Source organism: Streptomyces sp. NPDC004838, assembly GCF_053600955.1.
In genome coordinates this window covers 284,566-342,236 of sequence record NZ_JBSGAW010000003.1, presented here as the reverse complement: position 1 = coordinate 342,236, position 57,671 = coordinate 284,566, and the positions used below count along the sequence as shown (strand labels likewise).

At 71.1% G+C, this 57,671-nt stretch carries 49 protein-coding genes (2 of these 49 only partly in view); 28 read left to right on the top strand and 21 right to left on the bottom strand.

All coding sequences use genetic code 11. From position 1 onward, the window contains the following. A protein-coding gene (locus ACWEFL_RS06025; protein WP_451708027.1) for a zinc-binding dehydrogenase crosses the window boundary here: on the bottom strand, positions 1-128 show its 5' portion. The gene continues 925 nt to the left of window position 1, outside the view; 128 of the gene's 1,053 nt are visible here — the first part of the coding sequence; it begins with the start codon at positions 126-128; its stop codon lies off the left edge, out of view. Between the two features lie 779 nt (positions 129-907). Between ACWEFL_RS06025 and ACWEFL_RS06020 the strand changes: the two genes are divergently transcribed. Genes ACWEFL_RS06020 through ACWEFL_RS06005 form a run of 4 tightly spaced genes read left to right on the top strand, consistent with a single transcriptional unit; the run spans position 908 to position 4,123 of the window. Next, the gene (locus ACWEFL_RS06020) at positions 908-1,777 is read left to right on the top strand and encodes a fumarylacetoacetate hydrolase family protein (RefSeq protein ID WP_451708026.1); all 870 of its coding nucleotides are present in this window, start codon (positions 908-910) and stop codon (positions 1,775-1,777) included. Between the two features lie 26 nt (positions 1,778-1,803). Beyond that, positions 1,804-2,958: an amidohydrolase family protein gene (locus ACWEFL_RS06015; protein ID WP_451708023.1), complete on the top strand. Its 1,155-nt coding sequence runs from the start codon at positions 1,804-1,806 to the stop codon at positions 2,956-2,958. A 38-nt stretch (positions 2,959-2,996) separates the two neighbouring features. Beyond that, entirely contained in the window at positions 2,997-3,770 is a 774-nt protein-coding gene (locus ACWEFL_RS06010) for an aldolase/citrate lyase family protein (protein ID WP_451708020.1), read from the top strand. Then, a complete protein-coding gene (locus tag ACWEFL_RS06005; RefSeq protein WP_451708017.1) occupies positions 3,767-4,123 on the top strand; it encodes a cupin domain-containing protein in 357 nt (118 codons plus the stop codon). The genes ACWEFL_RS06010 and ACWEFL_RS06005 overlap by 4 nt, the downstream gene beginning before the upstream one ends. Before the next feature lie 143 nt (positions 4,124-4,266). Here ACWEFL_RS06005 and ACWEFL_RS06000 read toward each other — a convergent pair whose 3' ends face one another. The 3 genes from ACWEFL_RS06000 to fdxA form a co-directional block, all read right to left on the bottom strand. Continuing rightward, complete coding sequence (locus tag ACWEFL_RS06000) at positions 4,267-5,052, bottom strand: IclR family transcriptional regulator (protein ID WP_451708014.1); 786 nt, start codon at positions 5,050-5,052, stop codon at positions 4,267-4,269. Between the two features lie 224 nt (positions 5,053-5,276). Further along, a complete protein-coding gene (locus ACWEFL_RS05995) occupies positions 5,277-6,275 on the bottom strand; it encodes an NAD(P)/FAD-dependent oxidoreductase (protein ID WP_451708011.1) in 999 nt (332 codons plus the stop codon). Further along, entirely contained in the window at positions 6,272-6,604 is a 333-nt protein-coding gene (fdxA, locus tag ACWEFL_RS05990; protein ID WP_451708009.1) for a ferredoxin, read from the bottom strand. The genes ACWEFL_RS05995 and fdxA overlap by 4 nt, the downstream gene beginning before the upstream one ends. A 190-nt stretch (positions 6,605-6,794) precedes the next feature. On the opposite strand from fdxA, the gene ACWEFL_RS05985 reads away from it, so the two are divergent. From ACWEFL_RS05985 to ACWEFL_RS05970, 4 genes are read left to right on the top strand one after another with little or no spacing between them, the layout of a single operon-like run. Next, a complete protein-coding gene (locus ACWEFL_RS05985) occupies positions 6,795-8,147 on the top strand; it encodes an aromatic ring-hydroxylating oxygenase subunit alpha (protein ID WP_451708007.1) in 1,353 nt (450 codons plus the stop codon). Continuing rightward, positions 8,144-8,713 carry an aromatic-ring-hydroxylating dioxygenase subunit beta gene (locus tag ACWEFL_RS05980; RefSeq protein ID WP_451708004.1) on the top strand — a complete coding sequence of 190 codons (570 nt, stop codon included), beginning with the start codon at positions 8,144-8,146 and terminating at the stop codon, positions 8,711-8,713. The genes ACWEFL_RS05985 and ACWEFL_RS05980 overlap by 4 nt, the downstream gene beginning before the upstream one ends. Before the next feature lie 22 nt (positions 8,714-8,735). Continuing rightward, positions 8,736-9,947 carry a Dabb family protein gene (locus ACWEFL_RS05975; protein WP_451708002.1) on the top strand — a complete coding sequence of 404 codons (1,212 nt, stop codon included), beginning with the start codon at positions 8,736-8,738 and terminating at the stop codon, positions 9,945-9,947. Continuing rightward, positions 9,944-11,107, top strand: a complete 1,164-nt coding sequence (locus ACWEFL_RS05970; protein WP_451707999.1) for a hypothetical protein — start codon at positions 9,944-9,946, stop codon at positions 11,105-11,107. The genes ACWEFL_RS05975 and ACWEFL_RS05970 overlap by 4 nt, the downstream gene beginning before the upstream one ends. A gap of 298 nt (positions 11,108-11,405) precedes the next feature. Here ACWEFL_RS05970 and ACWEFL_RS05965 read toward each other — a convergent pair whose 3' ends face one another. Together ACWEFL_RS05965 and ACWEFL_RS05960 are read right to left on the bottom strand one after the other, a co-directional pair. Continuing rightward, positions 11,406-12,392, bottom strand: a complete 987-nt coding sequence (locus tag ACWEFL_RS05965) for an alpha/beta fold hydrolase (protein WP_451707997.1) — start codon at positions 12,390-12,392, stop codon at positions 11,406-11,408. Between the two features lie 424 nt (positions 12,393-12,816). Further along, positions 12,817-14,244: a pyridoxal phosphate-dependent decarboxylase family protein gene (locus ACWEFL_RS05960; protein ID WP_451707994.1), complete on the bottom strand. Its 1,428-nt coding sequence runs from the start codon at positions 14,242-14,244 to the stop codon at positions 12,817-12,819. A gap of 104 nt (positions 14,245-14,348) precedes the next feature. Between ACWEFL_RS05960 and ACWEFL_RS05955 the strand changes: the two genes are divergently transcribed. Both ACWEFL_RS05955 and ACWEFL_RS05950 read left to right on the top strand, forming a co-directional pair. After that, on the top strand, positions 14,349-14,801 hold the full coding sequence (locus ACWEFL_RS05955; protein ID WP_451707992.1) for an Lrp/AsnC family transcriptional regulator: 453 nt from the start codon (positions 14,349-14,351) through the stop codon (positions 14,799-14,801). Positions 14,802-15,115: 314 nt separating this feature from the next. After that, positions 15,116-15,637 (top strand): cupin domain-containing protein, encoded by a 522-nt coding sequence (locus tag ACWEFL_RS05950; RefSeq protein WP_451707989.1) that lies wholly within the window; start codon positions 15,116-15,118, stop codon positions 15,635-15,637. Between the two features lie 10 nt (positions 15,638-15,647). Here the strand turns inward: ACWEFL_RS05950 and ACWEFL_RS05945 are convergent, their stop codons facing one another. Further along, a complete protein-coding gene (locus ACWEFL_RS05945; RefSeq protein WP_451707987.1) occupies positions 15,648-16,691 on the bottom strand; it encodes a cupin domain-containing protein in 1,044 nt (347 codons plus the stop codon). A gap of 166 nt (positions 16,692-16,857) precedes the next feature. Between ACWEFL_RS05945 and ACWEFL_RS05940 the strand changes: the two genes are divergently transcribed. Then, entirely contained in the window at positions 16,858-17,706 is an 849-nt protein-coding gene (locus tag ACWEFL_RS05940; RefSeq protein ID WP_451707985.1) for an enoyl-CoA hydratase/isomerase family protein, read from the top strand. 243 nt (positions 17,707-17,949) lie between these two features. Here the strand turns inward: ACWEFL_RS05940 and ACWEFL_RS05935 are convergent, their stop codons facing one another. The 6 genes from ACWEFL_RS05935 to ACWEFL_RS05910 form a co-directional block, all read right to left on the bottom strand. Further along, a complete protein-coding gene (locus ACWEFL_RS05935; protein ID WP_451707983.1) occupies positions 17,950-18,708 on the bottom strand; it encodes a hypothetical protein in 759 nt (252 codons plus the stop codon). 160 nt (positions 18,709-18,868) lie between these two features. Then, complete coding sequence (locus tag ACWEFL_RS05930; protein WP_451707980.1) at positions 18,869-19,624, bottom strand: hypothetical protein; 756 nt, start codon at positions 19,622-19,624, stop codon at positions 18,869-18,871. Between the two features lie 7 nt (positions 19,625-19,631). Next, entirely contained in the window at positions 19,632-24,395 is a 4,764-nt protein-coding gene (locus ACWEFL_RS05925; protein WP_451707978.1) for a putative T7SS-secreted protein, read from the bottom strand. A 3-nt stretch (positions 24,396-24,398) separates the two neighbouring features. After that, a complete protein-coding gene (locus ACWEFL_RS05920; RefSeq protein ID WP_451707976.1) occupies positions 24,399-25,052 on the bottom strand; it encodes a hypothetical protein in 654 nt (217 codons plus the stop codon). After that, on the bottom strand, positions 25,042-25,476 hold the full coding sequence (locus tag ACWEFL_RS05915; RefSeq protein WP_451707974.1) for a hypothetical protein: 435 nt from the start codon (positions 25,474-25,476) through the stop codon (positions 25,042-25,044). The genes ACWEFL_RS05920 and ACWEFL_RS05915 overlap by 11 nt, the downstream gene beginning before the upstream one ends. Before the next feature lie 125 nt (positions 25,477-25,601). Continuing rightward, a complete protein-coding gene (locus tag ACWEFL_RS05910) occupies positions 25,602-26,165 on the bottom strand; it encodes a GNAT family N-acetyltransferase (protein ID WP_451707971.1) in 564 nt (187 codons plus the stop codon). A 180-nt stretch (positions 26,166-26,345) separates the two neighbouring features. On the opposite strand from ACWEFL_RS05910, the gene ACWEFL_RS05905 reads away from it, so the two are divergent. Then, a complete protein-coding gene (locus tag ACWEFL_RS05905; RefSeq protein WP_451707968.1) occupies positions 26,346-28,310 on the top strand; it encodes a TerD family protein in 1,965 nt (654 codons plus the stop codon). Between the two features lie 133 nt (positions 28,311-28,443). Here ACWEFL_RS05905 and ACWEFL_RS05900 read toward each other — a convergent pair whose 3' ends face one another. From ACWEFL_RS05900 to ACWEFL_RS05875, 6 genes are all read right to left on the bottom strand, one after another. After that, on the bottom strand, positions 28,444-29,049 hold the full coding sequence (locus ACWEFL_RS05900; protein WP_451707966.1) for a GPP34 family phosphoprotein: 606 nt from the start codon (positions 29,047-29,049) through the stop codon (positions 28,444-28,446). Between the two features lie 283 nt (positions 29,050-29,332). Next, on the bottom strand, positions 29,333-30,211 hold the full coding sequence (locus ACWEFL_RS05895) for an SMP-30/gluconolactonase/LRE family protein (protein ID WP_451707964.1): 879 nt from the start codon (positions 30,209-30,211) through the stop codon (positions 29,333-29,335). 192 nt (positions 30,212-30,403) lie between these two features. Beyond that, complete coding sequence (locus ACWEFL_RS05890; RefSeq protein ID WP_451707962.1) at positions 30,404-31,246, bottom strand: carbohydrate ABC transporter permease; 843 nt, start codon at positions 31,244-31,246, stop codon at positions 30,404-30,406. Beyond that, positions 31,243-32,205, bottom strand: coding sequence for a carbohydrate ABC transporter permease (locus ACWEFL_RS05885; protein WP_451707960.1), 963 nt, complete (start codon positions 32,203-32,205; stop codon positions 31,243-31,245). Before ACWEFL_RS05885 ends, ACWEFL_RS05890 begins: the two co-directional genes overlap by 4 nt. Next, positions 32,202-33,596 carry an extracellular solute-binding protein gene (locus ACWEFL_RS05880; RefSeq protein WP_451707958.1) on the bottom strand — a complete coding sequence of 465 codons (1,395 nt, stop codon included), beginning with the start codon at positions 33,594-33,596 and terminating at the stop codon, positions 32,202-32,204. The genes ACWEFL_RS05885 and ACWEFL_RS05880 overlap by 4 nt, the downstream gene beginning before the upstream one ends. 124 nt (positions 33,597-33,720) lie before the next feature. Next, the gene (locus tag ACWEFL_RS05875; protein WP_451707956.1) at positions 33,721-34,503 is read right to left on the bottom strand and encodes a glucose 1-dehydrogenase; all 783 of its coding nucleotides are present in this window, start codon (positions 34,501-34,503) and stop codon (positions 33,721-33,723) included. Between the two features lie 206 nt (positions 34,504-34,709). On the opposite strand from ACWEFL_RS05875, the gene ACWEFL_RS05870 reads away from it, so the two are divergent. The 8 genes from ACWEFL_RS05870 to ACWEFL_RS05835 all read left to right on the top strand — a co-directional run bounded on the left by ACWEFL_RS05870 (position 34,710) and on the right by ACWEFL_RS05835 (position 41,713). After that, a complete protein-coding gene (locus ACWEFL_RS05870) occupies positions 34,710-35,828 on the top strand; it encodes a zinc-dependent alcohol dehydrogenase (RefSeq protein WP_451707954.1) in 1,119 nt (372 codons plus the stop codon). A gap of 81 nt (positions 35,829-35,909) precedes the next feature. Next, on the top strand, positions 35,910-36,653 hold the full coding sequence (locus ACWEFL_RS05865; protein ID WP_451707952.1) for a FadR/GntR family transcriptional regulator: 744 nt from the start codon (positions 35,910-35,912) through the stop codon (positions 36,651-36,653). 49 nt (positions 36,654-36,702) lie between these two features. Next, entirely contained in the window at positions 36,703-38,433 is a 1,731-nt protein-coding gene (locus ACWEFL_RS05860) for an IlvD/Edd family dehydratase (protein ID WP_451707951.1), read from the top strand. Positions 38,434-38,556: 123 nt separating this feature from the next. After that, on the top strand, positions 38,557-39,489 hold the full coding sequence (locus tag ACWEFL_RS05855) for a dihydrodipicolinate synthase family protein (RefSeq protein ID WP_451707948.1): 933 nt from the start codon (positions 38,557-38,559) through the stop codon (positions 39,487-39,489). After that, the gene (locus ACWEFL_RS05850) at positions 39,486-40,442 is read left to right on the top strand and encodes a sugar kinase (RefSeq protein WP_451707945.1); all 957 of its coding nucleotides are present in this window, start codon (positions 39,486-39,488) and stop codon (positions 40,440-40,442) included. The genes ACWEFL_RS05855 and ACWEFL_RS05850 overlap by 4 nt, the downstream gene beginning before the upstream one ends. Positions 40,443-40,446: 4 nt before the next feature. Continuing rightward, positions 40,447-41,073 (top strand): bifunctional 4-hydroxy-2-oxoglutarate aldolase/2-dehydro-3-deoxy-phosphogluconate aldolase, encoded by a 627-nt coding sequence (locus tag ACWEFL_RS05845; RefSeq protein WP_451707942.1) that lies wholly within the window; start codon positions 40,447-40,449, stop codon positions 41,071-41,073. Positions 41,074-41,145: 72 nt separating this feature from the next. Further along, on the top strand, positions 41,146-41,274 hold the full coding sequence (locus tag ACWEFL_RS05840; RefSeq protein ID WP_451707940.1) for a hypothetical protein: 129 nt from the start codon (positions 41,146-41,148) through the stop codon (positions 41,272-41,274). 55 nt (positions 41,275-41,329) lie between these two features. Further along, the gene (locus tag ACWEFL_RS05835) at positions 41,330-41,713 is read left to right on the top strand and encodes a hypothetical protein (protein ID WP_451707936.1); all 384 of its coding nucleotides are present in this window, start codon (positions 41,330-41,332) and stop codon (positions 41,711-41,713) included. A 29-nt stretch (positions 41,714-41,742) separates the two neighbouring features. Here ACWEFL_RS05835 and ACWEFL_RS05830 read toward each other — a convergent pair whose 3' ends face one another. Next, positions 41,743-42,309: a GbsR/MarR family transcriptional regulator gene (locus tag ACWEFL_RS05830; protein WP_451707934.1), complete on the bottom strand. Its 567-nt coding sequence runs from the start codon at positions 42,307-42,309 to the stop codon at positions 41,743-41,745. Between the two features lie 117 nt (positions 42,310-42,426). Here ACWEFL_RS05830 and ACWEFL_RS05825 point away from each other — a divergent pair, with 117 nt between their 5' ends. From ACWEFL_RS05825 to ACWEFL_RS05805, 5 genes are all read left to right on the top strand, one after another. Then, positions 42,427-44,097 carry a DUF885 domain-containing protein gene (locus ACWEFL_RS05825; protein ID WP_451707931.1) on the top strand — a complete coding sequence of 557 codons (1,671 nt, stop codon included), beginning with the start codon at positions 42,427-42,429 and terminating at the stop codon, positions 44,095-44,097. A gap of 81 nt (positions 44,098-44,178) precedes the next feature. Beyond that, positions 44,179-45,681 carry an MFS transporter gene (locus ACWEFL_RS05820; protein WP_451707928.1) on the top strand — a complete coding sequence of 501 codons (1,503 nt, stop codon included), beginning with the start codon at positions 44,179-44,181 and terminating at the stop codon, positions 45,679-45,681. 179 nt (positions 45,682-45,860) lie between these two features. Beyond that, entirely contained in the window at positions 45,861-47,207 is a 1,347-nt protein-coding gene (locus tag ACWEFL_RS05815) for an alpha/beta hydrolase-fold protein (RefSeq protein ID WP_451707926.1), read from the top strand. A 393-nt stretch (positions 47,208-47,600) separates the two neighbouring features. Then, positions 47,601-48,638, top strand: a complete 1,038-nt coding sequence (locus ACWEFL_RS05810) for a dipeptidase (RefSeq protein WP_451707923.1) — start codon at positions 47,601-47,603, stop codon at positions 48,636-48,638. Positions 48,639-48,990: 352 nt separating this feature from the next. After that, complete coding sequence (locus tag ACWEFL_RS05805; RefSeq protein ID WP_451707920.1) at positions 48,991-49,392, top strand: hypothetical protein; 402 nt, start codon at positions 48,991-48,993, stop codon at positions 49,390-49,392. A gap of 163 nt (positions 49,393-49,555) precedes the next feature. Here the strand turns inward: ACWEFL_RS05805 and ACWEFL_RS05800 are convergent, their stop codons facing one another. Then, positions 49,556-50,503 (bottom strand): methionyl-tRNA formyltransferase, encoded by a 948-nt coding sequence (locus ACWEFL_RS05800; protein ID WP_451707917.1) that lies wholly within the window; start codon positions 50,501-50,503, stop codon positions 49,556-49,558. A gap of 252 nt (positions 50,504-50,755) precedes the next feature. Here ACWEFL_RS05800 and ACWEFL_RS05795 point away from each other — a divergent pair, with 252 nt between their 5' ends. The 3 genes from ACWEFL_RS05795 to ACWEFL_RS05785 all read left to right on the top strand — a co-directional run. After that, entirely contained in the window at positions 50,756-52,102 is a 1,347-nt protein-coding gene (locus ACWEFL_RS05795) for a lysine N(6)-hydroxylase/L-ornithine N(5)-oxygenase family protein (RefSeq protein ID WP_451707915.1), read from the top strand. Positions 52,103-52,241: 139 nt separating this feature from the next. Further along, complete coding sequence (locus tag ACWEFL_RS05790) at positions 52,242-53,279, top strand: iron-siderophore ABC transporter substrate-binding protein (RefSeq protein WP_451707913.1); 1,038 nt, start codon at positions 52,242-52,244, stop codon at positions 53,277-53,279. A 199-nt stretch (positions 53,280-53,478) separates the two neighbouring features. Next, positions 53,479-57,671: the beginning of an amino acid adenylation domain-containing protein gene (locus tag ACWEFL_RS05785; protein ID WP_451707910.1), read on the top strand. The gene runs 11,899 nt beyond the window's last position; only the first 4,193 of its 16,092 coding nucleotides appear in the window; it begins with the start codon at positions 53,479-53,481; the stop codon falls past the right edge of the window.

Genomic DNA, 57,671 nt, shown 5'->3' with positions numbered 1-57,671 from the left:
TCGAGGTGGTTGAGGCCGCAGGCGGCGACGCGGACGAGTACCTCGTCCGGTCCGGGTTCGGGCACTGGGACATCGGCTACTTCGAGTACATCCGAGTCGCCGTGTGTTCGATGGAGTACAACCTTCATGGGAGAGACCTCCACTGGCTGTGGGACTTCGGTCACCGGCCAGTTCGTCGCACGCCTGGTCGGCATGCAACGGTCTCCGTGGAGCGCCGCCGGCGCTCCCGCCGATCGGTTTGTTGCCCACCGATCGGATGGGCCCGAACGCTATTGCCGCCCGTCGACGGTTGTCAATGGCCGGGAACAATCGGCTTGAACTCGGCTAGCACGGTGTGGAGTTGGGGCGATCCTGGCGGTTCTCGGGAGTTCGCCGGGCCGCTGACTCTCCAGGGCCTGGCGCGGCCGCAGGGTGGCGGAACGCCCGAAAACGCCTGATGAGCCGCTGTCCACGGCGATCACCACGTGCTGGTGGCGGGTGCGCACGGTGAGCCTTGCCGTCGTGCTCCGGCCTATCGAGGTCAACGGCCCGACGCCGGTTTCCGATCCGGCCCGAGGCCGGTCTCCGACCTGGTCCCGGGTCGGTTCCTGAGCCGGTCTCCGGCCCGGTCTCCGGCCGGCCTGTGGGGCCGACCGCGCGAAGAGGTCCCGCATCGACTCGATGACATCTCTGGCCTCGCCGCGGCCTTGTGGTGCCGTAGACGGCTCCCGTGCCTCACCGCCAACGCACGTGCGGCGTCGTCCTGTTCACCGTGGTCGGCGGTCTCCTCACGCGCCGCACGGACTCCGGGACAGCGGCGGCGTACGGGCCCTCCGGCACCCCGTCCGCCTCCGGTGCGGGCGGGGTGTCCGTGCGTCCGCAGCCCGCATTTCGTATCGCTTGACATGATGCCGTCTCGCATTGAAAGATGCTCGCCATGCAAGTAGTGACGACGCAGTCCGGCCTGGGCCGGATCGAGAACGGGGCTGTCGCCCTGCTGGACACTGCTTTTCCGCACGTCGGCGCGGTCCTCGAACAGGAGGGCTCGCTGCGGTGCCTGGCGTCCTGTGCGGTGCGCCGGCGCATCCCGCTCGACGAGGTCACGTTCACAGCGCCACTGGGCCGTCCCCGCGCGGTGTGGGGCGTCGGGCTCAACTACCTGTCGAAGGCGGCCCGGACCGGCCGGGGACTGCCCGAGCAGCCGATCCTGTACCTGGCCGCGCCGTCCGGTGTGTCGGCCCCCGGCGCGCAGGTGGTGATCCCACAGGCCGCGACCGAACCGGACTACGAGGGAGAGATCGCGGTCGTCGTCGGGCGACGGCTGTACCGGGCGACCGAGTCGGAGGTCTGGCCCGCGATCGCCGGCATCACCGCCGCCAACGACATGACGGCACGTGATGTCATGCGCACCACAGGAATCCCCGCCCTCGCCAAGAGCTATCCGGGGTTCACGCCGCTCGGCCCGTCGCTCCGCACCTCCGACGACCTCGCCGACCGCGACGCGATCCGCGTACGGACCCGGGTCAACGGCGAACTCCTCCAGGACGACACCAGCGCCGGGATGATCTTCCCGATCCCCGATCTGCTCAGCAGGCTGTCATGGTTCGCCGCGCTCGAACCCGGCGACGTCGTCCTCACCGGAACCCCGGCCGGCACCGGCCAGGACCGCGCGTGCTTCCTCGCCGACGGCGACGAGGTACGAGTCGAGGTGGACGGCGTGCTGCCCCTCGTCACCCGTATCGCGCGTCCTTCGGACGCCTCACCGCGCGACCACCGGCTGACCGAACCGGTCAGCTGACCGCCCCTCACCCAGGAGCCACACCGATGTCCAACTCCTCCGCGCCGTCCTACGATCTCGTCCTGGCCGGCGGCACCGTCATCGACCCGGCATCGGCCACCAACGCCCGGCTCGACGTGGCGGTCACCGGTGACCGCATCGCCGCGATCGGCGAGGGCCTGGCGGCGAACGCGGCCCGCACGATCGACGTCACCGGCTCCACCGTGCTGCCGGGCCTCGTCGAGGGCCACACCCACATCTTCCAGTACGTCTCCGCCGTCGGCGCCCCTGCCGAGGAAGCCCATCTGCGCCGGGGCGTGGTCGCCGCGGCGGACGCCGGCACGGCCGGCGCCTCGACGTTCGCCGCCTTCCGCAAGCTGGTGGTCGAGGCGAACCCGCTGCGCATAGTCAACTTCCTCAACGTCTCGGTGCTCGGCCTGATCGACTTCAGGTTCGGCGAGCTGCTGAACCCCGACACCCTGGTCCCCGAGGACGCGCTCGCGACCGCCGAGGCCCACCCCGACATCGTGCGCGGCTTCAAGATCCGGCTCTCCGAGGACGTCGTCGGCGAACACTGGGAGTCGTTGCTGAAGAAGTCCGTGGCGCTGGCCGAACAGGCCGGACTGCCGCTGATGCTGCACATCGGCGAGACCTCGGAGCCGTTGCCCGTCGTCCTGGACTACCTGCGCCCCGGCGACATCGTGGCGCACTGCTACACCGGCAAGCCCCACGGGATCCTCGACGGCGACCGCGTGCAGCCCGCCGTGGCCGCCGCCCGTGAGCGCGGCGTGCTGTTCGACTCCGCCCACGGCAAGAGCAACCTCAGCTTCGAGGTGGCGCGCCGGGCGATCGCCGACGGATTCCTGCCCGACGTGCTCAGCTCCGACACCAGTGCGCGCAACTGGCGCGGCCCGGTGTTCGACCTGCTCACCAGCGTCTCCAAGCTGGTCGCGCTCGGCGCGCCTCTGGAGGAGTGCGTCCGGCGGGCCACCGTCGTACCGGCGCGGGTGCTCGGGCTCGACGCCGAGGGTTACGGGCGTCTGGAGGTCGGCGGGAGGGCCGACGTCACGGTCGTCACCGAGACCGACGAGGTCACCCTGCCCGACGCCGCGGGCAACACGATCGTCGCGCCGCGCCTGGAGCCGACCGTGGTGCTGCACGGTGGCGCCGAGGTCGACATCGTGCCGTGGCGGGGTCTGTAGGCCGGTCCCGTGTACCCGCACTCCCAGGGGAGGATCCGTTGACCGTCGGTGACGTCCATCTGCTGCGGCGTCGGCTGCGAGCGGCCCTGACGGCGGGGAAACCCGCCGTCGGCACGTTCGTCAAGCTGGCCTCGCCCGACGTGGTGGAACTGGCCGCGGCGGCCGGGTTCGCGTTCGTGGTCGTCGACCTCGAACACTCCACGCTCACCGAGCGGGACGCCGTCGATCTGGTACGCCACGCGGACGCCTGCGGCCTGCCGGCCCTGGTCCGGCTGCCCGAGGTGGACGCCGCCGCCGTCAACCGGCTCCTGGAGGCCGGGGCGGCCGGAATCCAGCTCTCCATGCTCACCCGGATCGCCCAGGCCGAGGCACTCGTGGCGGCCGGCCGGTTCGCTCCGGCCGGCCGTCGGTCGGTGAGCCTGGCCAACAGGGCCGCCCGGTTCGGCGCGGCCCCGCTGGCCGGGTTCCTGCGCGCCGAGCAGGACGACCCGCCGGTGCTCGTGGGCCAGATCGAGACGGCGCGGACCGACCCTCTGCCGGATCTGGTCGCCGCCCTCGACGTGTGTTTCCTCGGCAGCACCGACCTCGCGGTCGACCTGGGCCTGCCGGCGGACCCGGCGGTGCTGCGGGCCGCGGTGGACCGGGTGAGAGACGCCGCCCGTTCCGCGGCGGTGGCGTTCGGCGGCTGGGCCCCGACCCGGAGCGCCGCGGCGGACCTGGGCCTCGGTGACGCCGACTACCTCGTAGTCGGTTCGGACCTGCAGATGTTGGCGGCCGGCCTGCGGGCGGCCGCCGGAGAGGGGAACCAGTGAGCACACGCAACGCAGCGCTGTTCAACACCGTCGTCAACTGGGAGGAACTGCCGGTGACGCAGGTACGGCCGGGGGTCCGTCGCCGTGTCTACGCGACGGACGAGGTGATGATCTGCCACCACGAACTCGAGGTCGGCATGACGCTCAACCCGCACCGGCACGAGGACTTCGACCAGCTGGTCCACATCGCCGAGGGGCGTGCGAACTACTACGTGGACGGCGTCGCGCACGATATGCGTGCCGGATCGTTCCTGCTCGTTCCCCGCGGCAGCGAGCACTACGTGGAGCCGACCGAGGCCCCCTGCGTGAACATCGACTTCTTCGTCCCGCCGAGGGCCGACCTGCTTCCCTGAACGGCGTACGGCTCGACGTCTCACCGCGGCGCGGGGGCGCGACGCCTCGGGTTTCGGGCGTACGCGTCCGCCACCCGCGGGGACACCGCGGGTGGCGGACCGGACCCGGCGCGGTGGCGGAGACCCGCACAGGGCCGGCCGGGTCAGCCGCCGTCCGAGGTGCCCAGCCGCTGCGACAACGCGCGGGCGGTCTCCAGCAGTGCCTGTGCCATCGGCGACTTGACGTCGTCGGGCACGGTCGCCGTCGTGCCGACGATCGCGAGCGTCCCGCTGATCTCGTCCCCCTCGAAGATCGGCGCCGCGATGGTGCGGACTCCGTTGACCGTGGGGGAGTTGACCGACAGCCCGTGCTCGCGGATGGCTTCGAGCTCTTCGGTGAGTTCGGCCGACCTGCGGACCGAACGCGGCAGTGCCGGTACCTGCTCCGGGGGCAGGAGCGCGAGGAAGACGCGTCCCTGCGCCGAGGACGTCAGGTTCAGACGCGAGCCGACCCGCACGCTGATGCGCACCATGTGGTCGGTGTTGTCCACCGAGCGCACCACGGTCGCCGACTCGCCGTCCCAGACCGACAGCACGATCGTCTCGTCGATGCGCCGGACCAGATCCTCCATGTACGGCTCGGCGGCGGCGACGATCGGCAGGCCGGCCCGCGCCGCCGAAGCGAGCGTGAGCACCTGGGGGCCGAGGGAGTACAGCGAGGTGCGCTCGTCGTACCGCAACAGATTCGCCGCCCGCAGCGCCTTCGTGTAGCGGTGCGCGGTCGCCTTGCTCGCCCCGAGGCGCGCGGTGATCTCGTTGAGGCTCATATGCGGCTTGCCGACGGTGAAAGAGCCGAGGATCAGCGCCGCACGCTGCACCGTCTGGATCGTCGGGGCGGTCCTTTCGGGACCGTCCTGCTCGCCGGTGCCGTGCTGCACCTTCGTGGCCATGGATTCCACGCTCCTGTCCATGCTCAGTCAAATTGGTAGGGGCATTTAATGAAACGCTGTCTTGTATGACGTCATGGTAAAGGTGTGTGAAGAGTGCCGAGGCGCTCAGTCGCGCCGATCCCCGCCGGTGCGGAGGAGCCGGGCGGGAAGCGTACCCGGCCCGCCGGGGGCGGCCGTCCGCGGGTGCTCTCCGCGCCCGCGGTACGGCCGCCGATGCGGTTCGCTCACGCGTCGGTGGAGTGGCCCGGTGTGATGGAGCGTGCCGGGTCGAGCACGGTGGCGATGTGGTTGACCGCGAGGGCGGCTTCACCGAAGCCGATCGAGATGAGACCGACCCTGCCGTCGTAGTCGGCGATGTCGCCCGCCGCGAAGACGCGCTCCCGGCTGGTGCGCATCGTGGGGTCCACGAGGATGCGCCGGCGGCGCAGCCGGAGTCCCCACTGTTCGATCGGGCCGAGGTCGGCGATGAAGCCGAGTGCGGCCACGACGCTCTGGGCGGGCAGGGTGATCCGGTCGCCGTCGGAGCCGGCGACCACGACCTCCGACAGCGGCCCGTCGCCGGAGATCTTCTCGACCTCGTAGGGCGTCAGGACCCGCACCGAGGATGTGTGCATCTGCTCGACGGTGCGTTCGTGGGCCCGGAACCGCGTACGCCGGTGCACCAGCGTCACCGAGGAGGCGATCGGCTCCAGCGACAGCGCCCAGTCCAGCGCGGAGTCTCCGCCGCCGACCACCACGACGTCCTGTCCCGCGAGCTCGTTGAGGCGCGGTACGAAGTACCGCAGCCCCCGGCCCAGATACTCGGAGCCCGCCGGGAGTTCGCGGGGGATGAAGTTGCCGATCCCGCCGCAGACGAGCACCGCGCCCGCGGTGATCCGGGCGCCGGCGTCGGTGGTGGCGACGATGCCGTCGCCGGTGTCGTCGAGCCGGGTGACCCCGTGCCCGAGCAGGTAGACGGGGTTCCACCGGCCGGCCTGCTCGGCGAGCCGTTCCACCAGCTCCTGGCCGCGGACGGCCGGGAAGCCGGCCACGTCGAAGATGAGCTTCTCGGGGTACAGCGCCGTGATCTGGCCGCCCACCTCGGGCAGGGCGTCGGCGACCGCGACGCTCATGCCGCGGAAGCCGGCGTAGTACGCGCCGTACAGTCCGGTGGGGCCGGCGCCGATGATGAGCAGGTCGACGGAGACCTCGGGGGCGGCGCCCGTGGGCGCCGGGCCCGTCACCCTTCCACCTCGGGGTGGTCACGGCCGACCCGGCCGACCTTGCGGGCCCCGCCGGGCGATCCGAGCGGTGGGGTCCCGAGGGTGAAGAACTCGGCGTTGACACGTTCGAACCGTTGGCTCTCCTCTGGCAGATCCTCGTGGTGGAAGATGGAGATCTGCGGGCAGACGGGTTCGCAGCGCCCGCACTCGACGCATTCGTCGGGCTGGATGTAGAGCATCCGGTCGCCCTCGTAAATGCAGTCGGCGGGGCACTCCTCCATGCACGACTTGTCCTTGACGTCGACGCAGGCTTGAGTGATGACGTACGGCACGAGTTTGTTGCCCTTCACACGGTCGCACAGAATGCGAGACGGTGTATCTCAATGCGGAATAGGATGATGGTCGCGCCGGCCTCGGATGTCAACCGTGCGCCGAGTGCTTGACACCGTCGTGCGTGCTGGGTGACGCTAGCGCGACATACGAGATGGCGTCTCGCAGAGCACGTCACTCGGGTCGGGACTTGTGAGAGGCAAACTCCCCATGGGCAGCAATCCCCGGACCGCCCCAGCTCCGATGATCGCCGAGGACTGGGACCAGCTCACCTTCCGGGTCAACCGCGAGGCGTACCGCAGCGCGGAGATCTTCACCCGGGAACGCGGATGGGTGTGGATGCACACCTGGCTCTACCTCGGGCACGAGAGTGAGATCCCCAACCCCAACGACTTCAAGGTGCGCACCCTCGGCGGTCGGCCGCTGATCTTCTGCCGGGACACCGCCGGCGAGCTGCACGCGTTCCTGAACTCCTGTCCACACCGCGGCACCGTGCTCTGCCGCGAGACCGAGGGCTCCACCAAGCTCTTCCAGTGCTTCTACCATGCCTGGACTTTCCGCAACAACGGCGAGGTCGCCGCGATCCCCGACGCCGGTGCGTACGAGTCGACCGACGAGTTCCGCGCCTCGATGGGGCTGCGCAGCGTGCCGCGCCTGGAGACCCACGAGGGATTCGTCTTCGTCTCCTTCGACCCCGACGTCCCGCCGCTGCTGGAGCACCTCGGCGACGCCGCCGACTACATGACGATGATCGAGCAGCAGCACGTCGGCGGCATGACCACACTGCCCGGCACACAGCTCTACAGCGTCCGGGGCAACTGGAAACTCGCCGTCGAGAACGCGATGGACGGGTACCACTTCGCGCCGACGCACAACACGTTCGTGGGCTATCTGCGGGAGAGCGGCTACGCCGTCACCGACGACAACCAGTACGCGTACAACCTCGGCAACGGCCATGGCCTGCTGGTCCTGACCGGGCACGGCGGACGGATCAGCATGATCTGGGAACCGCGCTTCGGCGAGGACGAGCGTGTCCGCACCGACGCCCACCGGGCCGAGATGACCGAGCGGCTGGGGGAGAAGCGGGCGCACCACGTGGCGGACGAGAGCCACATCCTGTTCGTCTTCCCGAACCTGCTGCTCTTCGACATCGAGGGCCTGTCGATCCGGCAACTGGAGCCGATGGCGCCCGACCAGACCGACGTACGCGCCTGGCAGCTGGTCCCGCGCGCCGAGGACCCGGACACGCGCGCCCTGCGCATGAAGACGGTCGTCAGCTTCGTCGGACCGGGCGGGCTCGCCACGCCGGACGACATCGAGGCGTACGAGGCGGTCCAGCGCGGCATCCAGGCCACGGCGGGCGCCGGCGCGCCCGAGCTGGACTTCAGCGACATGTCGCGCGGTATGGCCGACGAGGTCAAGGGTGTACAGGGCCGGTCGATCGACGAAGGCGCGATGCGGGGCTTCTGGCGGCAGTGGGTCGAAGCCATAGGACTCGATGACGGCATCGAGATCAAGGGCGAGCGTCCGGCGTCCTTCCTGACGGGGAGGGACGTGCGATGACCGCGATCGTCAACCGGGGCTCCGTGCGGTGTGCGGGACGCACCGTCACCCGGCAGGAGGTGGAGGACTTCCTCTACACCGAGGCCGACATCCTCGACCACTGGGACTACGACGGCTGGCTGGCCCTCTTCGAGCCCGGCTCCCGCTACGAGATCCCGACCACCGACTACCGGCCCGGCTGGTCGCCGCACGCGACCGGATCGTTCGTCGACGACGACTGGGACCTGCTCCGCGCCCGGGTCAAGCGACTGAAGTCCCGCAAGGCGCACGCCGAGAACCCGCACTCGCGTACACACCGTCTGGTGTCCAATGTGCGGCTCTTCGAGGCTGCGGAGAACACGGCGGAGACCGAGAACACCGAGAACACGGAGGGCACGGAGGACTCCTTCCGGGTGGCGGCCTCCTTCGTGGTGCACCGCGCCCGCGACGGGCACTTCGACTCCTACGTCGGGTGGTACGACCATCTGCTGGTGCCGACCGACGACGGACTCCGTTTCCGGTTGCGGCGCTCCATCCTCGGCCACGAGTCGCTGGCGGCAGGCGCCCGGCTCAGCTTCATCCTCTAGTCGGCGAACGGACGGTGACCCGATGATCAGACACACCCTGTCCTTCCGTTTCGCCGACGGAGCCGACCAGTCGACGCGCGACTCGGTGCTGGGCGAGCTGCGCACCTTCCCGGACCGGTACCCGGCCATGCGAGGCTTCGTCCTCGGCGAGAACATCAGCACCCGCGACCAGACCTTCACCCACACGATGGCCGTCGACTTCGACAGCCAGGACGACCTGCTCGCCTATCTCGGCAGCGAGTCCCACGAGGACTTCGTTCGCACGCGCTGGCGACCGGTCATCGCCCAGCAGGCCATCACCTCGTTCGAGTTCGCCGAGCGTGCTTCGCTCACTGCAGGAAGGACAACGCCGGTGAGCACCCGCCCGCGCGGCCCGTACGGCATGGAGTACGCCCGGATCGAGGTTCCGGACATGCAGGCCACGATCGACTTCCTCGAATACCACGTCGGTCTGCAGCTGGAACAGCGCACGGACGAGTACGCCTACCTGCGCGCCGACATCGAACACCACGCGATCGAACTGATCCACGCGCCCGAGCGCACCGACGGATGGACGACCGCGGTCGGCTACAGCGTGGAGAGCGAGCAGGTGCTCGAACAGCTCCACAAGAGCGTGCTCGACGCCGGCCTCGAAGTCCTCGAACTCCAGGAACGCCAGAAGGCGCTCTGCGACAACGGCTTCGGGGTCAAGGACCCCAACGGCCTGATCATCGAGCTGTTCACCGAGTTCCAGGAGTACGCCGAGCCGCCGCACAACGAGATCCGGCCGCTCGACCTGGTGCACCCCTTCATCGCCACCGCGAAGTTCGAGGAGACACGGGACTTCTACCAGAACGTCCTCAACTTCCTGCCCTCGGACCACATCGTCGGCTCGACCACGTTCTACCGCTGCGAGGACCGCTACCACCACAGCCTCGCGATCCAGAAGAACACGGAACACTACGTCGCGCACCTGTGCTTCGCGATGAAGAGCCTCGACCATGTCATGCGGATGCGCGCCCGCGCGCTGTACAAGGGCGCCCCGATCGCCTCCGACATCGTCAACCACTCGGCGTCGACGTCGATCGCGTTCTACATGCACGACACGCGCTTCGGCCCGCGGTTCGAACTGTGCGACCGGCACCGGGTGTTCACCCCGGAGGAGCACGAGACGCACCGCGCCCGCAAGATGCCGGCCGACCCGCGCAACATCGACGTATGGCGTCCGGCTTCCGACGACTGGGGACGTTTTTGAGACAGCAGCTGCTGGACGTCCTGCGGCTGCTCGACGCGACCCCCGCCCCACGAGGGCAGGAGCGGACGGCGGCCCACCGGTTGCGCGCCTGGTGCGCGCACCGGTGGCCGCACGTCGACTGGCAGGTGCTGGAGCACGGCCCCTCGGGTGCCAGCCTGGCCGCCGCGCACGGGACCGGACCCCTGCTCTACTCCCATCTCGACACCTCGCTGGACGACGGGAGCAAGGGCACCTGGCTCGTCACCGGCGACGCCTCGCCGGCCGGTCCGCTCAGTGTGGACGGTGATGTGGTGGCCGGCTTCGGTCTCGGGGTCGCCCGCGGGCCGGCCGCCGCCGCGCTGGTCGCCTTCGCCGAGGCGGGCGCCGGGCGGCTGCTGCTCGCCGGCTCCGGGACCCACCGCCGCGGCGGTGGGATCACCGGTGTGGAAGCCTACGCCGACGCGTACCCGCTGCCGCGGTCGGCGATCGTGGCCAAGTGCGGCCCGCCCATCCTGCTGTGGGAGGAGCCGGGCGCGTTCTTTCTGACGGTCCGGGTGACCGGCCGCCCCGGGCTCGCGATGCTGGCCGATGCGGCCACGCCGCCCGGGGGAGTGATCGCCTCGGCCGGTGTGGTCCTGGACGAGCTGGGCCGCTGGCGTACGGACTACCTGGCCGCCGACCCGCGGACCGGACAGGCCGGCCGGGCCTGTGGCATCGGCGCGATCGACGGCGGCTGGCCGGACAAACCGGATCTGCTGCCGTCCGAGCTGCGGATCGGTCTGTACGCCGTCGCCGGCGACCGGGTGGAGCCGAAGGAGCTGGCGGCCGGACTGGCCGACCGGCTGCGGGCGCGGTGCGCGGAGTCGGCGCTCCGGGAGTGCGCGGTCGAGGTGGAGGCCGAACAGGTGGCGCCCGCCGCGGCCACCCCGGCCAACGCCCCGGTGGTGACGGCCGCCCGGTGGGCCTGGCTCGACGAGTTCGGCGGGTCGCCGCCGCCGGTCACGGGCTGGACGGGATCGACCGACGGCATTGTGCTGCGCGGCCTGGGCGTCGACACCGTACGCCTCGGCCCGCAGGCGAAGCAGGCCGCCGACGATCCTCGTCGCGATGAACTGTCGCTGGCGCAGCTGACCGCCTACGCGCGCGTCTACCGCCGACTGCTGACAGAACTGTCGGCGTAGCCCGACCGGCCGGGGAGGTAGGCGAGTTCGACGGCGTCGTGTTCATCCGGGTACGCGGCTCGCCACCGAACTCGCCCCGGCGCGCGCGGCGAAGGGCGACCGGCACGGCAACCTGTTGCCCGACAGGCCCGCCCGGACCGTCGACCGACTGGCGGCCAAGGGCGGGCCTCGTCACGATCGCCGCAGGGGCGGGCCCTGGCCGACCGGCCCCGCCGCCCCGCCGACCTGGGCCACCGGCCGGCCCGCGCCCGGTCGCGGCAGAGTCCGACGGCCGCGACCGGGGCTCCCCGGCCAGGGATCAGGCGGGCAGAGAGGCGAGCCAGTCGGTGAGGAGACGATTGACCTCCTCGTGGCGTTCCTGCTGAATCCAGTGCCCGCAGCCGTCGAGGATATGAGAGGAGACGAGGCCGGGCAGGGTGGTGGGGTACGCCTGGATCGCCTCGGACATCCAAGTGGTGGAGGCGTCCAGTGCCCCGCCGAGGAACAGCGAGGGCTGGGTGATCGGCTTGCCCTGGAACCCGGCGAGGTCCTCCCAGTCCCGGTCCATGTTCCGGTAGCGGTTGAGCGACCCGGTCATGCCGGTCCGCTCGAACTCCCCGGCGTAGACGTCGAGGTCGTCCTCGCCGAGCCAGGCGGGCAGCGGTCCCGCGGGGAACCGCTCGCGCAGTTTCCCGCCGCGGCTGACGAAGTGCGGGTCCGGGGCATCGGCCGCGGGCATGGTGTCGGCGGAGAGAGCCGAGTAGAAGCCCGCGAGCCAGCCGCGGACATCGGGTTCGATCTCGGACTCGGCCCGGCCCGGCTCCTGGAAGTAGGAGACGTAGAACTCCTGATCCCCGCCCATGTTGGCGAAGATCTCGCTGGGCCGCGGACCGCCGGGCGGCGCGTAGGGAACGCTCAGCAGCCCGACCGCGCGGAAGACTTCGGGCCGCAGGAGGGCGGAGGTCGCGGCGATGTTCGAGCCCCAGTCGTGCCCGACGATCACCGCGCTCTCCTCACCGAGCGCGCGCACCACGGCGACGTTGTCCTCGACCAGGTCGAGCATCCGGTACGCGGCCTCGTCGCCGGGCCGGGAAGTGCGCCCGTAGCCGCGAACGTCGATGGCGACCGCGCGGTAGCCGGCCGCGGCCAGCGCCGGCAGTTGGTGGCGCCAGGAGTACCAGGATTCCGGGAACCCGTGCACCAGCAGTACGAGCGGCCCGGAACCCTGTTCCACCAGGTGGGTCCTGCCGGCGGGAGAGGTCACCAGCCGATGCGTGACATGGGTGACCTGGGCGGACTGAGACATGAATCCTCCGGGACTGTCGTGCGGACTACGTGTGCCGAGGTGTCGCCCGCCGGCACCGGGTGGGCCGACGGGCAGCGGCTGACCCCACGATCATCCGACGGGCAGAGAGGTCACCGCGAGTGATATTGCCGCTTCGGCAAATCGCTCCCCAGTTCGTTCGGGAGCGACGGGGAGGGAAGGCCGCGTCGAAGAAATGAGGCAAGCGCCCTATTGGGCTGTAGGAGGTCGCCGCCGCTGACCCGGCGGGCCTCATGCCGAACCTGTCGGCTCAGTACGTGGGGTCGGCGATGCGGGAACGGCCGGTCTCGCGGACCGAGTGCTGTGACCGAGGTGGCTCCGGCCGTTGTCGGCCGGCTCCCCGCTCGCAGGCGGGGGCAGGCTGACTGACCGATCGTTCCCGGTGTCGGCTCCCGGCCGGGCAGAGTCACCGCTTGGCGAGTTCGACGAGCCGGTCGACGACGAGGTCGATGTCCTCGAAGGTGGTGCGGTGGTTCGTCACGCAGGCCCGTATGCCGGCCCGGCCGCCGAGGAGAGCGGGACCCAGGAGGGCGGTCCCTTCTGCCCGCAGCCGGGCGAGGACCTCGGTGTGCTCGGCGTCGGTCCGGCCGCGCAGCCGCAGGCAGACCGCGGTCAGCGTCACCGGATTCATGGCCTCCAGGTCCGGTTCCGCCTCGATCCGCCGGCCCATGTGGGCGGCCAGGTCGAGACAGCGCTGGGCGGTGGCGCGGAAGGCGTCGACACCGAACGTCCGCAGGGCGGCCCAGACCTTGAACGCCTTGAACCCGCGGGAGAGTTGCGGGCCGTAGTCCATGAAGTCGACCATCAGCGGGTCCTCCGCCACGGTCAGATAGGAGGACGAGAACGCGAACGCGGCGCGCAGTTTCGCCGCGTCCCGGACGACGAGGCACCCCGCCTCCAGCGGGGCGAAGAGCATCTTGTGCGGGTCCAGGGCGATGGAGTCCGCACGCGAGCACGCCGCGAACTCCTCGCGGGCGCCCTCGGCCAGGACGAACAGCGCGCCGTAGGCACCGTCGATGTGCAGCCAGAGATCCTCCGCCTCGCACAGGTCGGCTATCGGCCCGATCGGGTCGATCGACCCGCTGGTCACCGTGCCCGAGGTCGCCACCACGCAGAACGGTTCACGCCCCGCCGCACGGTCCGCCCGGACCGCCTCCGCGAGCAGGTCGACGCGCATGCGGAACTGCTCGTCGGTCGGGATGTGCCGGACGTTGTCCAGCCCGATCCCCAGGACCGCGGCCGCCTTGTCGACGCACCGGTGGGCCTCCTCGGAGGTGTAGAGCACCAGGGGTGCTCCACCGGCCTGCAGCCCGTGCTCACGGAAGTCCGGGCGACGGTCGGCCAGGGCGGCGGTGAGCGCGTCCTGGGTGGCGATCGACCCGCCGGCGGTCAGGATCCCGGCGGCGTTCTCCCCCAGCCCGAAGAGTCCGGCCATCCACTCGACCACGGAGCGCTCGATCACGCTGGCGGCCGGCGAGAGCTGCCAGAAGTTGCAGTTCTGGTTCAGCGTGGCGGCCATCGCCTCCGCATAGGGGCCTATGCCGTTGGGCGGCCCCTGGACGTAGGCGAGGAACCGCGGGTGGGCGACGGTCGTCGAGTTGGGCAGGACGCGCTCGTTGAAGTCCGCGAACAACTCCTCCACCCCGACGCCCCGGTCCGGGAACGGCTCGGACAGGAGCCGCGCGAGTACCGTCCGGTCGACGTCGGGAACGATGGGGCGCTCCCGGAGGGAGTCCTCGTAGTCGCCGAGGAAGCGGGCCAGCAGCGCGTTGGCCCTGGCTCGTGACGCGGGGTCGAGAACGAGTGTGTCGGAGCGGGCGGCGGCTGAGTCCATCGTGGTCCTCCTGGCGTTCGGTCCTGGTGGAACGCTAGCCTGCGCGGCGGCGCAGCCGATGGCAGATATCCCTCCGTGGGCTTCCCTCTGTAGCATCCAGTGCCATGGATCGCATTGATCGCGCAATTATCGACCATCTGCTCGTCGATGGTCGGCTACCGAACAACGAGCTGGCCGACCGGATCGGGCTCTCCCCGTCACCGTGTCTGCGTCGCGTCCGCGCCCTGGAGTCGAGCGGGGTGATCACCGGCTACCACGCGTCCGTCGATCCGGTGGCCCTCGACCGCGGCTTCGCCGTCCTGGTCCATGTGGAGATGGCGGAGCAGCGCCGGGAGACGATCGAGGCGTTCGAGGCGGCGGTGCTCGGGCTGGACGAGGTCGTGGCCTGTCGCCGGATGTTCGGTGCCCCGGACTATCTGCTGCAGATCGCCGTCGCCGACATCGCGGCCTACGAGCAGCTCTACATGTCCCAGCTGACCTGTCTGCCCGGGGTCGCGCGAACCACGTCGCAATTCGCGATGAAGACCGTCAAGTCGACCCCCGGATTCCCGTGGTGACGCCGGAGTGCCGCGCGGTCCGCCCGGACCGTACGTCAGGGGAACCCCGGACACGCGGGGTCGGGTTTCCGTCGGAGACGCTGATGGGAGAGCGAGAGGTCCGGCCGCCCGGCCGGGCGCGATGCCCGGTCGCGTAGGGGCGGCAGGTCCGCATAACGTGGATGCGCGAGAACAGCCCCGATGCCGGGCCGACACAGCGAAGAGTAGGTCTCCGGTCTTGGTTCCCGGGGCACGCAAGACCATCCGGAAGTCCGTAGCCGCCGCCTGGAGGCAGGGGCCACCATCCAGGTAGGAACTGCCGGAAGGAGCGCACGATGACGTACCTTCAAGACCCCGAATATCCGGAGCCTCGCTACCACGGCGACAGAGGCGACGTGAGCGCGATGTTCCGCTCGGCCGACGCCCCGCCGGAGGTGTCCTCGCCCGGCGGGGCCACCCATTACCTCGCTACCCAAGAGTCGACCGGTGGCGAATTCGGCCTGTACAAGGCGGTGCTGGGACCGCGGTCCGCCGGAGCCAAGACCCACTTCCACAAGACGATCTCGGAGTCCTTCTACATCCTCTCCGGCGAGCTGGAGTTCTACGACGGTGAGAAGTGGGCCACGCGCCGCGAGGGTGACTTCCTCTACGTGCCGGTCGGGGGCCTGCACGCCTTCCGGAACGGGACCGACGAGCCCATGTCCATGCTCATGCTCTTCTCTCCGGGAGCCCCGCGAGAGGAGTACTTCGAGCGGGTCGCGGAGATCTCACAGCGCGGCGGCGAGGAGCTCAAGCGGTTCCGTATCCGGCACGACAGCTACTTCGTGGAGGACTTCGACCCCGGTCGGCCCCAGTGACCGGGAGCGTTCACCGGCCCGCCACGCCCTGCAGACTCCCCCTGGGCCCTGCGGCCCGGGAGGTACCCCCATGCCGTGTTGTGGTGGAGGTGACCATCGGGTTCGGGGGAAGGCCGGCATCCGGCTGCCGGGCGTCGCGGCGGAAGCGGGCAGGCGGCAGGGACCTGGCGCGGTGGAAAGCGCGGTTGAAGGCGTAGACGGAGGTGTAGCCGACGGCCCTGGAGATGGCCTCGATACTGTCGTCGGTGTCACGCAGCCGACGGGCGGCGAGGTCCATGCGCCACTGCGTGAGATAACCGCCGGGGCTCTGTCCGGTGGCGTCCTGGAAGCGGCGGCTGAGGGTGGAGCGGGAGACCGCCAGCGCGCGGGCGAGCGTGTCGGTCGTCCACGGGTGGCCGGGCCGCTGGTGCATCTGGGTCATCGCGTCGGCTACCAGCGGATCGGTGAGCGCCCCGAGCCAGGAGCCTCGGGCGAGTTCGGGGTGGTGGCTCAGCCAGCAGCGCAGCAGGTGGACGAGGATGACATCGGTCAGCCGGTCGAGTACGACCGCGGTGGCGAGCTGGGGAGCGGCGCTCTCCCGGGCGAGCAGGCGCACGGTGTCGTCCAGCGAGGCGTTGGCCGGGTCGGCGGGGATGTGCACGACCGGCGGGAGCAGGGTGAGGACGTGCAGTGAGACGGCGTGGTCGTGCTGGTACGACGTGCCGAGCAGGTGGGTGCGGGCCTCGCCGGAGCCGAGGCGCAGTGGCGCGCCGGTCAGGCGGAGCATATCGGTGAGCTTGGTGTCGCAGGGCAGCGGTGTGCGATCGGGGTCACTGGCGATGCTGTGCGCGGCCCCTGTGGGCAGCAGGAGGAGGTCGCCGGGCAGCAGTTCGATCGCCGCGCCGCCGCCCTCGGGGAACTCCGGGGTGAGCCAGGCGCGCCCGGCCGTGACGGCGTAGAGCACGGCGTCGGCGTTCTGCGCCCAGGACACGCTCCAGTCGTTTCCGCCGTCGATGCGGACCGCCACGGTGCCGCGTACGCCTGCCACGGTGAGGGCATCTGCGAGTACGTCCATGCGATCGATGCTACCGCCGTCGTGTCCGAACCCGCCGCCCTGGTGACACACACGGATAAAGAACTGGGCTATTCGGGCATCGATCAGGGCACAGCACTCCTCGTACTGTCATTCCCAGGGCACAACGACGCGGCCCCCGACACCACTCGATTCCCAAGGAGTCACCATGCTTACCGAATCCGGCTACACCGCACTGCGCGTCACCCGCGAGGGCGCGGTCGCCACCGTCACCCTGGACAACCCGCCGGTCAACACGATCGACAAGGCGCTGGTGACCGACCTGATCCGGGTCGTACGCGCCGCGGAGGCCGACGCCGGGCTACGCGTGATCGTCCTGGAGTCGGCGAACCCCGAGTTCTTCTCGGCCCACGCGGACCTGAAGTGGATGTTCGAGCCCGAGGAGCTGATGGCGCTGGCCGACGAGCAGGGCGACCCGAGCCTCAATCCGCTGCAGCAACTGCACGAGAGGTTCCGTAACCTGCCGCAGATCACCATCGCCAAGCTGCGCGGCCGGCTGCGGGCCGGTGGCGCCGAACTGGCCATGGCCGCCGACATGCGCTTCGCCGCCCGCGGCGAGACCTGGCTGGCCCAGCCGGAGACCCGGATGGGCATCTTCCCCGGCGGCGGAGGCACCCAGTACCTCACCCGGCTCCTCGGCCGCGCCCGCGCCCTCGAAGTCGTCCTCGGCGCCGAGCTGTTCGACACCGACCTGGCCGAGCGGTACGGCTGGATCAACCGCGCCGTGGCCCCGGACGAGCTCGACGACTTCGTGGGCTTCCTCGCCCGCAGGATCGCGGACCTGCCGCCCGGCGTCGCCGAGGCGGCGATGGAGGCCGTCAACGCCGCGGAGGCCAGTGGTCCGGTACCGGACCTGACGGAGGAGGCCCGAGCCCACTCCAAGGTCTACCCCGCGCCGGAGGCGGTCGTCGACCGGATGCGGCGGGCGGTGGCCGCGGGTGCGCAGACGCGAGACGGTGAACTCGACCTGGAGCGCCTGCTCGACCGGGCCGTCTGAACCACGGTCAGGCCGTCTGAACCGCGGGCCGCGAGCCCACGGGTGTTCGCGCTCTCGGGTCGGGAGCCTGCACGGTCGGCACGGCCGGGTTCCGGTGGAGGTGCCGAGCCGAGTGCGGGAGACGATCGAGCCGCGGACGGCCGTGTAGGACGGATCTTCCGGAGCCGGATGGCCCGGCCGTCCCTCAAGGCCGCCGCGGGTCGCGGGGCTTGGCTGGAGAGGGCCGGGTGCCGGGCTGGTCCGTCACCAGTTCCCGTAGTCCTCGACGAGGTTGCCGATGAGTGCAAGCAGGGCGGCGACCCGGTGTTGGTCCTCGTGCTGGTCGCGTAGGGCCTCGTCGAGCGCCTTGAGGTGGGCCAGGGCGGCCGGAGTCCGGTCCCGCACTTCGTCGAGTAGCGGCGTGGTGATCAGGTCGAGGCATTCGGTGAGCAGGTGCCGGGTGGCGTCGGACGGGGGTGCGGGGTCGGGGTCGGCGAACCCCGTGGTCAAGTACCGGACCGGGTCGGTGAGGCTCCAGCCGACGACGGTGCCGTGCTGGACGAGGAGCGCCACGTCGGGGGCGATGCCGATGCGGGCCTCCAGCGGCTCGTCCAGGACGTCGAGATCGCGTAGGCAGGTGAGCACGGTATCTCCGGGGGAGCGGCAGAGCTCCGTGGTCACTTCCAGGCGGAAGTCCCGGGCCTCGTCCGCGCGAAGACCGCCCGGGCGGATGGGGGGTGTGGCGGGAACGCGGGCACAGTCTTCGGCGGGCGCGGAGTCATAGGGCAATCGGAACCCTGCGCCGACCAGCTCCCGGCTGTCCGGGTTGAACCGGAGCTCGTCGGGAGCGTCCCACAGCCATTCCTGGCTGCCGAACGTGTCCACGAGGAACTGCTGCCATTCCCCTACGTCCGCGTACTCCGCAATGCGCACACTTTGGTCCGGGAAGTCGAAGCGCGGGGTGATGCGCAGTGGATCGCTCGTCACCGTCGCGTTCCAGTCGCCGTCGAGGGTGAGTCTCATGGTGAATGCAACCTCGTATCTGCACTGCGGGAGCCATGTGGTTCTTCAAGGCCGCCGCGGGTCGCGGGGCTTGGCTGGCTGGCGGGGGAGGGCGGGTCGACGTTGTCGGGGTGAGACCAGGCCCGCGGTCCACACCCACGTCTCGCACCGTTGGAAGTCATCAGCTCCCGTAGTCCTCCACATAGGTGGCGATCATTTCCAGTAGGGCATGCGCCCGGTGGCGGTCCTCGTGCTGGGCGCGCAGGGTCTCGTCGGCGGCCCGGAGGCGGGCCACGGCGGCTGGCTCACCGTCCACCAGGTCGTCGACCACTGGTGCAGTGAGCAGGTCCAGGCATTCGGTGAGCAGCCGACGGGTGGCGGGGGAGGGCGGGTTGGGGTCGGGGTCGGCGAACCCCGTGGTCAAGTACCGGACCGGGTCGGTGAGGCTCCAGCCGACGACGGTGCCGTGCTGGACGAGGAGCGCCACGTCGGGGGCGATGCCGATGCGGGCCTCCAGCGGCTCGTCGAGGACATCGAGGTCGCGCAGACAGATCAGCACGGCATCACCGGGAGCGCGGTACATAGCCGAGCACATCTCGTGCCGGAAGTCCCGCATCTCGTCCGCGCGCAGCCCGCCCGGGCGTACCGCGGGCATGACGGGTACGCGGGTGGAGGTCTCGGCGGCGGCGGACATGTACGGCAGCCGGAGTTCGGCCCCGACCAGCTTCTGGCTGTCCGGGTCGAACCGGAAGGTGTCAGGGGCGTCCCATAGCCACTCCTTGCTGCCGAAGGTGGTCACAAGGAAACGCTCACGTTCCTTCACGTTCGCGTACTGCGCGACATCCACGGAGTCGCCTGTGAAGCGGGGGGTGATGTGTAGCGGATCGTCCGTCACCGTTGCGCGCCAGTCGCCGTCAAACGATAGTTTCGTGATCATTATTGCCTTATCTGATCTGCTTTGCCGGGGCCATGTAGCCGTCCTCGGTGGGAATCCTGCCCTGCACGATGTCCTCGTGTGTCACCGGATTACCGGGGTCCGTCGGACTGCCACCGAGCGCCTTGACGCCGGAATCGCCCTTGATGCCCGACTCTCCGTATGCCGTGATGGCCTGGCCCTGCTTGGCGCTGGGCCCATAGGCCACGACAATGTCATTGTCCTTTCGGAAGATGAAGTTTCCTGCTTGGCCCGATGACTGGTACACGGCATCGGGGTTCTTCAGGATCTCCAGGACCCGTTCGTCGGTGAAGGCATGCCGGTCGTACCCGTGGTACTTGGCATGCTTGTTGATCTCACCGTTCTGTGCCCGTTCGGCGATTTCGTCCAGGATCTTGTCGATCCGCTTCTGGGCCTTCTCCTCCTTCGTGTACTTGGGCATCAGGCCCAGCGGGTCGCACCCGCTGAGCGGGTTGTCCACGTACGCGACGGGGTTCGGCGCGGGAGCCAGGCCGAGGGGGTCCGGGGAGGTGTAGCGGCCGGTCTCGGGGTCGTAGTGGCGGAAGTGGTTGTAGTGGAGGCCGGTCTCGGGGTCGTAGTACTGGCCGGGGAAACGCAGTGGGGTGTACGCGCTGCTGTCGCTGGCCCAGGCGGTGGTGCCCCACAGCGTGCTCCGGGTGCGCCAGGCGACGTCGCCCGTCTCGTCGATGAGTTCGGTCGGCGTGCCGATGAGGTCGGTGGCGATGGCGAAGAACCGGCGGTCGATCTCCTCCTGGCGGTCGCCGCCCGTGAGGATGCGCTCGGTCTGGGCCAGGGGGACGACGTCCCGGTGGTCCCAGGTGAGGGCGACCGCGTTCGGGGCGTCCGGCCGGTGGCTGGTCTGCTCGCACAGGGTGAGGCCGTCCCAGGTGAAGCGCACCTCCTCCACCACGCTCTCGCCGTCGGCCGCCAGGCGCTGTTTCGCGCTGCGGCGGCCCAGGGGGTCGTAGCGGTACCTCCACCGTGTTCCGTCGGGGGTGATGACGGACGTGAGGCGGTTCTCCGTGTCCCACGCGTAGCGCCAGGTGTCGGGCTTGCGGGAGAGACGGGTCTTCTGACGCAGGACGACCCGGCCGAGGGCGTCGTGTTCGAAGCGCACGCCTCCGGCCCGGGTGATGGTGGTGCCGGTGTAGGCGCGCGGTCCGGTGGCCTCGCCGCCGGGGTGGCGGGACGGCCAGGATGCCGAGGTCTGGTTGCCGGCGTCGTCGTAGGCGTACCGCTCCGTCCAGCCCTGGGCGCGGACGGCGGTGACGCGGCCCGCCTGGTCGAGTTCGAAGGTGCGGGTGCCCGACAGCCGGTCCGCGACCGAGGTCAGGTGACCGTCGGCGCGGTAGGCGTACGCGCGGCTGTTCACGGCGCGGGCTCCGGCGGTGATGTGCTGCGCGGCGAGCCTTCCGGCTTCGTCCCAGGTGGAGGAGACGGTGATCGCGTCGCCGAAGACGCGGGCGAGTTCCCGGCCGGCGGCGTCGTGCGTGAAGTCGATCCGGTGACCGCCGGTGGTGAGGCGTTCGAGTCGTCCGTCGGCACCGTAGGCGTAGGAGGTGACATGACCGGTGGGCGTGGCGCGCCTCCTGCGGCGGCCCAGGGCGTCGTAGGAGTAGGAGACGGGACGGCCGTCCACCAGCTCGGTCTTGACCTTCCCCCGTCGGTCGTACTGGTAGCGGAGTTCGCTGTCCGGTCCGGTCGCCTCCAGCAGGCGTCCCGCCCTGTCGTGGACGTAGGTCGTCACGCGGCCGTCGACGTCCTTGCGGATCACCTGGCCGAGCCGGTCGCGCTCGAAGGAGACGGTCCCGCCGAGCGCGTCGGTGCGGGCGGCCAGCCGGCCCGCGGCGTCCACCCGGTAGGTGAGGGTGCGGCCGTCGAAGTCGGTCTCGGAGACGATGTCGCCGGCGGCGTCGTACTCATAGGTCCAGGCAAGCCCCTGCGGGTTGGTGACGCGGGTGAGGCGCAGCTCGGCGTCGTGCTCGAACTCGTACCGTGCGCCGTCGGTCCCGGTGCGGGAGACCGGCAGGTCGAAGTGGGTGTACGCGAAGCGGTAGACGCCACCGGACGCGTCGGTGTGGGCGAGGCGGTTGCCCTCGCCGTCGTACGTCCACGACTCCGTGGCGCCACCGGGACCGGTACGCCGGGCCAGCTGCCCGTCGGCGTGCCACTGAAGGCGGGTGACACCGCCCACCGCGTCGGTGATGCGGACCGGTCTGCCGAGGGCGTCGCGCTCCGTGCGGGTGGTGCCGCCGCCGGGATCGGTCACCTCCACGGGCAGCCCCGCCGCGTCGCACACCACGCGTGTCGTGGCGCCGAGGGCGTCGGCGACCGACGTGAGCCGGCCGGCGTGGTCGTAGGTGTAGCGGGTGGTGGAGCCGGCCTGGTCGGTGACCGCCGTGCGGTTGCCGCGTTCGTCGAACTCGTGGACCATACGGGCGCCGTCCGGCCCGACGACCTCTGTCGGCAGACCGAATGGGCCGCGCACGGTACGCAGTTCGCTTCCGTCGGGGCGGACGGCGGAGACGACCCGACCGTCCTCGTCGTAGGAGAAGGCGGTGGTGAGGCCCAGCGGATCGGTGCGGGTCAGGAGGTTGCCGCGGGGGTCGTAGGTGAACCGGGTGGTGTGGCCGAGGGGGTCGGTGACGGCCAGCAGCCGGCAGCCGGGGCCGAACAGGTGGCGTGTCGCGTGCCCGGCGGCGGTGGTGAGCGTGGTGGTGCGGTGGCCCGTCTCGGGGTCGGGCTCGGTGTAGGCCAGGGTGATCTGGACGTGGCCGGCCTCGCCGCCCTCCGCCACGACTCGGTCGCGATCGTCGTAGACGTAGTCGTAGCGGCTTTCGTTGGAGTCGATCCAGGCGACGACGCGTCGGCGGTCGTCGTAGACGAAGGTGGTGGTGGCGCCGGAAGGCTTGGTGACCGTGGTGAGGTCGCCGTCCTCGTAGCCGTAGCTCATCAGGGGCAGGTCCGTGCCGCCCTCGCCCGCGCCGGCCAGGGACAGGGCGGTGACCAGGCCGTCGGTGAGGGACAGTCTCATGTGGTGGCCCGCCGAGTGGACCAGGGCCAGGGGCACTCCGTCCTCGGTGCGTTCGACGGTGATCGTGTGGCCGTTGCGTTCGGTGATCCCGGACAGCCAGGCCGTACCGTCGCCGCCCGGTTCGCTGCCGGACGGGGCGGTGAAGTGGAAGACCAGGCCGCTGTCGGGGGCGGTGACCGTGTAGTCGCCTTCGGCGTCGCGGGCCAGCAGGGTGCGGGCCCTGCCCGTGTCCGGCCGGGTGGGCGCGCCGGGCACCGGGTGCGGGTACGGGACGAGGAGCCCTTCCGCCGTGACGTGGAGGATGCCGATGGCGTCGATCTGCAGACGTTCGTCGACGGTGGAGGTCCAGGCGGGCCCCAGGAAGCGGCCGACCGCGCAACCGGACTCGGTGCGCCGGGTGAAGACCAACGGCAGGATGCCGGGGAGTTCGACGTCGGTCTGGGGCAGGTACATCCGGCCCGTGGCGAGGTCCACCGGGTCGCCGCCCTGATCGCGGTCTCCGTCCGGGGTGTTGTGGGTGCCGTCCGGGGAGTCGTCGACGAGCTTGCGGACCCTCGCGGCGTCGGCCATGTCCGCGGCGATGCGTACGCCCTTCACCGCGGCGCCGCCCCCGCCGGTGGCCACGGTCAGCGCGAGGTCGGGAATCAGCCGGCCGAAGCCCTCGGCCGGGTCCTTCATGAAGTCCTTGACCATCTCGGTGCCGGTGCCGATGGGGTCGTTGGCGGCGAGCACCAGACCGGCGGCCAGGTTGTTGAGAGATGTGGCGTACTCGGCCGGGTGCGTGATGTTGTACGGGTCCAAGGGGTTGACGCTGCGCACGAAGTTGAGCAGCCCCGCCGTGCCCTTGACGATGCCGCCGCCGAAGTGGTCGCCCATGATCCGCATCTCCTGGAACCCGTCGCCCACCTGCTCGGTGTACGACGGCTTCCGCGGCGCCATGTCGCGGGCGGCGCGGACTGCCGTGCGCGCGGTCTCCGCCGCCGAGTTCCGCTGCGTGCGGGCGTCGGCGAGGATGTCCTGAGCCTCCTTCATCAGCATCTTGCCGGGGTCGTCGAACGTCGCCGCGGGCCTCGGGGGGAGCGAGGCGGGGTCGCGTGTGTCGGCGGGCTGGGCGTTGTAGCGATCGACGGCGCCGTTGTAGTCGTCGACCTTCTCGCGGTGGGCGTCGGCGGCGCGCTCGGAGGCCCTGACGCCTTCCTTCCACTTGTCGATCGCCGTCTGTGCCTGCCCTTGCGCCCAGGTGACGGTGTCGGCGAACGCCTCAAGCGCGCCGACCGCCTTCGAGCAAGCGTCGGCGGCGCGGTACCACTGGGGCGGCTGGGTGCCCACCGCGGTGCGCAGCGCGTCGGCCGCCGCGCCCTTGAGGTCCGCGGAGTCGAGGCCCTTGAGACCGTCGCCGGTGTCGTCGAAAGCCGACTGGAACGCGCGGAGCCTCTTGGCGGTGGAGTTGATCTCGCTCGCGCTGCCGTAGATCAGCTTGGTCTTGTCCTCGGTCTGCCCGAGGTCCATCTCGTCGACTTCCGCGCCCAGCCGGTTGGCGACCGAGCGGGACTGCTCGCGCACCCAGTCCGCGCCGGACTCCCAGCCGACGTCCTCCAGCCGGTCGGCGGTCCAGTTCCCCGCGTCCTCGACCCGGTCGCCCACCCACTCGACGCCGTCCTCGACCGCGTCCTCGATGACGTCCGGCGTGACATCACTGATGAAGTCCCCGAAACCCACTGTCTAGTTCCCCCCGGAATCACCCTGCTGTCCCTGCTTCGCGCGTTCCTCCGGCGACGGGCCGAATCCCTCGTCCAGCCTCTGGTTCCACTGTTCGTCGGAGACGCCGAGCACATTGTTGAGCATGTCCGCCTGCCGGCCGCCGTTGCCCTCGGTGAGCAAGGCGCGGCCGGTGTCCTTCCAGGTCTGCTCCATGTCCTGGCCGGCCTTCTCGAACGACTCGGGGCTCCAGTCCGGGTCCAGGTAGTCCGGCGTGAAGATGTCGCCCCAGTCCTGCTTGGCGATCTCCTCCTCACCGGCGTGCGGGTTGCCACCGAACACGGCGTTGGCGCCCACTTTCAGCGTGCCCGCGATGTACTGGTCGTGCTCCCACTGGGTGCCCGCCGCCAGGCCGAGGCGGTTCGCGATCTCGCTGGCGTCCCGCACCAGGGCGCGCACGCCCCACTCCCAGCGCTCGCAGAAATCCTCGAAGTCGACCGAGAGACCGTGGTGTCCGGCCTCCATCCCGGTCATCGCCAGCGACGAGAAGCCCTTGCCCATCACCGAACCGGTGGCGCCGCCGAGATCGCCGAGCTGGTCGATCGTCGCGCCCATGCCCCGCGTGAACTTGAGGACGGACGCCTTGTCGAACCGCAGATCCCCTCCGTCACCGCCCATGACCGCGCCCGTTGCCCGCGTCGTCCGCCGCATCGGCGTCGACGGCGACCGCGTCCGGGACGATGCCGACGACCGGTGGGAAGAACATCGACCCGTCCTCGGTGGCGATGTCGACGGCGAGACCGCCGGGCTCGCCCAGGGCGGGCACGATCTCGTCGACGATGCGCGCGCCCAGCAGTGCCGCGTACTCCATGGGCTGATCACCGGGCGCGTGGTGCAGGGCGAACCGGGCCAGCGCGGCCTCGTCGGTGAACCCGCAGATCCACCGCACGCCGCCCGAACGCACCGTCCAGAGACCTCCGTCGGCCACCGGCACCAGGATGACCGAGCGTCGCATCTCGCCGACCAGAGCACGGGGGTCGCCGCCTCCCCGTCTCCGCTCGGCGATGCGCTCGGCGAGCGCCGCCTTCGGCTGCTGCTGCACGGTTTCCTCCCTGGTCGCAGACGACTGATGGTTCCGTGGAGGAAGACGCGCGCGAAGGAGCGGGTGGTTCTCCACGGAGACTCGATTCCGTTCTTCCGGAGGCCCGTTCGGGCCGGAAGCGCGGGCTACCGGTTCTTCTCGAGGTCGTGCGCGAGGGCCGCGTAGACGTACTCGCTGCCCCAGCGGTCGCCGTCGAGGTCGTTCTCGATCAGATGGGCTTCCCTGCGCATACCCAGGCGCTCGCAGAGCCGAACCGATCCGGTGTTCTCGACGTCGAGGCGGGCGAACAGCCGGTGCACGCCGAGTGCGCCGAAGGCGACCGAGGCCAGAGCCGCGGCGGCCTCGCTCGCGTAACCGTGTCCTTCGTGGCCGGGATGCAGGATCCATCCGATCTCACCCTGACGCGCTCGGGCGTCGGCCAGGGTGACGGAGACCTCCCCGATGACCCCCGGCTCCTCCCGGCGGCAGAGCGCCAGGGTGAGGTTGTCCCCGTCGACGCCCCACGAGGTGACCGCCGACCGCTCGGCGACGACCTTCTCGCACTCCTGCCGTGTGTACGGGGGCCGGTAGAGGTACCGGGCGACGCTCGCCAACCCCTGGTACGCGAACAGGTCCTCGGCATCATCCGGAGTGAACAGCCTCAGCGAGAGCCGGTCGGTCGTGAGGGGTACCAGTGAAGTGATGTCCACGTGATCTCCTGTGTGTTCACCGGCGCGGAGGCCCGCGCCCTTCGGATGGGCCAGAGGTGATTCTTGGTTACCGGCGGGGGACGTGCAACGGCGGGCCGTGAAGCGGAGCACTGCCCCTGTCCCGACCCCGAGGTCCGCGTGTCGCGGAGGTGAAAGACTTCGGCCAAGGAGGGATGCGCCATGGGGTTCGGTTTCCGGGTCGGTGTACCGGGGTTGAGTGTGCGGGTGTCGCCCCGCGGGGTGCGGGTGACCGTCGGGTCACGCGTGGCCCAGGTCGGTGTGGGGAGCGGAGGAACACGGGTCTCGTCCGGGGTGGGGCCCTTCCGGGCGTCCTCTTCTCCTGGGTATCCGGCTTCTCCTGGGTATCCGGCGCGTCCGGGTTCTCCCGGGTATCCGGCTTCTCCCGGGTATCCGGGAAGTCCGGGGCATCCCGTCCATCCGGGCCCGCCGGCCTCACCCGTCCCCGCGCGGACCGGCACCAGCACCCGGCGTACTCCGCCGTCCCGCGCCGTCGCGCCGTCGGCCGAGGAACTGGACCGGGCGCGGCGGCAGGCGGAGCGGGCGGAGATGGACGCGCAGCGGGACGCGGCGATCGTCGAGCTCCAGCAGCTCCGGCAGCGGATGACCAACGTGCATCTGCAGACCTTCCCGCCCGCCCGGCCTCCAGCCGTCGCCGGACCGCCGAGGTTGGGGGTGCAGTGGGCCATGGCCGAGGCCCAGGCGTTCCATCTGCGCGGACTCGGGATGTTCGCGCGCTCCGAGCGGGCGGCCGCCAAGGAGCGGGCAGAGCGGGACGCTCCCGTCTATCTGGCCGACCAGCAGTCGCGCCTGCGCAACGCGCATGAACAGCTCACGTCCGAGGCCGAGCAGTGGTGGCGGGCGCTGACGGGCAATGACGAGGAGACCGTCTGCGAGGCGGTGAACGCCGCGTTCTCCGACAATCCGGCCGCGGGCTGCGCCGTCGGGGTGGAGGGCTCGGTGATGTCCGTCGTGATGCGCCAGCCGGACCTCGACTCGCTGCCCGCGCAGGCTCCGGGAGTCACCCCCGCGGGCCGTCCGACGCTGAAGAACCTCAACAAGAGCGAACGCACGGAGTGGTGGCTCACCGTCATGGGCTCCAATGTGATCGCCACCCTCAAGGAGGGGTTCGCGACCGCTCCGGGCATCACCGCCGTCAATCTGGCCGTGCTGACCCGGATGCCCCAGACCCGTGAGCTGGGTGTGGTGGCGTACGGCCGCTGGACCCGCCGGGCCGTCGAGAGCCAGACCTGGCACGGGGCCGACGACGCGCTGCGCTTCCTGGACATCGGCGAGGACGTGCTCTGCTCCGTCCGGCGAACGGCGGCGGGCAACGTCTCCAGCACGGTCACGCCCCTGAGCACCCGTCGGCTGCCCGGTCTCCAGGACCTCCTCGACAACGCGGCGGACGATCCGGACTCCGGCGGATCCACCCTCGCCAGTCTGGACATCGGGCTGCACGACAGCTCTCCGAACGGTCGTCCCGAGCCGCCGTCGGACCCGTACCGGATCATGCCCTTCGCCGAGTGGAGGGAGGGGATCACCGCCTCGCCGACGGACGCCACGGTGGTCATGCGGCGGGAGGCGCCGGTGTCGCTCGTTCCGGGGCAGACCCTGACGCTCCCGGAGGGGGCATGGCAGGGCCTCCTGATCACGTTCGCCTTCGAAGGTGCCGACGCCGATCTGACCCTCTTCCTGACCGACGGCGACGGGCAGGTGGCGGGCGACGAGGACTTCGTCTTCTACAACCAGCCGTCCGCCGCAGCGGGCGCGGCCCGGCTGCTGGGCCGGCATACGGAGGGGCCGGACACCGTCGAGAGCGCCACCGTCCATCTGGAGGCGCTGCCCGAGAGGGTCCGGCGCGTCACCGTGGCCATCACCATGAACGTCGAGTCGGGTCTCACCTGCGGCGCGCTCACCCATGCCGCACTGCGCATGGAGTGCGGCACCGGGGCCGTCTGGGCGTTCCAGCCGCCGAGCGACCCGGACGTACGCGCCATGGTCGTCGCCGAGCTGTACCGGCACAGCCAGAACGGCCGGCCCGTGTGGAAGCTGCGCGCCATCGGGCAGGGCTGGGCCGACGGGCTCGACGGCCTGGCCCGTGCCCACGGCGTCGACGTGCAGTGACGGCGATGTCGCGGTAGCGGCAGCATGCGGCGATGTGCGGTGACGGCCACGGCGGCGGGGCGGCGCGTCCGTACGGCCCGCGCCGCCGTGCGGCACCGCCGTGCACCGCGGGTACGCGGTCGTGTGTACCGCGTCATCCGCCTCGCCAGATGTTGTCGAAGGCCGCCCCTTCGATGGCTCGCCGCTGGCGTACGGCCTCCAGCTCCAGCAACGCGTCATTGACGGCGGCCAGCACTGTGGCCACCGCGTCGTCGGTCACGATCGGGGCGTCCTCGGTCCGCGTTCCGCGGATCCCCACGGCTGCCGCGAGGGCGGCGAGGACCGGCTCATCCGATGTCCAGCGGGCCGCCGCCCGGCGGTGGTCGGGCGAATCGGCCGGCACCAGCCGCCCGGTCCCGAAGGGCAACCCGTGGCGGCGCCGCCGGGTGAACTGTCCTTCCGCCTCAAGGGCGGCCAGATAGGCCGCGGACAGTCCGCGACCTCTGCGCCACAGCCAGTCGCCGACCGATTCGTACGGCGCTTCCCGGACGAGCGACGCCGCGGCCTCGTCCAGCAGACGATCGGCTATGGGCGGCCGGTACCCCGGCACGATGCGATCGTCGTCCAGCGCGATGGCCTGGGCGTGGAGAAGGTCGATCGCCTCGGCTCCGGCGAGCGCGAGCGACAGGTCACCCCGCTCCACAGGGCGATCGGGCGCGATGTCCATGGCGGCGATCAACAGGTCCCGTGGTGTGGTCATGACTGGCTCCGCGTCTCAGGCGTCCGTGGCGACGCCGTGCCGAGCGGCCGGTCCGGCGCCCGGCGTGACGCCGGGAGGAGTGGCCGCCCGCCGGTGTCGATGGCCGCCGCGAACGCCGAGCGGGTGTGCCTTCGGGTCCGTTGCCGCGCGCTCCCGTCTACGAGGTTACGGAGTGGGGGCGGCGACCGCATCCCCCGCGTCGGCCCCGGCTGTCAGGGGGCGCGTCCGTGTTCAGTCCCGGTAGGGCAGCACGGGGTTCAGCCCTGGTAGGGCAGCACGGGGTTCAGCCTCGGTAGGGCAGTACGGGAACTCCTCGTACCCCCACGTCCGCGCGGAAGAGCGCGCCCGCTTCGGGCTGGTGGAGCGGGTCGACGCCCATGCGGGAGGTGGTGATGTAGAGCCGGTCGAGATCCGGACCGCCGAAGGCGCAGGCCGTGACCTGGGTGACGGGGAGTTCGACGACACCGTCGAGACGGCCTTCCGGGGTGTAGCGGTGGACGGCCGATCCGCCCCACAGGGCGACCCAGAGACATCCTTCGGCGTCCACGGTCAGCCCGTCCGGGAGACCCGCGTCCGCGGGGACGCGGACCGCGGTGCGCCGCCCGGTCAGCCCGGCGGCCGGATCGTAGTCGAAGGCGTCCACGCGTCCGGTCGCGGTGTCGGCGTAGTAGGCGGTCGATCCGTCGGGGCTCCAGACCAGACCGTTGGAGATGGTGACGCCGGTCAGGACGGGGACGGTCGTGCCGTCGGTGTCCAGCCGGAAGAGAGTGCCGCGGCCGGGGGCGACGCTGTAGGCCATCGTGCCGCAGTAGAAGCGTCCGTCGGGGTCGCAGCCGCCGTCGTTGAACCGTACGGCGGTGTCCGCCCAGATCTCGCCCAGGGGTGACGGCGGCGCACCGGTGGCGAGCTGTGCCGCGTCCAGGAGGGCGAATCCGCGCTCCAGCGCCACCACCGCACCGCCCCCGGCGCGGGGCCGCAGCGCCGCGGCCACGGTACCCACATGGTGCCGGCGCACCCGGCCGCCGGTCCGGTCCAGGGCCAGTACGTCCCCGGCCAGCATGTCGACCCAGCGCAGCCCTCCCCATGCCTCGTGCCAGACCGGCCCCTCCCCGTGATGGGCGACCGGGGCGGTCACCTGCGTCAGCTCCGTCGTCGCCTTCATGCGTGCTCCTTCGTGCGCCTTCATGCTCCGTCGTACTCCCGCGGGATGCGGGCGGCTGCCCGAGCCGGCTCACCGCGGATCCGCCTCCCGGCCGGATCGCCCCGTCGTGCCGGACCGGGGCGCGAACGGCCGCGCCGCCCCCTCGCCGAGCGGGGGACGGCGCGGCGGCCGGGCAGTGGTCCACCGGGCGGTTCAGCCCTTGACCGCGCCCATCGTCAGACCCTTGACCAGGAACTTCTGGAAGGCGAGGACGATCACGAACGCCGGTGCCAGCAGCATGGTCGCGGCAGCCGCCAGAGCGCCCAGGTCGACGGACTGGAAGCCGACGAAGTTGAACAGGCCCACCGGCGCGGTGGTGTGATTGGACGTCAGGATCAGGGCGAAGAAGAACTCGTTCCAGGAGAGCAGGAAGGAGAGGACGCCCGCCCCCACCAGACCGGGGACGGCGAGCGGCGCCATCACCCTGCGGAACGCGCCCCAGTGGGAGCAGCCGTCGACCATGGCCGCTTCGAGGAGTTCGCGGGGCAGGCCGTTGAAGGTCTCGATGAGGATCCAGGTCACGACGCCGATCACGACGACGACGTGCATCAGGGCCAGTCCCCAGATGGTGTCGAGCAGATCGGTGTGCCGGTAGATGAGATAGAAGGGCAGCGCCACGGCGACGGGCGGCGCCATACGGGTGGACAGCACCCAGAACTCGTAGTCGCGGGCCCGCGTGGAGCGCAGGTGCACCAGCGCGTAGGCGGCGAGCAGCCCCACGGCGAGTGCCACGGCCGTGGCCAGGACGGCGACCTGAAGGCTGTTGAGCAGCAGTGCGCGCAACGGGGCCTCGGTGAACGCCTGCCGGTAGGCGTCGAGTACCGGCTCGAACAGCCACTTCGGAGGCAGGGCGCTGACGTCGATGGGCTTCTTCAGGCTCATCTGGACGAGCCAGTAGATGGGGAACAGCGTCCACAGCGTGAACGCGGCCAGTCCGGCGGCGCGCAGCGCCGCGGCCGCCGGGCGCGCCTGCAGAGGGGATCGGTACCTGCTCACGCCCGCTCCTCCCGGCTCATGAATCGCATGACTACCTTTCCGAAGACGATCGCGGCGATCAGCAGCAGCGTGGACACGGCGGCTGCCTTGCCGAAGTCGAGGAACTGCAGACCGGTGCGGTACGCGAGCATGTTGAGCGTCGTGGTGGCGTCGCCCGGACCGCCGGCCGTGAGGACCTGGAAGCTGTCGAACGCCTTGAGCGAATCGATGCCCCGGAAGAGCACCGCCAGGATCAGGAAGGGCCTGATGTGCGGCAGCACCACGTACCGCAGCCGCTGGAGGGTGTTCGCGCCGTCCACATGGGCGGCTTCGACGGTCTCGCCGGGGAGGCTGCTGAGCGCGCCGAGGAGGATGACGACGACGAAGGGCGTCCACATCCACACGTCGACGAGGATCATCGTGCCCATGGCGGCGACGGGGGTGCCGAGCCAGTCGGGCTGCGGCATTCCGATCAGACCCAGCAGATAGTTGAGCACGCCCTGGGTCGGGTCGAGGAGCACCTTCCAGCCGAAGAGCACGGCCACGGGGGTGGCGGCCATGGGAAGGATCAGCGCCGCGCGCAGGACGCGGTGCTCGCGGCGGAGGCCGTTGAGCCCGATGGCCACGGCGAGCCCCAGCACGAGCTGGATGCCGACGGCCAGCACGCCGAAGACCAGGGTGAGCCGCAGTGCGTACCAGAACGTGCCGCTGCCGAGGAGGTCGGTGTAGTTGCGCAGGCCGATGAAGTCGCCTCCGCCGCCTGCCGTGCTGTCGGTGAGGCTGAGCCAGAGCGAGTAGGCGAAGGGGAACACGGTGAGGCCGAGGAGGAGCACCGTCATCGGTATGAGCATGAGCCGACGGGTGCGGACGGCCTCGGGCGAGTCGCCGGTGGGTTCGGGGACGAAGCGGCGGTTTCGGGGGGCCGGTACGCCGTCCGGCGCCGCGGTGGCGTGTGCCGTGGTGAGGGGTCGGCTGGTCACAGCACCCCCCGCAGGGTGCGGCGGGCGTCGGTCAGCGCGCTCTGCGCGCTGCGGCCCGAGGTGAAGACGGAGTTGACGGCGCGGGCGAAGGCGTCGCCGACGGCCGGCCACTGGGGATTCATCCACGCGAGCGTGACGGGACGGCTGTCGGCCGTGCGCAGGGTCCGCAGCGCGGCGTCGGCGGCGTCCGTGCCGAACGCCTCGCGGAAGGCGGGGTCCTGCCAGGCGGAGATCCGCGGCGGGGTGCCGCCGGAGCCGGCGATCTGCGCGGCGCCGGGGCGGCTGGTGGCCCACTGGAGGAACAGCCAGGCGGCCCGTTTGTTCTTGCTGCGCCGGTTGATGCCCATGATCCAGTGGTAGATGTTCGGCTTGCTGACGCCGTTGTGGGCGGGGAAGGCCGCGGCGCGGATCAGCTCGGGGTAGCGGCTCTTCTTGGCGTCCCGCAGGTCGGCGGAGGCGTTGGAGGAGTCCTGGAGCATGGCGACCTGGCCCTGCTGCATGGCGGTGGTGATCTCCAGCCAGGACCAGGTGGACACGCCCTTGGGGCAGGCGTCGCGGACGATGTCCGCGTACTTCTGGACGCCGGCCGCGGCCTGCGGGGAGTCGAGGGCGAGCGCGCCGTCCGGGTCGATGAGGTAGCCGCCGTAGGAGAAGACGTAGCCCGCGGCGGGCCAGGCGACGGCGTCGGCGGTGGGCTTGCCGCGCAGTGCGATGCCGGCGGGCGTCTTCCCGGACTTCGCCGCCCGGCGGGCGGTCTCGTGCAGTCCGTCGAACGTCGCGAGGGAGGCGGGGTCGGTGACCACGTCGTCGCGGAAGAAGGTGACCTGGGCCTCGGCGGTGATGGCCGCCCCGAGGGTGGTTCCGTCGGGCCGGCGTACGTAGTCCCGCGCGCTGGCGAAGATGTCGTTCTGGTCGTACCAGGACGCGTCGGTCAGGGACGGGTCCCGCAGATACGGGTCGAGCGGCTCCAGCCAGCCGTTGTCGGCGGCCTGTCCGTAGGACCAGACCATGTAGACGTCGGGTGTGCCGGAGTCGCCGGCCAGGGTGATGGGCATCTTGGCGAAGTACTGCTCCTCGCCGGAGACCTGGATGCGCACGGTGATGCCGGTCAGGCGCTGGAACTGCCCGAGGTGGGGGCGTATCGCCGCGATCCACGGGTGCTGGAGGGCGGCGAGGGTGAGGCTGGTGCCCCGCGCGGAGCGCCAGTCGATGTCGGCGGAGGCGAAGGCGTCGGTGTTCCGCCCGCCCGAGCCGGTGGCCGTGAGTTCGGTGGGCTGGGCGCAGGCGGCGAGGAGGCCGGTGGCGGGGACGGCCGCGAGCGTCAGGGCTCCGGCGCGGGCGAGGAAGCCGCGGCGGTTCGTCGGCTCGGGCGGGCGCACGGGCCCGTTCATGGTGCTTCCTGCAACGGCATGGGTCGCTCCCGGAGGGTGGACTGTCGGGTTGTCGTCAGGGGGGAGGGTGGTGCGTGGGGGAGGGGCGGGTGAGCGGTGTGCCGCGGCGGCTGTCCCGCGGGGGTCAGCGGGCGGGGGGCGGGTCCTGGAGGAGCGCGGACCGGCCGCCGTCCACGGTCAGGCAGGTGCCCGTGGTGAAGGGGGACTCCTCGGCGGAGGCCAGGAACCGGATCGCGCGGGCCACGGCGTCGGGGTCTCCGATACGGCCCAGGGGGTGGAGGGCCTCGACCCGCGCCCGTTCGGCGGCCGGGTCGGGGAAGGTGCCGAAGTAGTCCTCGTTCACGGCGGTGTCGATGTATCCGGGACAGACCGCGTTGACGCGGATGTCGCGCGCGGCGAGTTCGATGGCCAGGGACTGGGTGAGCGCGAGGACGCCGGCCTTGGCCACGTTGTACGGGAAGACGCCGGGCATCGTGGCGGTCGCGTGGTTCGAGGCGATGTTGACGATGGCGGCGGGCCCCGTCATCACACGGGCGGCGGCGCGTGAGCACAGCCAGACCGCGCGCAGGTCCAGGTCGAGACAGCGGTTCCAGACCGCCGGGTCGGCGGCCTCGACGCCCGCGAAGACGTTGGCCCCGGCGTTGTTCACCAGGACGTCCAGCCGGCCCGTGAGTTCCAGAGCCCGGTCGATCAGACGGTCGGGGGCCGCCGGGTCGGTCAGGTCGGCGGGGACGAAGTGGGCCGTGCCGCCCGCCGCGCGCAGTTCGGCGACCAGCCTGTCGCCCTCCGCCTCTTCGAGGCCGTGGACGATCACCTGCGCCCCGTCCGCGGCGAGCAGTCGGGCGGTCGCCGCGCCGATGCCGCGGGTCGACCCGGTGACCAGCGCGGTCCGCCTGTGCCAGAACACGATCCCGACTCCCGTCGTCAGTGGCCTGCTGGGCCGTTCATTGGGGAGATACCTATCAGATAAGTTGCGAGGCGAAAAAGGTTCGTTCGCCATCGTTAACCGTTCCGCAACTTCTCAAGAAGTGGAAAGCCCCTGGTGAGGCGCTGATAACCCGGATCGCATGGGGACTTGCCAAACATCGCTGCTTGTCTGATAAGAATGCCCTCATGACTGTGAACCGTGTCGTAACGCTCGCCGCACCCAACACGCCTCTGGAGGTCCGCGAACAGCCGGTGCCTCCCGTCCTGGACGACCAGTTGCTGGTCCGCGTGGAGCTGGCCGGGGTGTGCGCGACCGATCTGCACATCCAGCGCGGGCACATCCCCGACTTCGTCTACCCCTCCACGCTCGGCCACGAGCTGGTCGGCACCGTCGAGCGCGTGGGACCGGACTTCGGCACGGACGTCACCGGCCGGGCACTCGCCACCGGTGACCGTGTCGTGGTCATGCCCGCCACCCCCGACGGCACCTGCCCCTCCTGCCGCCGGGCCGGACGGCTGCCCGCCTGCGACGGCTGGGACGTCATCGGCTTCTCCGACCCGCGGGTCAGGCCGGCGGGCGGCGGCTGGGGACAGTACGTCCTGTGCACATCCGCGCGGGCCCGCGTCTTCGTCACCGAGGCCCCCGCCGAGGTGAGCGTCCTGACCGAGCCCGCCGCCACCCCCGTCGAGGGCCTGACCCGCGCCGGCCTCGGCTTCGGCGACTCGGTCCTGGTCCAGGGGACGGGCACGATCGGGCTGCTCGCCATCGCCGCGGCCCGCGCCTTCGGCGCCGGCCGCATCACGGCCGTGGGCGGCCCCGCCCGCCGACTGGAGATCGCCCGCGCGCTCGGCGCGGACGAGGTCGTCGACATCGCCGACGTCCGCGACAGCGCGGCGCGCGTCGAGCAGGTCACCGCCGCCTCCCCCCACGGCCGCGGCTACGACGCCGTCATGGAGTGCGCGGGAGTGCCCAGCACCCTCGCCGAGGGACTCTCCTGCCTCGCCAACGGCGGCACGTACATCGAACTCGGCCACTTCTCCGACGTCGGCGACGCGACCCTCAACCCCTACCACCACCTGCTCTCCCGCGACGCCCGGCTCGTCGCGGTCAGCGGATACACCCCCGACTCCTTCCGGCGGGCCCTGCGGGTCGTGGAGAACCTCGGCGACGCCGCGGCGGCCCTGATCACCCACCGCATGCCGCTCGACCGGGCCCAGGACGCCGTGGACGCGCTCTCCCCGGAGGGCGGCTACCGCCTCGACGGCGGCGAGGTCGGCAAGATCGTGATCGATCCCTGGATGTGACGGTACGTCACCGGCTCTACGGTGACTTCCGGAACATCGACAGTCCGACGAATTCGACGGTCCGACGAAGGGAACACGCGGGTGACGAACGGTCCCGGCACGGCATGGCACGAGGCGGGGAACCCCGCCCCCGTACGGCGCTCCACACTGGCCGACCAGATAGCGGAGCAGATCATCGAGCGCATCGAGACGCTGGGCCTGCGGCCCGGCGACGAGATCCCCTCGGAGGGCGAACTGGCCCGGCAGTTCGGAGTGAACCGCCTCGCCGTGCGCGAGGCCATCCGCACCCTCGTCGCACGCGAGATCCTCGTCTCCAGCCAGGGCCGTCCGGCGCGGGTCACCGTCCCCTCCTCCGCCGTACTGCGGCAGACGCTGGAGTTCCGGCTGCGGCAGCAGTCCCTCGGCATGGACGACCTCGTCGAGACCCGCCGCGTCATCGAGGGCGAACTCGTGCGCCAGGCGGCACGGCGGGTAGCGGCGGGCGAGGCGTCCGCCGACAAGGCCCGCGGCTATCTGGAGGAGATGGCGGGCGCCCAGCACGACCCCGACCGCTTCGTCGCCCTCGACGTCGCCTTCCACCACGCGATCGCCGAGACGGCCGGCAACCGGCTGCTCGCGCTGATCCTCGAATCCCTCGAAGGCGTACTGCTCGACTCACGGCGGGCGAGCTTCGATGGCCGGACCCGGGCCGGGCGGAGCCAGGGCCCCACCCTGCTGGCGCACGCCCGCATCCTCGACGCCGTCGCCTCGGGGGACCCGGAGGCGGCGGGCGCGGCGATGGCCGACCACCTGTCCGACACGGCACGGGACTTGCACACACCCTGACCGGCACGCCGGCGGGCAGCACAGCACGAACGACAAGGAGCACCGGCCGATGAAGCCACAGGCCCGTACCGAACCGCGCAGCAGGAGCTGGTTCGGCGACCGGAACAAGAACGGGTTCATATCCCGGCACCACCTGCGTGCCGCGGGCTTCGGCGGACACAACTTCGACGGCCGGCCCGTCGTCGGAATCTGCAACACCTGGTCCGAACTCACCCCGTGCAACGGACATCTGCGGATCCTGGGCGACGCGGTACGGCGCGGCGTACTCCAAGCGGGCGGTCTGCCACTGGAGTTCCCCGTGATGTCACTCGGCGAGCCCTTCCTGCGGCCCACCTCCATGCTCTACCGCAACCTGATGGCGATCGACGTCGAGGAGTCGCTGCGCGCCAACCCCCTCGACGCGGTCGTGCTGCTGACCGGCTGCGACAAGACCACACCCGCCGCGCTCATGGGCGCGGCCAGCGCGGACCTGCCGGCGATCATGCTGACCGGCGGCCCGATGCTCAACGGCACCTTCCGGGGAAAGCCCGTCGGCTCGGGCACCGACATCTGGCGGATGACCGAGGACCTGCGGGCCGGACGGATCACCCGCGCCGACTTCGAGGAGTTCGAGAGCGGACTGAACCGCTCCGCCGGGCACTGCATGACCATGGGCACCGCCTCCACGATGGCCTGTCTCGCCGAGGCCCTCGGCATGCAGCTGCCCGGCGGCTCCGGCCTGCCCGCCGTCGACTCCCGCCGGGGCACCCTCGCCGAGGCCACCGGCGCGCGGGCCGTGGAACTGGCCAGGGAGGGACTGCGGCCCTCCCACATCATGACCCGCAAGGCGTTCGAGAACGCGATCGTCGTCAACGCGGCCATCGGCGGCTCCACCAACGCCGTGCTCCACCTCCTCGCGATAGCCGGACGTGTCGGAGTACCGCTCGACCTCGACGACTTCGACCGCCTCGCCGCCGATATGCCGCTCCTGGTCGATCTGATGCCGTCCGGCCGCTTCCTCATGGAGGAGTTCTCGGGCGCGGGCGGACTCCCCGCCCTGCTCAACGACATCGCCGGGCACCTGCACCCGGACACCGTCACCGTCACCGGCCGCACCCTGACCGAGAACTGCGAGGGAGCACCCGTCCACGACCGGCAGGTGCTGCGCCGCTTCGACGATCCCGTACAGCCCGCGGGCAGCGGAACCGCCGTCCTGCGCGGATCCCTCGCCCCCGACGGCGCGGTCGTCAAACAGTCGGCGGCCTCACCCCATCTGCTCAGCCACCGGGGACCGGCGCTCGTCTTCGACTCCCTGGAGGAGTACGCGGCGGTCGCCGACGACCTGGATCTGCCGGTGACCGAGGACACCGTGCTGGTGGTACGCGGCACCGGGCCGCGCGGCTATCCGGGCATGCCCGAGGTCGGCAATCTGCCCATGCCCCGGCGGCTGCTCGAACGCGGCGTCACCGACATGGTCCGCGTCTCCGACGCCAGGATGAGCGGCACCGCGTACGGGACGTGCGTCCTGCACGTCGCGCCCGAGGCGGCCGTGGGCGGCCCCCTCGCCCTGGTGCGGACCGGGGACGAGATCGAACTCGACACCCCCGGCCGCAGGCTCGTCCTCCATGTCGACGAGGCCGAACTCGCCCGCCGCCGCGCCGACTGGCGACCGCCGGCCGAGCACACCGACCGCGGCTGGACCCGGCTGTACACCGATCACGTCCTCCAGGCCGACCGCGGCGTCGATCTCGACTTCCTCGTCGGTTCCAGCGGCGACACCCCGCCCCGCAACGCCTTCTGACACCCCGCCGCGCCCGCGCGCCGAACCCGCCTCCGCGCTGAACCCTGCGCGCCGAACCCGCCCCGGCGGCACCCGCCTTCGCGGCCCCGACCCGTACGCACACCCCGAACCACCGGGAGTCCCATGCCCACCGACCTGCCCGCCGTGCCGGGCGTCTCCCCCGTCCTTCAGGTGCCGTTCAACGCCGACGGCAGCCTCGACGAGGGCGGCTTCGACACCGTCGTCACCCGCGTGCTCGGCACCGGCGTGCGCTCGGTGATGTTCCCCGGCTTCGCCTCCGAGTACCACAAGCTCTACGACGACGAGCGCGGGAGGCTGCTGGAGATCCTGCTCGGCCACACCCGCGACCGCGACGACGTCTGCGCCATCGTCGCCGTCCACGACCACGGGACGATCGCGGCCGTACGCCGGGCCCACGAGGCCGCCGAGGCGGGGGCCGACGCGCTCAATCTGCTGCCCCCGCACTTCCTCGGACCCTCGCGCGAGGCCGTCACCGCCCACCTCGCCACCGTGCTCGAAGCCGTCGCGCCGCTGCCCGTCGTCCTCCAGTACGCCCCCGCCCAGACCGGCACCTCCCTGGACGCCGCCACCATCGCCGCCCTGGCGGCCGCCCACCCCAACCTGAGAATGGTCAAGGTCGAATCCCAGCCGCCGCACCGCCTCGTCGAGGCACTGGCGGCGGGGAGCCCGTCGCTTCCCGCGGTGATCGGCTACGCGGGCGTGCAGTTGCCCGCCGCGCTGGAGGCCGGAGCCGTCGGGGTCCAGCCCGGCTGCACCTTCACCGAGATCTACCAGGAGATCTGGGACCTGCATCACACCGGCCGCCCCGACGCCGCCCGCGCCCTGCACGCGAGGCTGCTCCCGTACATCTCCACCTGGATGCAGCACGTGGAGTTGATCGTCGCGGCCGAGAAGCTGATCTCCGTCCGCCGGGGCTGGCAGGCGTCCGACCACTGCCGGAACCCCGGCTGGAGGCTCGACCGCACCGAACGCGCCCTCGTGGACCGCTTCCTCGACGAGTTCGCCGACCACCTCGGCACCGGAGCCGCCGCGTGAACGCACCGGACGTCATCACCTTCGGCGAAGCCATGGCCCTGCTGCTCGCCGAGCCCGGCAGGCCCCTGGAGCACGCGGAGAACTTCCGCCGGTCGGTGGCCGGCGCCGAGTCCAACACCGCCGTCGCCCTCGCCCGCCTCGGCCACCGCGTCGGATGGTTCGGCCGGGTCGGAGACGACGCCTTCGGCCGCGCCGTCCTGCGCACCCTGCGCGGCGAGGGCGTCGACGTCTCCCGCGCGCGTACGGACCCCGACGCGGCCACCGGCGTGATCGTCCGCGACTGCCACGCCGAACGCACCATCGAGGTCCTGTACCACCGGACCGGCTCCGCGGGCAGCCGCCTGCACCCCGAGGACCTGGACACGGCATACCTCGCCACGGCCCGCGTACTGCACCTCACCGGAGTGACGGCGGCGCTCTCCGACTCGGCCCTGGACGCCTGCGTCGCCGCCGCCGAGGCCGCCCGGCGCGCCGGAGTGACCGTCTGCCTCGACCCCAACATCCGGCTCAGACTCCGCCCGGCCGCCGCCTGGCCCGACCTCCTCGCCCCGCTGATCGAACGCGCCGATCTGCTGCTGACCGGCGCCGACGAGGCCGCACTCCTCACGGGCGCGGGCGACCATCACACCGCGGCGCGCGCACTGCTCGCCCGCGGCCCCCGTCTCGTCGTCGTCAAGGACGGCGCACGCGGCGCCTCGGCCACCGACGGAACCGGCCGCTGGTCCGTTCCCGCCCGGCCGGTCACCGCCCCCGACCCGGTGGGCGCGGGCGACGCCTTCAACGCCGGATTCCTCTCCGCCCATCTGCGCGGGCTCCCCGCGCCGGACGCACTCGCCGAAGCCGCCGTCGTCGCCGCGTACGCCGTGCAGGTGCCCGGCGATCTCGACGGGCTGCCCACCGCCCGGCAGCGCGACACCGCACTCGCCGGGGAGACCGGCGCCATCATCCGCTGAACCCTTGGGAGACACCGTGTACCGCTGGGAACACCTCGACCTGATCACCCGTCAGAAAGTCATCGGCATCGTCCGCGCGCAATCGTCCGCACAGGCCCTGGAGATGGCGAGGGCCTGCCTGGACTCCGGACTGCGCGTCGTGGAGATCTCCCTCACCACGCCCGGCGCACTCGACGCCATCCGGCAGATCACCGCCGAGCGCGAGGACGCGCTGATCGGGGCCGGCACCGTCCTGGACGAGGCGTCCGCACGGGCCGCGATTCTCGCCGGCGCCCGACTGCTCCTCTCGCCCTCCCTGAACCCCGAGGTGATCGCCTGCGGCCACCGCTACGGCGCGAGCGTCCTGCCCGGCGTCGACACCCCCACCGAGGCGGTCGCCGCGATCTCGGCGGGCGCGGACGCGGTCAAGCTCTTCCCGGCCAGCCGCTGGAGCGTCGAGTCCTTCCGGGGCATGCGCGCCGCGCTCCCGCAGATCCCGTTCATCCCGACCGGCGGCATCACCCCCGAGACGGCCCCCGAGTGGATCGCGGCGGGCGCGGTCGCGGTCGGCATGGGAGCCTCCCTCACATCGGGAACCCCGGCGGAGGCCACCGCCCGCGTCGAGACCCTCACCGCGGCGCTGAACGCCTGACACTCGGGTGTCAGAGCACCCACACCCACACCCACCTCCCCTGTCCCGACGCCACTCGGCGTGGAGCGGGCGATGCAGACCTACGGGATCGTCGTGGCCGTGATCGAGTCGTGGGTGAGCGATGACGGGCAGCACCGGGCCTGTGCCGTCCGAGGTGGTGCCGGAGACCCTTCGGGCGAGGACCGGCAGTGGGCGGCTTGAGACGTGGCCGACCGGTCCGTCCGGACGGTCGCCGGTCTTCGTGTCGCCGGTCTTCGTGACGAACACCGAGCGCGCGATGGTGATGCCGCTCGAAAGGGAGGGCGATCCCGGCGGGCATGCCGTGGACCCGGAAGCCGGCGGTCCGAGCGACGGGTTCGCCCTCTCCTACGGGCAGTACGACAAATACCCGGACAAACACCCGGCCGAATACCCGGCCGAAGACCCGGCCGAAGACACCGTGCCCATCGGCGAGGCGTTCGGAATCGTGGAGCACATCGTCGGCACGGGAAGCCCGGCCCGCGATCGCGCGCCGGGTGGCCGATCGCTGAAACAGCGGCCTGTCGACGGGCCCGGATCAGGACATCAGCGGCTCGGTCCGGTCCCCTATCGCCTCAGTGATCACTGTCCGGACGGACACATCCGATCACCGATCGGCTGATTGAAGAGGGACGTTTCAGGTCGCACCGGTCAGGACGGGGGCGTCCCGGAGTCCTGCCCGCTCCGGGATCCGGCCCCCGCGGTGTCCCCCGGGGCCGTGTCGCCGTCCGCGTGGAACACGGCGTGCGGGCCATGGTCGGCACGCCACTGAAGGAACCGGCCGAGCAATTCCGGGACGTTGGCCAGGAGGAAGGCGTAGAAGTTCCGCATCTCGAGGATGCGGACTCTGGGCGCGTCGGGGAGGTCGTCGTCGGCGAGCTGCTCGTCGAGTACCGCCACCAGCCGGGACACATCTCGCGCGTTGTCCCCGTAGACCTCCACCCAACTGGACGAGCGCAGACTGAACTCGTCCCGCCGCGTCTCGGGGGACACCGTCCGCTCGACCATGTTCAGGCGGCGCAGCAGCCTTCCCATACTGGAGACGGTCACCGGGCTGGCTCCCATCCGGGTCGCCAACTGCTTGGTGGACAGCCGGGGTTCTTCTGCGATCAGCAGCATTCCCACCATCCTGCCCGCCATGGGCGGCAGTTCGCCCCCGAACACCGCGGCCACCTCGTCGGCGAACCGCAGGTGCGCCTGTTGATCTTCCCGAGTCATGTCATCAGTGTATCGAGAGCCGTCATTCAGTAATAACTGAATGATGCAGTTTCTTGACACTGTGATGTGTTCAAACAAATACTCGGCCCATCGAAATGCCGAGATCGGGAGTAACTCATGGCTGAGCAGAACCATCAGGCGGAACTCGCGGCTCTGGCCGAGGAGTACTTCGCCGGGGAGATGGCGTTCGATCCCTTCGCCGCGCCCCTCATGGGTGTCGCCGGTCACGCCCATGAGGTACCCGACCCCTCGCGGGAGGCGGCGGAGAGGCATCGGTCAGACCTGATCGCCTTGGGGAAGCGGCTGACCGCCGTACCCCGGGAGAAGCTGACGGGTGAGGACCGGGTCACCCACGGAGTACTGCGCAATCTCATCGACAGCGGTGCGAGCGAGATCGAGCACGGGCTCACCGACTTCGCGGTCTCCGCCAGCATCACGGCCACGCAGAATCATGTCTTCCAGTCGCTCGGCATGACCCCCGTGGACGAGGAGGGCGCGCCGGACTATCTGGAGCGGCTGGCCGCGCTGCCCAGGTACTTCGACGGGTCGCTCCAGTGCACCCGGGAGGCGGCCGCGCAGGGCCGCAGGCCGCTGCGCAGCGGTGTGGACAGCGCGCTGGCGCAGTTGGACGGCCATCTCGCCGTCGATCTCGACGAGGACGCGCTGGTGCGTCCGCTGAAGGGCATGCCGGAGGAGGAGAAGGGCCGCGCGCTGGTACGGGACGCGGTGCGGCCGTCCATCCTGCGGTACCGCGAGGGACTCGCCGCACTCGCCGACGGGGCCCGGCCGGATTCCGAGGCGGGTGTGTGTCATGTGCCCGGCGGGACCGAGGCGTACGCGGATGCCGTCGGCCGGCACACCCGGCCCGGACTGAGTCCCGACGAGGTCCACCGGATCGGGCTGGAGACGGTCGCCGCGCTGCGGGAGGAGTTCGCGGAGCTGGGCGGGAAGGTGCTGAAGACCGGGACCGCCGATGAGGCGCTGGCCGCGCTGCGGGAGGACCCGTCGCTGCGGTTCTCCCGCTCGCAGGAGATCGTCGAACTGGTCGAGGAGGCCCTGGACCGTGCACGGCGGGTCGTTCCCGACTGGTTCCGTACGTATGACATCGCCGACTGCGTGACGCGGGAGATCGATCCGCTGGAGGCGGAGACCGCGCCCCTGGCGTACTACCAGCCCCCTCTCGGGCCGGGGCAGCCGGGCACCCACTGGATCAACACCATCCGCCCCGAAATCCGGTTCCGGTACGAGTACGAGGCTCTGGCCTTCCACGAGTCCATCCCCGGCCACCACCTCCAGATCGCCCTCGCCCAGACCCTGCGCGATCTGCCCGAGTTCCGCCGGAAGACGGCAGGCCAGATGACCGCGCATCTGGAGGGGTGGGGGCTGTACACGGAGCGGCTGGCCGACGAGATGGGCCTGTACAGCTCGGACCTCGCACGCTTCGGGATGCTGTCGCTGGACGCGGTCCGCGCCTGCCGGCTCGTCGTGGACACCGGGATGCATCACCTCGGCTGGTCGCGGGAGAAGGCCGTCGCGTACATGCGGGAGAACACCGCGACCACCGAGGAGAACGTCCGCAACGAGATCGACCGCTACATCGCCTGGCCCGGCCAGGCCACCGCCTACATGATCGGCCGCCGCGAGATCCGCGCCCAGCGCGAACGCGCCCGCACCGCGCTCGGCGACCGCTTCGACATCAAGGACTTCCACCACGAGGTCATCGGACACGGCGCCGTACCGCTCGGCGTGCTCGACGAGCTGATCACCGACTGGATCGCCTCCGCCTGAGCACGGGGCGCTTCAGCCGGCAGTACGCACACACGACCGTTGCCGCTCGTCACCACCCATCCTCGGAAACCCGGAGTACTCATGTCCGAGACAGCCGCACCACCCAGCGTCGCGTCACCACAGTCCGGCACTCCCGCCCTCGTCCTGACGGCCGTGGTCATCGTCGTCACCGGGCTGCTGGACTCCATGCTGTTTCCCGCGCTGCCCGTCATCCAGGCGGATCTGGGACTCACCACGGCCGAAGCCGCCCTGCTGCTCAGCTCCATCGCCATCACCGCGTCGCTGGCGATCCCGCTCGTGGGTTCGCTGGCCGACCGCTACGGCGGCCGGCGCGTGCTGCTCGCCGTGGGCTGTGCGGGGGTGGTCGGGGCGTCCCTGTCCTCGGTCACCCAGTCCTTCCCCCTGCTGATCGTCGCACTGGCCATCCAGGGCGTCGGCACCGCCGTCCTGCCGCTGGGATTTGTCATCGTGCGGGAGAACTTCCCCGAGCAGAGACGTTCTTTCGCTGTCGGGCTCCTGGTCGGACTGTTCACCTTCGGCGGTGGTCTCGGCATGGTGCTCGCCGGGCCCATCGCCGAGAACCTGTCCTGGCGGTGGATCTTCGGCCTGCCCGCCATCGTCATCACGGTGACCACCCTGACGGCCTACTGGGTCATGCCCCGCACCGCTCCTTCGCCAGGTGGCGCGGCCCCGGACGGAACCGCCGGCAAGGCCCCGGAGAACAGCGCCGGCAGGATCGACTGGGCCGGCGCCGTTCTGCTCGCGATCACCCTGTTCTGTCTGACGTTCGCCCTGGCGAAAGTGCCCGAGTGGGGCTGGTCGTCACCGCTCGTCCTGGGGCTGTTCGCCGCGTTCCCGGTCCTCGGCGCGCTGTGGGTGCAGATCGAACTCCGCGTCGAGAACCCGATCGTCGATGTGCGGTTCCTCAAGCGTCCCGCGGTGCTCAGCTGCACGCTGGCCGCCCTGGTGCTCGGCTTGGGCAGCTCGGTGGCGGCTCTGTCCATCCCCCAGATCGTCCTCGCCCCCGAGCTGACGGGCTACGGGTTCGGCGGTACGGTCACCCAAACCGGCTTCTACATGCTTCCCGGTGCCGTGGTCGCCGTGCTGGCCGGGCCGCTGGCCGGTACGCTCTGCCGCCGCTTCGGCTCCCGTACGGTCCTGGCCGCGGGATTCGTGATCATGGCAGCCGGCATGGTGTTCGCCGCCTACCGGCACAGCGAACCCTGGCACCTGATCCTCTTCGTCGTCCTTCTCGGAGTCGGCGGAGCCATGAGCGGCACCGCGCTCTACAACGGGACACTGGATTCCGTGGAGTCCAAGGACACCGGCGCGGCCACCGGCATCAACATGGTCGCCCGGGCCGTCGGCACCCCCCTCGGCGTCCAGGTCTCCGCGGCGATCATCTCCAACTCCGCCGAGGGGTCGCCGATCCCGATGCCCACGGACGCGGGCTACACCGCCACCTTCATGGCCGGGGGCGTCATCACCGCGCTGGCCATTCTGTTCGCCTGGCGCGTGCCCGGCCGCCGGGCGAACACATCGCCCCGGCCCACCGCCGAACCGGCCCCCACCGTTCACGCCTGATTCGTCAACAGAAGGCGTCCAAGGCCGAGAAGCCCCGTTCGCCTTCGATTTACAGGCCCACTGGGTGAGGCTCGGCCTCCGGACTACTGACCCGGTCCCGCTTCACATCCGGACCGGAACCACTTCTCCGTCCGATTCCGATCCGAACCGACTCCAGATCACCTCACGAGGAGCAGCACATGACCACGGACGCACCCGCACCCGAACTCGCCACCCGGCTTCTGAGCGCTGTCGCGGCCAGCCACGACGGAGCGGTCGCAGCGCTCACCGACGCCCTGAACAAAGCGGGCGGTCCGCTGCTCGACCCGCTCCCCGACGGCGGCTATCTCGTCACCTTCGTCTGGATCGGCCAGGCCGAACAGGTCGCGGTCACCTCCCAGCTCACCCTTGACGAGTCGGGCCGGGCGGCGCAGATGGAGAGGATCGCGGGCACCGACGTCTGGCACCTCTCGCTCCCGGTCGACGACGACCGCCTGTCGATCCTGTACACCTTCGCCGTCGACGACCCGAGCACCAGCATGTCGACGATCGAGGTGATGCAAGTCATGCAGGAAGAGGGCGCGATGCTCGAGTTCGCGCTCCAGCGAGACCGCTGTACGCATCATGACCCGTTCAACCCCGACCGCGTCACCTCCGACATCATCCACATGGGCCCCGAGTTCGATCAGGACGCCAAGGATTCCGTCCTCACCCTTCCCGGCGCGGCCAGCGAGCCCTGGTTCGGCCCCAGCCGCACTCCCGGCACCCTCACCGAACATCGGGTGCGCTCCGAGGCGTTCGGCGACGAGCGGACCATCACCGTCTACACCCCCGCCGGTTACGAGCGGGGCCGGGGCGGCTACCCCCTGGTGTTCCTCCTCGACGGCGAGTATCAGGTGGAGAACTACCCGGTCATCTTCGACAACCTCATCGAGGCCGGAGCGATCCCGCCGTCCGTCGCCGCCTTCGTCCACAACAAGGACCCCATGTCGCGCATGGTGGAGATGTGCTGCAACCCCGATCTCGTGACCCAGTACGCCGACGAACTCGTGCCCTGGCTGCGCTCCGAGTACGGCGCCGGCGAGGACCCGTCCCGTACGGTCGCCACCGGCGCCAGCTACGGCGGCCTCGGCTCCGTCTGGCTCGCCCACAGCAGGCCGGACGTCATCGGCCGGGTGCTCTCCCTCTCCGGCTCCCACTGGTGGGGCCAGAAGAGCGTCGTCGGCGTCGAGGAAGGCCAGTACTCCATGGGCCACGACGGCGAACCCGAGTGGCTGACCCGGCAGATCGCCGCCGACCCCGTGACCGGCACCCGCTACTGGGTGAGCGCCGGAACGCTGGAGACCCAGCCCCTGCCCACCGGAATCACCCTCCTGGCCGCCAACCGCCATCTGCGCGACGTCCTGACCGCCAAGGGCTACGAGGTCGCGTACGACGAGTTCCCCGGCGCCCACGAACACGCCGGCTGGCGGCGCTCCTTCGCCAACGGCCTGCGCTATCTCCTGGGGGACTCGGCCAAGGGGGACACCGGTACGGCCAGTCCCTGATCTCTGACCCAGGGCGCCGGACGGCTTCTCGTACGTGATCACCGGGTACGGCGACTGCCGTACGCGCAGGCGGCCTTCGGCTGAACAGGTGCTCCGGCCCGGGAACGCCCGTACCCGGCCCGAAGGCCGCCGGGCCGGGTCAGCCGCGTCACACCGCGAGGACCGGCACATCACAGTTCCCCGTCGGCCGTACCCGGTGATCCGCACGGCGAAAACGGGCCGCAGTCCGCAGTCCGCAATCCGCAGTCCGCGCGCCGCCACAGGCACTGCGTACGGCACCGGGCGACGACGCGGCCACCGCCACCGCCACCGCCATCGCCCGTCAGACGCGTGAACCCGCCCCGTTGTGGCCGCCGCACCGCCGGAAGCCACCGCACACCGGAAGGCTTCGAAATGACCGCTGAACTCCACCGCCGAGCCGTCGTCGCGGATACCCACAACGATCTCCTGGAGGCGGTGGCCGCGCGTCCTCCGGCCCGCTGGGCGGACTTCTTCCGCGAGCGCTGGCTGCCCCAGCTCCAAGCCGGCGGTGTCGACATCCAGGTGCTGCCCGTCTTCATCGACGACCCGTACCGCCCCGAGGGCGCACTGCGCCGCACGCTGCGCATGATCGAGGCCGCGCATGTGCTGGCCGAGGGCAACGCCGACACCGTGGCCCTGTGCCGCGACGGCGACGAGATCGACGCCGCTCTCGCGGACGGACGGATCGCGCTCGTCCTGGCTCTGGAGAGCGCACCCGGCGTCGACGCCGACGTCGAGCTGTTCCACACCCTCCACCGCCTGGACGTGCGCATGGCGTCCATCGCCCACTGGGGCCGTACGCCGCTGGCGGACGGCAGCGGCGAGGACGCCACCGGCTCCCGGCTGACCGAGGCGGGCGTGCGGGCCCTGGCGGAGATGGAACGCATCGGCATGATCTTCGACGTGTCCCACCTCGGTGCCGCCGGGGTGGGACACGTCCTCGAACTCGCCACCCGCCCCGTCATCGCCAGCCACTCCTCCGCCCGCGCCCTGCGCGACCACCACCGCAACCTCACCGACGACCAGATCCGGGGCATCGCCGCCACCGGGGGAATCGTCTGCGTCAACTTCCTGCCCGCCTTCCTCGACGCCGATCCCGAGGCGCGGACGGTGGAGCGGCTGGGGGACCACATCGAGCACGTGGCCTCCGTCGCGGGCATCGACCACGTCGGCATCGGACCCGACTTCGTGTACGAGGTCATCACCGACGTCACCCCGCCCTGCTGCGAGGACTTCGCCTACGGGGACATCGACCCGCTCGCCGTCCTGCCGGGCCTCGAAGGCCCCTCCGGACTGCCCCTCGTGACGGCGGAACTCGTCCGCCGCGGCCACTCCGAGACGGACATCGGCAAGATCATGGGAGGCAATGTCCACCGCCTCCTGCGCGCGGAACTGGGGCGGACCCGGTGAACGCGCGGACGGCCGGATCTCAGTCCGGGCGGCGCCCACTGCCCGCTTCCGCACGGCGCGCGGGCGGCGACGGGTCCCGCGGGCAAGTGCCCGGCCCGCACCGGCCCGCCCGGACGGTGCCGCCCCTGTGATCGTGGCCGCGCGGGGCGGCACGCCCGGCCCCCTAACGGCTGTGGCGCTCATCGCCAAGCCGCCTGGCACGCATCGCTATGGAACCGCCGGGCGGGGCTTGGCACAGTGAGCCGCAACGCCCGGGGCTGCCTCGCGGTGCGGACCACGGCCCACTTCCGCCGACGGACGGCCCGGCCCGCCGCGTCCCCTCAGCCCTGAACTCCTCGTCGAAGGGAAGTCCATGCGCAGATCAGGACGGATCGCGACCGTGTCCGCGGCTCTGTTCGCCATGTTCGCACTGAGCCAGGGCAGCGCCTCCGCTCTGGAGAGATACTGCACCTACAACGACGGCGACGCCGGCGGAAGGTCCTGCTGGATCTACCACGAGAACTCCAGGGGCATCCGGGTCGACATGGTGTACTTCGAGGCGTACGGGGAGAAGCTGCACATCTCCGACTACGAGGCCAACGGCGAGGGCGTGGTGGCCTATGTGAACGGCACCCCCTACTACTGGACTCGGGGGAACCAGACCGGATTCACCTGGAACCTGAGCTTCGCCGAGGGCACGACGATCACCCTGACGTCCTGTCAGACCAACGGGACCAGGGAGTACGACTGCCATACGGAGTACCCCATCGCCTGATGATCCGCGCTGCCCCGGCGGCGGACGCACCCCCGTGTGGGGGTGGCGTGAATCCGTCCGGGGCGGCCGGCCTCCGGGGTGCCCGGCGTTCCACCGGAACGCCGGGCAGAGCGCGTCGGCGCCGAAGTTCAGGTGGCCCGGCGAAGCCGCCGCGCTCCGGTCGTCAGGGCCGGCCCGTGAGATAGCCGCCCATCGTGGTGAAGTAGTCGGTCGCCCGCATCTCCTCACCCGCTTCGGTGCGGATGCGGGTGAGGGCGAGCCCGTGATTGCGGCCGGTGCGGGCGTCGGCTCCGGCGACGATCACCACCCCGTCGCCCTCGCGGTAGAAGACGCGGCCCGGAGTGCCCCCGTAGCGGCCCTCGGAGACGACGCAGGAGAGCACCTCCAGACGCCTGCCCTGGTGGAAGGTGAAGGCGCTCGGGTACGGGGCGGACTGGGCGCGGACCAGGCGCTCCAGGTCCTCGGCGGGCCAGTTCCAGTCGATGCGGATGTCCTCGGCGGACCGCTTGTGGAAGAAGCTCGCGAGCGACCGGTCCTGTGGCGTGAAGTCGGTGTGCCCGGACGCGATGAGGTCGAGCGCTCCGGTGGTGACCGGGGCGATGAGATCGACGGTCTTGTGGAAGAGATCGGTGGCCGTGTCCTTCGGCCCGACCGGTACGGCACGCTGGAGCACGATGTCACCGGCGTCGAGTTCGTCGTCCATCATGTGCGCGGTGACGCCGACTTCACGCTCGCCGTTGATCAGCGCCCAGATCAGCGGGGAGAAGCCGGCGTACTTCGGCAGCAGCGAGTCATGGACGTTGAGGGTGCCGTGACGGGGCAGGCCGAAGATACGCGGAGGGATCCACGTCCGCCAGTTGTTGGCCACGATGATGTCCGGGTCGGCCTCCTTGAGCCGGGCGAACAGTTCCTCGTCGTCGGGGCGGTTGCGGATCAGCACCGGCACGCCGTGCTCCTCGGCGAGGTCGGCGACCGAGTCGCTCCAGATCTTCTCGTACGCGTGCTCACTCCTCGGGTGCGTGACCACCAGGACGACGTCGTGCTCACTCTCCAGGAGCGCGTGCAGGGTGCGGTGTCCCCAGGTCTGATAGCCGAACACGACGACCCGCATGGGGTTCCTCCTTGGAGCGGTGATGGACCGACGCCAAGTTAAGCAAGCCTTGCCTAAGTGCACAACAGGGCATGATTCTCAGGTGAGTTAGCAACCATGGGTCGCCTTTTATTCCTTATGTCCCTATCGACAGGGCTCTTCAAGTCAGGTTAGCGTTACCTAAGTTCCGCTCGGCCGCCGCTCTGTCCGGCGTGCCCTGCTTCCGCTTACCCCACGCCTGACAAGCGGCTGCCCCGTATGAATGGGAGTGACATGTCACAGGCTCGTCCTGACGACGCACCACTGATCCATGACCTCATCGGCATCGGCTTCGGCCCGTCCAATGTGGCCATGGCGATCGCGCTCAGCGAGCACAACGCAGGCGTCGGCAGGCAGGAGGCGGTCACTGCTCACTTCTTCGAGCGGCAGCCCCGCTTCGGCTGGCACCGCGGCATGCTGATCGACGACGCCACCATGCAGGTGTCCTTCCTCAAGGACCTGGTGACGCTGCGCAATCCGGCGAGCGAGTCCAGCTTCCTCTGCTACCTGAAGAGCACGGGACGGCTGATCGACTTCGTCAACCACAAGAACCTGTTCCCGCTGCGGGTGGAGTTCCACGGCTACTTCGAGTGGGCCGCGGCCAAGGTGGACGACATGGTGTCCTACGGGCACGAGGTCGTCGCGGTCCGGCCCGTCGTCGAAGACGGCGTCGTGCGGTACGTGGACGTGACGGCCCGTGCGGGCACGGAGCTGGTGGTCCACCGGGCCCGCAACCTCGTGGTCGGCACGGGGCTGCGGCCGCAGATGCCCGAGGGGACCGACCGGACGGACCGGATCTGGCACAACTCCGACCTGCTGTCACGGGTCGACGGCCTCGAGGACGCCGAGCCGTCCCGCTTCATCGTGGTCGGGGCCGGACAGAGCGCCGCGGAGAGCGTGGCCTTCCTGCACCGGCGCTTCCCGAAGGCCGAGGTCTGCGCCGTCTTCTCCCGCTACGGCTACAGCCCCGCCGACGACAGCAGCTTCGCCAACAGGATCTTCGACCCCGAGGCGGTCGACGAGTACTTCACCGCACCGGAGGAGACCAAGCGCAAGCTGATCGGCTACCACGGCAACACCAACTACTCCGTGGTGGACATCGACCTGATCGACGATCTCTACCGTCAGGAGTACCGGGAGAAGGTCCTCGGCACGGAGCGCCTGCGCTTCCTCAAGGTCTCCCGGCTCACCGACGTCGTGGAGACCCCGGACAAGGTCCGTACGACCGTCGAGTCGCTGGTCACGGGGGAGAGGACACCGCTCGACGCCGATGTGGTGGTCTACGCCACCGGATACCGGTCCGCCGACGCCCTCGGACTCCTCGGCGAGGTCGAGAAGTACTGCCACCGTGACGACAAGGGCCGCGTCCGCGTCGAGCGCGACTACAGCGTCGTCACCGATCCCGAACTGCGGTGCGGAATCTATCTGCAGGGAGGCACCGAGCACACGCACGGCATCACCTCGTCCCTGCTGTCGAACACGGCGGTCAGGGTCGGCGAGATCCTGGAATCGATCGTCGGCCGCGGCCAGGGGCCGACCGCACCCCGCCGTGCCGCCGACGAGATCGGTTCATCCCTCTAGACCCTCTCGTCCCAGCGCGCCCGTTTCTCGCCTGTCCCCGCCTGTCCCCGCCCGTCCCCGCTTCTTCTCCCGCCTCGCAGCCGTCCCACGCCGGGCGGGCGTGGCACGCACCGTGAAACCCCTGTGAAAGGAAAGACCCGTGTCCGTTGGTACACGCCCCGCGCTGACGAGGATGGCCAGATCCATCCCCCGCGTGGCCGTCGCCGCCGTCGCCCTGCTCGTCCTGAGCGCCTGCGGCGACGGCGGTGAGAAGTCCGGCTCCGAGCCCTCCGGCCCGACGACCGGGAAGTCCGCGGCCTTCCCGGTCACCGTCGATCACAAGTACGGCAGCACGACGATCGAGGCGGAGCCGAAGAAGGTCGTCACCCTGGGGCTCTCCGACCAGGACACGGTGCTGGCGCTGGGCGTCAAGCCGGTCGGCTCGGTGGACTGGTTCAAGGAGAAGCCGTACGGCAAGTGGCCCTGGACCAAGGAACTGTGGGGATCCACGCCACCGCAGATCGTGGGGGAGCGCGACGAGTTCAACATGGAGAAGATCGTGGCGCTCAAGCCCGATCTGATCGTGGCCCAGTACTCGGGCATGAAGAAGGAGCAGTACGACACGCTCTCCAAGCTCTTCAAAGTCGTCGCCCAGCCCAAGGGGCACGAGGACTACCAGGCGCCGTGGAAGGTCATGACCCAGCAGATAGGCAAGGCGCTGGGCAAGGACGCGGAGACCGAGAAGCTGATCGCCGGCGTCGACGCGCGCTTCAAGGCCGTCCGTGACAAGCACCCCGAGTGGAAGGGCAAGACGGTCACCGTCGGCGAGCCCTACGAGCCGGGCAAGTTCGCGGCGTTCTCGCCCAAGGACCCGAAGGTCGTCTTCCTCTCCGAGATGGGCTTCACCACCCCCGAGGCGTACCGCACGACGCTGGGCAAGGAGAACATCGCCGACCTCAGCTCGGAGAGGCTCGACGTCATGGAGGCCGACCGGACGGTCTGGCTGGGCACCCCCGAGACCGAGAAGGCCCTGAAGGCCGACCCGCTCTACAAGAAGACCAAGGTCCACCAGGAGAAGCGGGATCTGTTCCTGCCGTACGACAGCCCCGACATCGGAGCCGCGCTCTCCTTCAACACGGTGCTGTCGATCCCGTACGCCATCGACCAGGTCGTCCCGATGCTCGAGGGCATCAAGTAGTCAAGCAACCGTCCAGCGGCGGTGGTCCGGCGGCCGGCTGTAGTGCCGGCCCCGGGCCCCCGCCTGCCCTGCGGACGCCGCCCGCCGGGCGGGACGCCCGGAACACCGCGCCCTCGGCCCGGCCGATACGACGCCGGGCCCTGCCGAAGCCGTCCGGTCGACCACCACCCACGTACCACCAGGGAAAGGCCCATCGACGATGTATGACGCCGAGTCGGACCGGACAACCGCCGGGATACCCGTCACCGGCGGGCAATCCGGCATCTGGCTCGCCCAGCAGATCGAGCTGGACCACTCGTCCTACAACGTCTCGTTCGTCCTGGAACTGCGCGGCGACACCGACCTCGACCGCCTGACCGCCTCCGTACGTCGGGCGGCCGAGGAGGCCGAGTGCCTGCACGTGTACCTCACATCCGAGAACGGGGAACCGCGCCAGACGCCCCGGCGGTTCCCCGTCGAGGTCCCCACCGTCGACCTCCGCGGCGTTCCGGACCCCGACGGCGCCGCCGCCGACTGGATGGAGGCCGACCGGGACCGGCCCGCCGACCTCGCGCGCGGCCCCCTCTTCGCCCATGCGCTGCTGCGCCTCGGGGACGACCGCGTCCTGTGGTACCAGCGCTACCACCACATCGTCGTCGACGGCACGAGCATCGCCCTGATCACCCGCCGGGCCGGAGAGCTCTACACCGCCGGGGACCCGGCCGAAGCCCCGCACTGGGAGCTGTCCCGGCTGGTGGACTCCGACCGGGCCTACCGCGACTCCGAACAGCACCGGGCGGACCGCGCCTACTGGCTCGGCCGCATGGCCGACCGGCCGGAACCCGTGCGCCTCGTCGAGCGCGCGCCGACGCCGATGACCCGGCGCGTACGGCGCACGGCGGAGCTCTCCCCCGAGCACACGGCCCGGCTGCGCGTCGCCGCGGCGGGCGCGGGCGTCCGGCTGTCCCGGCTGCTGGTGGCCGCCGTGGCCGCCTATGTGCACCGGGTCTCCGGCGAGCAGGACCTCGTCCTCGGCCTGCCGGTCGCCGCCCGGCCGGACGCCGACGCGGCGAATATCCCCGGCATGACGTCCAACGTCCTCCCGCTGCGCCTTTCCGTCCACGGGGGCCTGACCGGATCCGGACTCGTGGACGTCGTACGGTCCGCGATCGCCGAGACGGTCCGACACGGGCGCTACCGTGCCGAGGACCTGGCGAGAGACCTCGCTCTGGCCGACGGAGTGCCGGAACTCGTGGGACCCACCGTCAACGTCCTGCTCTCCCTCGGCGAAGGGCTCCGCTTCCGCGACCACGAGACCGACTTCCGGCCCACATGGCTCGGCCCGGTCAGCGACCTCGCGATCACCGTCTCCGAGAGCGGGGCGGGCAGGAGCGTCCGCATCGACTTCGACGCGGACGCGGAGATGTGCGACCAGCGGACTCTGGACGACCACGAGCGCCGGTTCCTGCTGCTCCTGGACGCTCTCGTGGCGGGGATGGACCGCCCCATCGGCCGTATCGAGCTGACCTCCCCCGCGGAGCGGACCCGACTGCTCGACACCTTCTCGGTCGCGCCGTACGAGGCCCCCGAACTGTCCTGGCCCGCGGCGTTCGAACGGCGCGTGCGCCTCGCGCCGGACGCCGTCGCGCTCGTGTACGAGGACCGCGAGCTGACGTACGCGCAGCTCAACGCCGCCGCCAACCGGCTGGCCCGGCTGCTGATCGCGCGAGGCGTCCGCGACGAGGACATCGTCGCCGTCGCCGTGCCCCGCTCGCCCGAACTGGTCGTCTCCCTGCTGGCGGTGCTCAAGGCGGGAGCCGCGTATCTGCCCCTGGACGCCGACCAGCCCCGCGACCGCATCGCCTACATGCTCTCCGACTCCGGCGCCCGGACCGTCCTCACCACCCGCGAGTCGGCCGACGGACTCCCGCCCGTGCCCGACGGATTCCCCTCTGCGCCCGGCGGACTTCCGGCCGTGCCCGGCGGGCGTCTCCTCCTCGACGATCCCTCCGTGGCCGCCGAACTGGCCGCGCTGGACGACTCCGACCCGGGCCTGCCGATCGCCCTCGACCGGGCCGCGTACGTCATCTACACCTCCGGCTCCACCGGCCGCCCCAAGGGCGTGGTCGTCCCGCACGACGGCATCGGCAGCCTGATCGCCACCGCGACCGAACGGATCGGAGTCACTGCGGAGAGCCGCGTCGTGCAGTTCGCGTCGGTCGGCTTCGACGTGACCGTCTGGGACCTGGTCATGTCGCTCTGCGTCGGCGGCCGGATCATCATCGTCCCCGCCGAACGCCGGGTCGCCGGGGCAGCCCTGACGGAGTACATCCAGCGGCACCGGGCCACCCATATGATCCTGCCGCCGTCGCTCGTCTCCGCGCTGCCGCCCGAGTGCGAACTGCCCGCGGGCGCGGTGCTCGTGGTCGGCACCGAGGCCGTCCCGAGCGAGCTGATCGCCCGCTGGTCCGGGCGGCTGCGGATCGTCGTCGCCTACGGACTGACCGAGGCGACGGTCAACTCGACGCTGTGGCACGCCGAGCCCGGCCGTCCGGGGCCCGCCCCGATCGGCCGGCCCGACCCCAACACCCGCGCCTATGTGCTCGACGCGGCGCTGCGTCCGGTTCCCGTGGGCGTCGAGGGCGAGCTGTACGTCGGCGGGCGCGGACTGGCCCGCGGCTACCTGGGCAGGCCGGGGCTGACGTCGGAACGGTTCGTCGCCGACACGTACGGGCCGCCCGGCGCACGCGTGTACCGCACCGGCGACCGCGTCCGCTGGAACCCCGACGGCGACCTGGAGTTCCTCGGCCGCGCCGACCACCAGCTCAAGATCCGCGGCCACCGGATCGAACCGGGCGAGATCGAGAGCGCGTTCATGGCCTGTCCGGGCATCTCCCAGGCCGCCGTCCTCGTCCGCGACGACCATCGGGGCGCGAAGCGCCTCGTCGCCTATCTGACCGGCGAGAGCGGCGAGTCCGGCGAGAGCGGCCAGGGCGACGAGGACGGCGGGCCCACCGCCGAGTCCGTGGCCGCGGCGCGGGCACGGATCGCCCGGACGCTGCCGGACCACATGGTCCCGTCGGCCGTCGTCTCCCTCGCCGGAGCACTGCCGCTGACGCCCAACGGAAAACTCGACGTCCGGTCACTGCCGGAGCCGGAGTGGACCGCCATGACCGGGGACGCCGCACCCACGACGCCCGCCGAGGCCGCGCTCGCCGCGCTCTTCGCCGAAGTACTCGACCTGCCGACGGTCGGCGTCCACGACAGCTTCTTCGAACTCGGCGGGGACAGCATCGTCGCGATCCAGCTCGTCAACCGCGCCCGCGCCGCCGGACTGGCGATCACCGCTCGCGACGTGTTCCGCCGCCGTACGGTGTCGGCGCTCGCCCACGGCAGCTCAGCGCCGCCGCCCGCGCCCGGCGCGACGCCTCCGCCGTTCTCCCTGGTCCCGACCACCGACGCCGAGCGAGCCGACTTCACCTCCACCGTCCCGGATCTCCTCGACGTCCTCCCCGCCACACCCCTGCAGGAGGGCTTCTTCTTCCACGCCGCCGTCGACGGGCAGGGCGCGGACGGCTACGCCGTGCAGGACACCGTCGAACTCGCCGGCGACGTGGACGCCGACGCGATGCGGGCGGCCGTGCAGCGCGTGCTCGACCGCCATCCGCTGCTCCGCGCCGCCTTCCACCAGAGCGCGGACGGCCGGATAGTCCAGCTCATAGGCGAACGGACCGAGCTGCCCTGGCGCTTCGCCGACCTCTCGGAACTCGGCGCGGCCCAGCGGGCCGCGGCCATCGAGGAGATCACGGCCGCGGACCGGGCGGAGAGCTTCGACCTCGGGGCCCCGCCGCTGCTGCGCGCCGCTCTGATCCGCCTCGGCGACCAGCGCTCCCTGCTGGTCCTGACTCTGCACCACATCGTCGTCGACGGCTGGTCGGTCTCGCTCATCATGCGGGAGCTGCTGGACGGCTACCGGCCCGGAGCCGTGGCCGCGCCCCTTGAGCCCGCAGGGCCCGCCGACACCTACCGGGCGTACGCCGCCTGGCTCGCCGGACGCGACCGCGAGCGGGCACGGAGCGCGTGGCGCGACGCGATGGCGGGGCTCGACGCACCCACCAGGCTGCCCGTCCGCGCGGGGGAGCCCGGCCCCGGCGGGACCGGCAGGATCACCCTACGGCTCTCGGCGGCGGACACGGCGGCGCTCACCGCGAGGGCCCGGCGGCTCGGGCTGACCCTCGCCACCGTCGTACAGGCCGGATTCGGTCTGGTGCTCGGCGATGTCGTCGGCTCCGACGACCTGGTCCTCGGCACCACGGTCTCCGGCCGGCAGGCCGCCGTGACGGATGTGGAGGCCCTGGTCGGCCTGCTCATCAACACCGTGCCCGCCCGGCTGCGCCGGCGTCCCGAAGAGCC

Coding starts and splice junctions, on each gene's coding strand:
- ACWEFL_RS05985 (WP_451708007.1), top strand. CDS start 6,795: ATGGGCAGCAATCCCCGGACCGCCCCAGCTCCGATGATCGCCGAGGAC.
- ACWEFL_RS05930 (WP_451707980.1), bottom strand. CDS start 19,624: ATGATCACGAAACTATCGTTTGACGGCGACTGGCGCGCAACGGTGACG.
- ACWEFL_RS05880 (WP_451707958.1), bottom strand. CDS start 33,596: ATGAACGGGCCCGTGCGCCCGCCCGAGCCGACGAACCGCCGCGGCTTC.
- ACWEFL_RS05820 (WP_451707928.1), top strand. CDS start 44,179: ATGTCCGAGACAGCCGCACCACCCAGCGTCGCGTCACCACAGTCCGGC.
- ACWEFL_RS05825 (WP_451707931.1), top strand. CDS start 42,427: ATGGCTGAGCAGAACCATCAGGCGGAACTCGCGGCTCTGGCCGAGGAG.
- ACWEFL_RS05855 (WP_451707948.1), top strand. CDS start 38,557: ATGCCCACCGACCTGCCCGCCGTGCCGGGCGTCTCCCCCGTCCTTCAG.
- ACWEFL_RS05870 (WP_451707954.1), top strand. CDS start 34,710: ATGACTGTGAACCGTGTCGTAACGCTCGCCGCACCCAACACGCCTCTG.
- ACWEFL_RS05905 (WP_451707968.1), top strand. CDS start 26,346: ATGGGGTTCGGTTTCCGGGTCGGTGTACCGGGGTTGAGTGTGCGGGTG.
- ACWEFL_RS05860 (WP_451707951.1), top strand. CDS start 36,703: ATGAAGCCACAGGCCCGTACCGAACCGCGCAGCAGGAGCTGGTTCGGC.
- ACWEFL_RS05965 (WP_451707997.1), bottom strand. CDS start 12,392: ATGTCTCAGTCCGCCCAGGTCACCCATGTCACGCATCGGCTGGTGACC.
- ACWEFL_RS05945 (WP_451707987.1), bottom strand. CDS start 16,691: ATGGACGTACTCGCAGATGCCCTCACCGTGGCAGGCGTACGCGGCACC.
- ACWEFL_RS05960 (WP_451707994.1), bottom strand. CDS start 14,244: ATGGACTCAGCCGCCGCCCGCTCCGACACACTCGTTCTCGACCCCGCG.
- ACWEFL_RS05955 (WP_451707992.1), top strand. CDS start 14,349: ATGGATCGCATTGATCGCGCAATTATCGACCATCTGCTCGTCGATGGT.
- ACWEFL_RS05805 (WP_451707920.1), top strand. CDS start 48,991: ATGCGCAGATCAGGACGGATCGCGACCGTGTCCGCGGCTCTGTTCGCC.
- ACWEFL_RS05800 (WP_451707917.1), bottom strand. CDS start 50,503: ATGCGGGTCGTCGTGTTCGGCTATCAGACCTGGGGACACCGCACCCTG.
- ACWEFL_RS05920 (WP_451707976.1), bottom strand. CDS start 25,052: ATGGGCGGTGACGGAGGGGATCTGCGGTTCGACAAGGCGTCCGTCCTC.
- ACWEFL_RS05950 (WP_451707989.1), top strand. CDS start 15,116: ATGACGTACCTTCAAGACCCCGAATATCCGGAGCCTCGCTACCACGGC.
- ACWEFL_RS05895 (WP_451707964.1), bottom strand. CDS start 30,211: ATGAAGGCGACGACGGAGCTGACGCAGGTGACCGCCCCGGTCGCCCAT.
- ACWEFL_RS05940 (WP_451707985.1), top strand. CDS start 16,858: ATGCTTACCGAATCCGGCTACACCGCACTGCGCGTCACCCGCGAGGGC.
- ACWEFL_RS05830 (WP_451707934.1), bottom strand. CDS start 42,309: ATGACTCGGGAAGATCAACAGGCGCACCTGCGGTTCGCCGACGAGGTG.
- ACWEFL_RS06020 (WP_451708026.1), top strand. CDS start 908: ATGCTCGCCATGCAAGTAGTGACGACGCAGTCCGGCCTGGGCCGGATC.
- ACWEFL_RS05980 (WP_451708004.1), top strand. CDS start 8,144: ATGACCGCGATCGTCAACCGGGGCTCCGTGCGGTGTGCGGGACGCACC.
- ACWEFL_RS06000 (WP_451708014.1), bottom strand. CDS start 5,052: ATGGCCACGAAGGTGCAGCACGGCACCGGCGAGCAGGACGGTCCCGAA.
- ACWEFL_RS05935 (WP_451707983.1), bottom strand. CDS start 18,708: ATGAGACTCACCCTCGACGGCGACTGGAACGCGACGGTGACGAGCGAT.
- ACWEFL_RS05900 (WP_451707966.1), bottom strand. CDS start 29,049: ATGACCACACCACGGGACCTGTTGATCGCCGCCATGGACATCGCGCCC.
- ACWEFL_RS05975 (WP_451708002.1), top strand. CDS start 8,736: ATGATCAGACACACCCTGTCCTTCCGTTTCGCCGACGGAGCCGACCAG.
- ACWEFL_RS05840 (WP_451707940.1), top strand. CDS start 41,146: ATGCAGACCTACGGGATCGTCGTGGCCGTGATCGAGTCGTGGGTGAGC.
- ACWEFL_RS05795 (WP_451707915.1), top strand. CDS start 50,756: ATGTCACAGGCTCGTCCTGACGACGCACCACTGATCCATGACCTCATC.
- ACWEFL_RS05815 (WP_451707926.1), top strand. CDS start 45,861: ATGACCACGGACGCACCCGCACCCGAACTCGCCACCCGGCTTCTGAGC.
- ACWEFL_RS06015 (WP_451708023.1), top strand. CDS start 1,804: ATGTCCAACTCCTCCGCGCCGTCCTACGATCTCGTCCTGGCCGGCGGC.
- ACWEFL_RS05810 (WP_451707923.1), top strand. CDS start 47,601: ATGACCGCTGAACTCCACCGCCGAGCCGTCGTCGCGGATACCCACAAC.